This window comes from Streptomyces sp. NPDC091272 (assembly GCF_044757485.1).
Lineage (GTDB): Bacteria > Actinomycetota > Actinomycetes > Streptomycetales > Streptomycetaceae > Streptomyces.
In genome coordinates, this window is the sequence record NZ_JBIVVC010000009.1 from 114,723 (window position 1) to 172,051 (window position 57,329).

The 57,329-nt window shown below is 71.6% G+C and carries 52 protein-coding genes (2 of these 52 cut by a window edge); 42 read left to right on the forward strand and 10 right to left on the reverse strand.

The annotated features are described in order from the left end of the window. A protein-coding gene (locus tag ACIQM4_RS24330) for a D-alanine--D-alanine ligase family protein (RefSeq protein ID WP_401595287.1) crosses the window boundary here: on the forward strand, window positions 1-486 show its 3' end. The gene continues 672 nt to the left of window position 1, outside the view; only the last 486 of its 1,158 coding nucleotides appear in the window; its start codon lies off the left edge, out of view; the stop codon is at window positions 484-486. An 8-nt stretch (window positions 487-494) separates the two neighbouring features. On the opposite strand, the gene ACIQM4_RS24335 is transcribed toward ACIQM4_RS24330, so the two are convergent. Together ACIQM4_RS24335 and ACIQM4_RS24340 are read right to left on the reverse strand one after the other, a co-directional pair. Further along, a complete protein-coding gene (locus ACIQM4_RS24335; protein WP_401595289.1) occupies window positions 495-992 on the reverse strand; it encodes a DUF3515 domain-containing protein in 498 nt (165 codons plus the stop codon). A 20-nt stretch (window positions 993-1,012) separates the two neighbouring features. After that, window positions 1,013-1,246 (reverse strand): Lrp/AsnC ligand binding domain-containing protein, encoded by a 234-nt coding sequence (locus tag ACIQM4_RS24340; protein ID WP_399440237.1) that lies wholly within the window; start codon window positions 1,244-1,246, stop codon window positions 1,013-1,015. A 242-nt stretch (window positions 1,247-1,488) separates the two neighbouring features. Between ACIQM4_RS24340 and ACIQM4_RS24345 the strand changes: the two genes are divergently transcribed. After that, a complete protein-coding gene (locus ACIQM4_RS24345; RefSeq protein ID WP_401595293.1) occupies window positions 1,489-2,454 on the forward strand; it encodes a thiamine-phosphate kinase in 966 nt (321 codons plus the stop codon). Between the two features lie 149 nt (window positions 2,455-2,603). Further along, window positions 2,604-3,431, forward strand: a complete 828-nt coding sequence (thiD, locus tag ACIQM4_RS24350) for a bifunctional hydroxymethylpyrimidine kinase/phosphomethylpyrimidine kinase (protein WP_401595296.1) — start codon at window positions 2,604-2,606, stop codon at window positions 3,429-3,431. Window positions 3,432-3,460: 29 nt separating this feature from the next. Here the strand turns inward: thiD and ACIQM4_RS24355 are convergent, their stop codons facing one another. Further along, window positions 3,461-4,729: an FAD-dependent monooxygenase gene (locus ACIQM4_RS24355; protein ID WP_401595298.1), complete on the reverse strand. Its 1,269-nt coding sequence runs from the start codon at window positions 4,727-4,729 to the stop codon at window positions 3,461-3,463. A 193-nt stretch (window positions 4,730-4,922) separates the two neighbouring features. Next, entirely contained in the window at window positions 4,923-6,563 is a 1,641-nt protein-coding gene (locus ACIQM4_RS24360; protein WP_401595301.1) for a DAK2 domain-containing protein, read from the reverse strand. 279 nt (window positions 6,564-6,842) lie between these two features. Between ACIQM4_RS24360 and rpmB the strand changes: the two genes are divergently transcribed. The 10 genes from rpmB to mutM all read left to right on the forward strand — a co-directional run bounded on the left by rpmB (window position 6,843) and on the right by mutM (window position 18,191). Then, on the forward strand, window positions 6,843-7,028 hold the full coding sequence (rpmB, locus tag ACIQM4_RS24365) for a 50S ribosomal protein L28 (protein ID WP_015036441.1): 186 nt from the start codon (window positions 6,843-6,845) through the stop codon (window positions 7,026-7,028). A gap of 121 nt (window positions 7,029-7,149) precedes the next feature. After that, entirely contained in the window at window positions 7,150-10,227 is a 3,078-nt protein-coding gene (locus tag ACIQM4_RS24370) for a BTAD domain-containing putative transcriptional regulator (RefSeq protein WP_401595303.1), read from the forward strand. A 370-nt stretch (window positions 10,228-10,597) separates the two neighbouring features. Beyond that, complete coding sequence (gene recG, locus ACIQM4_RS24375) at window positions 10,598-12,865, forward strand: ATP-dependent DNA helicase RecG (protein ID WP_401595306.1); 2,268 nt, start codon at window positions 10,598-10,600, stop codon at window positions 12,863-12,865. A gap of 117 nt (window positions 12,866-12,982) precedes the next feature. Next, complete coding sequence (gene rsmD / locus ACIQM4_RS24380; protein WP_401595309.1) at window positions 12,983-13,585, forward strand: 16S rRNA (guanine(966)-N(2))-methyltransferase RsmD; 603 nt, start codon at window positions 12,983-12,985, stop codon at window positions 13,583-13,585. A gap of 26 nt (window positions 13,586-13,611) precedes the next feature. After that, window positions 13,612-14,112 (forward strand): pantetheine-phosphate adenylyltransferase, encoded by a 501-nt coding sequence (coaD, locus tag ACIQM4_RS24385; protein WP_401595312.1) that lies wholly within the window; start codon window positions 13,612-13,614, stop codon window positions 14,110-14,112. 91 nt (window positions 14,113-14,203) lie between these two features. Further along, window positions 14,204-15,352 (forward strand): cell division initiation protein, encoded by a 1,149-nt coding sequence (locus ACIQM4_RS24390; RefSeq protein WP_401595314.1) that lies wholly within the window; start codon window positions 14,204-14,206, stop codon window positions 15,350-15,352. 171 nt (window positions 15,353-15,523) lie between these two features. After that, window positions 15,524-16,162, forward strand: a complete 639-nt coding sequence (locus ACIQM4_RS24395; protein WP_401595669.1) for a YceD family protein — start codon at window positions 15,524-15,526, stop codon at window positions 16,160-16,162. 2 nt (window positions 16,163-16,164) lie between these two features. Further along, window positions 16,165-16,338, forward strand: a complete 174-nt coding sequence (gene rpmF / locus ACIQM4_RS24400; protein ID WP_003965982.1) for a 50S ribosomal protein L32 — start codon at window positions 16,165-16,167, stop codon at window positions 16,336-16,338. Between the two features lie 19 nt (window positions 16,339-16,357). Further along, window positions 16,358-17,239 (forward strand): ribonuclease III, encoded by an 882-nt coding sequence (rnc, locus tag ACIQM4_RS24405; RefSeq protein WP_401595316.1) that lies wholly within the window; start codon window positions 16,358-16,360, stop codon window positions 17,237-17,239. A gap of 91 nt (window positions 17,240-17,330) precedes the next feature. Next, entirely contained in the window at window positions 17,331-18,191 is an 861-nt protein-coding gene (mutM, locus tag ACIQM4_RS24410; protein ID WP_401595318.1) for a bifunctional DNA-formamidopyrimidine glycosylase/DNA-(apurinic or apyrimidinic site) lyase, read from the forward strand. 36 nt (window positions 18,192-18,227) lie between these two features. On the opposite strand, the gene ACIQM4_RS24415 is transcribed toward mutM, so the two are convergent. Continuing rightward, complete coding sequence (locus tag ACIQM4_RS24415; protein WP_401595320.1) at window positions 18,228-19,151, reverse strand: CAP domain-containing protein; 924 nt, start codon at window positions 19,149-19,151, stop codon at window positions 18,228-18,230. A 133-nt stretch (window positions 19,152-19,284) separates the two neighbouring features. Between ACIQM4_RS24415 and ACIQM4_RS24420 the strand changes: the two genes are divergently transcribed. From ACIQM4_RS24420 to ACIQM4_RS24435, 4 genes are all read left to right on the forward strand, one after another. Then, window positions 19,285-19,578, forward strand: coding sequence for an acylphosphatase (locus ACIQM4_RS24420; protein ID WP_401595322.1), 294 nt, complete (start codon window positions 19,285-19,287; stop codon window positions 19,576-19,578). Window positions 19,579-19,995: 417 nt separating this feature from the next. Then, a complete protein-coding gene (locus ACIQM4_RS24425) occupies window positions 19,996-20,217 on the forward strand; it encodes a hypothetical protein (protein ID WP_266658765.1) in 222 nt (73 codons plus the stop codon). Between the two features lie 218 nt (window positions 20,218-20,435). Further along, window positions 20,436-24,053: a chromosome segregation protein SMC gene (gene smc, locus ACIQM4_RS24430; RefSeq protein WP_401595325.1), complete on the forward strand. Its 3,618-nt coding sequence runs from the start codon at window positions 20,436-20,438 to the stop codon at window positions 24,051-24,053. Between the two features lie 243 nt (window positions 24,054-24,296). After that, the gene (locus ACIQM4_RS24435) at window positions 24,297-25,718 is read left to right on the forward strand and encodes a sugar porter family MFS transporter (RefSeq protein WP_401595327.1); all 1,422 of its coding nucleotides are present in this window, start codon (window positions 24,297-24,299) and stop codon (window positions 25,716-25,718) included. 90 nt (window positions 25,719-25,808) lie between these two features. On the opposite strand, the gene ACIQM4_RS24440 is transcribed toward ACIQM4_RS24435, so the two are convergent. Together ACIQM4_RS24440 and ACIQM4_RS24445 are read right to left on the reverse strand one after the other, a co-directional pair. Continuing rightward, complete coding sequence (locus tag ACIQM4_RS24440) at window positions 25,809-26,807, reverse strand: LLM class flavin-dependent oxidoreductase (protein WP_401595329.1); 999 nt, start codon at window positions 26,805-26,807, stop codon at window positions 25,809-25,811. A 62-nt stretch (window positions 26,808-26,869) separates the two neighbouring features. Further along, complete coding sequence (locus ACIQM4_RS24445; protein ID WP_401595332.1) at window positions 26,870-28,315, reverse strand: cytosine permease; 1,446 nt, start codon at window positions 28,313-28,315, stop codon at window positions 26,870-26,872. A gap of 198 nt (window positions 28,316-28,513) precedes the next feature. Between ACIQM4_RS24445 and ftsY the strand changes: the two genes are divergently transcribed. After that, complete coding sequence (gene ftsY, locus ACIQM4_RS24450; RefSeq protein ID WP_401595335.1) at window positions 28,514-29,731, forward strand: signal recognition particle-docking protein FtsY; 1,218 nt, start codon at window positions 28,514-28,516, stop codon at window positions 29,729-29,731. A gap of 122 nt (window positions 29,732-29,853) precedes the next feature. On the opposite strand, the gene ACIQM4_RS24455 is transcribed toward ftsY, so the two are convergent. Next, on the reverse strand, window positions 29,854-30,507 hold the full coding sequence (locus ACIQM4_RS24455) for a bifunctional DNA primase/polymerase (protein ID WP_401595337.1): 654 nt from the start codon (window positions 30,505-30,507) through the stop codon (window positions 29,854-29,856). 493 nt (window positions 30,508-31,000) lie between these two features. Between ACIQM4_RS24455 and ACIQM4_RS24460 the strand changes: the two genes are divergently transcribed. The 6 genes from ACIQM4_RS24460 (at window position 31,001) to ftsH (ending at window position 40,769) form a co-directional block, all read left to right on the forward strand. Next, entirely contained in the window at window positions 31,001-32,476 is a 1,476-nt protein-coding gene (locus tag ACIQM4_RS24460) for a hypothetical protein (protein ID WP_401595339.1), read from the forward strand. A gap of 312 nt (window positions 32,477-32,788) precedes the next feature. Then, on the forward strand, window positions 32,789-34,150 hold the full coding sequence (locus ACIQM4_RS24465) for an ammonium transporter (RefSeq protein ID WP_401595342.1): 1,362 nt from the start codon (window positions 32,789-32,791) through the stop codon (window positions 34,148-34,150). Further along, window positions 34,147-34,485 (forward strand): P-II family nitrogen regulator, encoded by a 339-nt coding sequence (locus tag ACIQM4_RS24470; protein WP_401595345.1) that lies wholly within the window; start codon window positions 34,147-34,149, stop codon window positions 34,483-34,485. Before ACIQM4_RS24465 ends, ACIQM4_RS24470 begins: the two co-directional genes overlap by 4 nt. A gap of 27 nt (window positions 34,486-34,512) precedes the next feature. Further along, window positions 34,513-36,942 (forward strand): [protein-PII] uridylyltransferase, encoded by a 2,430-nt coding sequence (locus ACIQM4_RS24475; protein ID WP_401595347.1) that lies wholly within the window; start codon window positions 34,513-34,515, stop codon window positions 36,940-36,942. A gap of 239 nt (window positions 36,943-37,181) precedes the next feature. Beyond that, entirely contained in the window at window positions 37,182-38,738 is a 1,557-nt protein-coding gene (gene ffh / locus ACIQM4_RS24480) for a signal recognition particle protein (RefSeq protein WP_401595350.1), read from the forward strand. Between the two features lie 99 nt (window positions 38,739-38,837). Then, window positions 38,838-40,769, forward strand: a complete 1,932-nt coding sequence (gene ftsH, locus ACIQM4_RS24485) for an ATP-dependent zinc metalloprotease FtsH (protein WP_401595353.1) — start codon at window positions 38,838-38,840, stop codon at window positions 40,767-40,769. A gap of 70 nt (window positions 40,770-40,839) precedes the next feature. On the opposite strand, the gene ACIQM4_RS24490 is transcribed toward ftsH, so the two are convergent. After that, window positions 40,840-41,682: an SAM-dependent methyltransferase gene (locus ACIQM4_RS24490; RefSeq protein ID WP_401595355.1), complete on the reverse strand. Its 843-nt coding sequence runs from the start codon at window positions 41,680-41,682 to the stop codon at window positions 40,840-40,842. A 551-nt stretch (window positions 41,683-42,233) separates the two neighbouring features. On the opposite strand from ACIQM4_RS24490, the gene ACIQM4_RS24495 reads away from it, so the two are divergent. The 17 genes from ACIQM4_RS24495 (at window position 42,234) to ACIQM4_RS24575 (ending at window position 55,968) form a co-directional block, all read left to right on the forward strand. Continuing rightward, on the forward strand, window positions 42,234-42,827 hold the full coding sequence (locus ACIQM4_RS24495; RefSeq protein ID WP_401595358.1) for a hypothetical protein: 594 nt from the start codon (window positions 42,234-42,236) through the stop codon (window positions 42,825-42,827). Window positions 42,828-43,016: 189 nt separating this feature from the next. Beyond that, the gene (gene rpsP / locus ACIQM4_RS24500) at window positions 43,017-43,457 is read left to right on the forward strand and encodes a 30S ribosomal protein S16 (protein ID WP_401595360.1); all 441 of its coding nucleotides are present in this window, start codon (window positions 43,017-43,019) and stop codon (window positions 43,455-43,457) included. 2 nt (window positions 43,458-43,459) lie between these two features. Then, a complete protein-coding gene (locus tag ACIQM4_RS24505) occupies window positions 43,460-43,699 on the forward strand; it encodes an RNA-binding protein (protein WP_401595363.1) in 240 nt (79 codons plus the stop codon). A 151-nt stretch (window positions 43,700-43,850) separates the two neighbouring features. Continuing rightward, on the forward strand, window positions 43,851-44,411 hold the full coding sequence (gene rimM / locus ACIQM4_RS24510) for a ribosome maturation factor RimM (protein WP_401595366.1): 561 nt from the start codon (window positions 43,851-43,853) through the stop codon (window positions 44,409-44,411). Then, the gene (trmD, locus tag ACIQM4_RS24515; RefSeq protein ID WP_401595369.1) at window positions 44,411-45,232 is read left to right on the forward strand and encodes a tRNA (guanosine(37)-N1)-methyltransferase TrmD; all 822 of its coding nucleotides are present in this window, start codon (window positions 44,411-44,413) and stop codon (window positions 45,230-45,232) included. The genes rimM and trmD overlap by 1 nt, the downstream gene beginning before the upstream one ends. A 128-nt stretch (window positions 45,233-45,360) precedes the next feature. Then, window positions 45,361-45,711: a 50S ribosomal protein L19 gene (gene rplS / locus ACIQM4_RS24520; protein WP_401595372.1), complete on the forward strand. Its 351-nt coding sequence runs from the start codon at window positions 45,361-45,363 to the stop codon at window positions 45,709-45,711. A gap of 44 nt (window positions 45,712-45,755) precedes the next feature. After that, window positions 45,756-46,670 carry a signal peptidase I gene (gene lepB / locus ACIQM4_RS24525; protein ID WP_401595374.1) on the forward strand — a complete coding sequence of 305 codons (915 nt, stop codon included), beginning with the start codon at window positions 45,756-45,758 and terminating at the stop codon, window positions 46,668-46,670. Continuing rightward, a complete protein-coding gene (gene lepB, locus ACIQM4_RS24530) occupies window positions 46,663-47,625 on the forward strand; it encodes a signal peptidase I (RefSeq protein WP_401595377.1) in 963 nt (320 codons plus the stop codon). The genes lepB (ACIQM4_RS24525) and lepB (ACIQM4_RS24530) overlap by 8 nt, the downstream gene beginning before the upstream one ends. An 18-nt stretch (window positions 47,626-47,643) precedes the next feature. Beyond that, window positions 47,644-48,615 carry a signal peptidase I gene (gene lepB, locus ACIQM4_RS24535; protein ID WP_401595672.1) on the forward strand — a complete coding sequence of 324 codons (972 nt, stop codon included), beginning with the start codon at window positions 47,644-47,646 and terminating at the stop codon, window positions 48,613-48,615. 46 nt (window positions 48,616-48,661) lie between these two features. Further along, the gene (gene lepB, locus ACIQM4_RS24540) at window positions 48,662-49,384 is read left to right on the forward strand and encodes a signal peptidase I (protein ID WP_401595380.1); all 723 of its coding nucleotides are present in this window, start codon (window positions 48,662-48,664) and stop codon (window positions 49,382-49,384) included. 112 nt (window positions 49,385-49,496) lie between these two features. After that, window positions 49,497-49,997 carry an NUDIX hydrolase gene (locus ACIQM4_RS24545; protein WP_401595675.1) on the forward strand — a complete coding sequence of 167 codons (501 nt, stop codon included), beginning with the start codon at window positions 49,497-49,499 and terminating at the stop codon, window positions 49,995-49,997. 55 nt (window positions 49,998-50,052) lie between these two features. Further along, a complete protein-coding gene (locus tag ACIQM4_RS24550) occupies window positions 50,053-50,361 on the forward strand; it encodes a DUF2469 domain-containing protein (RefSeq protein WP_189825850.1) in 309 nt (102 codons plus the stop codon). A gap of 187 nt (window positions 50,362-50,548) precedes the next feature. Beyond that, window positions 50,549-50,980: a YraN family protein gene (locus tag ACIQM4_RS24555; protein ID WP_401595384.1), complete on the forward strand. Its 432-nt coding sequence runs from the start codon at window positions 50,549-50,551 to the stop codon at window positions 50,978-50,980. Then, the gene (locus ACIQM4_RS24560; RefSeq protein WP_401595386.1) at window positions 50,980-52,623 is read left to right on the forward strand and encodes a YifB family Mg chelatase-like AAA ATPase; all 1,644 of its coding nucleotides are present in this window, start codon (window positions 50,980-50,982) and stop codon (window positions 52,621-52,623) included. Before ACIQM4_RS24555 ends, ACIQM4_RS24560 begins: the two co-directional genes overlap by 1 nt. A gap of 206 nt (window positions 52,624-52,829) precedes the next feature. Further along, the gene (gene dprA / locus ACIQM4_RS24565; protein ID WP_401595389.1) at window positions 52,830-54,080 is read left to right on the forward strand and encodes a DNA-processing protein DprA; all 1,251 of its coding nucleotides are present in this window, start codon (window positions 52,830-52,832) and stop codon (window positions 54,078-54,080) included. A gap of 381 nt (window positions 54,081-54,461) precedes the next feature. Next, a complete protein-coding gene (whiG, locus tag ACIQM4_RS24570; protein ID WP_401595391.1) occupies window positions 54,462-55,298 on the forward strand; it encodes an RNA polymerase sigma factor WhiG in 837 nt (278 codons plus the stop codon). 109 nt (window positions 55,299-55,407) lie between these two features. Continuing rightward, window positions 55,408-55,968 carry a TetR/AcrR family transcriptional regulator gene (locus ACIQM4_RS24575; RefSeq protein WP_401595677.1) on the forward strand — a complete coding sequence of 187 codons (561 nt, stop codon included), beginning with the start codon at window positions 55,408-55,410 and terminating at the stop codon, window positions 55,966-55,968. Here ACIQM4_RS24575 and ACIQM4_RS24580 read toward each other — a convergent pair. Beyond that, complete coding sequence (locus ACIQM4_RS24580) at window positions 55,922-56,740, reverse strand: peptidoglycan DD-metalloendopeptidase family protein (protein WP_401595393.1); 819 nt, start codon at window positions 56,738-56,740, stop codon at window positions 55,922-55,924. The two genes, ACIQM4_RS24575 and ACIQM4_RS24580, sit on opposite strands and share 47 nt — an antisense overlap. Window positions 56,741-57,035: 295 nt before the next feature. Between ACIQM4_RS24580 and rpsB the strand changes: the two genes are divergently transcribed. After that, window positions 57,036-57,329, forward strand: the start of a protein-coding gene (gene rpsB / locus ACIQM4_RS24585; protein ID WP_401595396.1) for a 30S ribosomal protein S2. It continues 663 nt past the right edge of the window; the window shows 294 of its 957 coding nt (coding positions 1-294); it begins with the start codon at window positions 57,036-57,038; the stop codon falls past the right edge of the window.

Sequence of the window (57,329 nt, forward strand, 5' to 3'; positions counted from 1 at the left end):
AACGAACTCTCCGGCCTCGACGAGGCGATCGAGGAGGCCAGGCGGCACGACCCCAAGGTGCTCGTCGAGTCGCTGCTGACCGGCCGCGAGATCGAGTGCGGGGTGCTGGAGTTCGAGGACGGCCCGCGGGCGAGCGTGCCGGCCGAGATCCCGCCGGTCTCCGCGCACGACTTCTACGACTTCGAGGCCAAGTACATCGACTCGGCGGCCGGGATCGTGCCCGCGCCGCTGACCGAGGAGCAGACGGCCGAGCTCCAGCGGCTCGCGGTGGCGGCGTTCGACGCGGCGGCCTGCGAGGGCCTGGTGCGGGCGGACTTCTTCCTGCAGGACGACGGCGAGTTCGTGATCAACGAGATCAACACGATGCCGGGCTTCACCCCGATCTCCATGTACCCGCGGATGTGGCAGGAGAGCGGCGTGAGCTACCCGGAGCTGGTCGACCGGCTGATCACGGCGGCCCTGCGGCGGCCCACCGGGCTGCGCTAGCGGCTCGCTCAGAACTGCGGGTCCGCCAGGGACTTGGGGATCGTCCGTTCGACCGGCTTCGCCAACTTGACCAGGATCCCCGCGTCCGCGTGGTACGACGCGGGGACGGTCAGCTCGACGTACGCCTCGCGGTAGGTGGTGACGAAGCGCAGCCCGTCCTCGCCCCGGTCCTGGAACATCCAGCTGACCCCGTCGACATCCACCCCGTTCGCGTTCGGATCGTCCATCTCGGCGGGCCGGTCGATCCCGCAGCGCAGTACGATCGCCGGGTCGCCCCAGCCCGCGGTCAGCGGGGACCTGGGCGACACGTCACGCCGTTCGGCGTCCTCGATGACCTTCTCCGGAAGCTCCTTGTGGAGCGCCTGGCAGTACTCCGCGGTCTGCGCGGGCGGCGTGGGAACCGCCGTTGCCGAAGTGACGTCGGTGGGAGAACAGGCGACGGCCGCCGACAGCAGGATCGCCGCGGCGGCCGATGTCCGGCGGAGCCGGTGGTTCGAAGAAGTCACCGAGCCAGGGTAGACGGGGGTTACAGGTGGACGACCGGGCAGGTCAGGGTGCGTGTGATGCCGTCCACCTGCTGGATCTTGGCAACCACCATGCGGCCGAGCTCGTCGACGGTGTCCGACTGGGCCCGCACGATCACGTCGTAGGGACCGGTCACGTCCTCGGCCTGGATGACTCCCGCTATCTTGCCGATCAGATCGGCGACGGTCGACGCCTTGCCGACTTCGGTCTGGATGAGGATGTACGCCTGTACCACGGAACCTCCAAAGCGGCCACGAGGATCATGTGGGGTGGGGGAAAGAGACGCCACCGTACCGTGTCGTCGCGGGCGGTGGGGAGACCTGCGCGGCCGGTGACGCCCTTACGCAAGAGGTGCACGAGGTGCGTGACGGCGGACGCCACGGCCTACGGCCAACAGAAGTTGACGTACATGTTGACGGTACCTACAGCAGGGTCGGCTCGCGACCGCAAGCGCACTGGGGCAGAAGGGGCACATTGATGAAGGGCACCGTGGGCGAACTGGGGGAGTTCGGCCTCATCCGGGAGCTCACCTCCCGGCTCACCACCACCCCGGCCGTCCGGCTCGGGCCGGGCGACGACGCCGCTGTCGTGGCCGCACCGGACCGGCGGGTCGTCGCCAGTACGGACATCCTGCTGGAGGGCAGGCACTTCCGCCGCGACTGGTCGACGGCGTACGACGTGGGCCGCAAGGCCGCCGCGCAGAACCTCGCCGACATCGCCGCCATGGGCGCGGTGCCCACTGCGCTGCTGCTCGGCCTGGTGGTGCCCGCCGAACTCCCGGCCACCTGGCCGACCGAGCTGATGGACGGGCTGCGCGACGAGTGCCAGGTGGCGGGCGCCGCCGTGGTCGGCGGGGACGTCGTACGGGGGGACACCATCACCGTCGCGATCACCGCGCTCGGTGACCTCCGCAACCACGAGCCCGTGGTGCGCTCCGGTGCGCAGCCGGGCGACGTGGTCGCCGTGACCGGCTGGCTGGGCTGGTCGGCGGCCGGGCACGCGGTCCTCTCCCGCGGCTTCCGCTCGCCGCGCGCCTTCGTGGAGGCGCACCGGCGGCCGGAGCCCCCGTACCACGCGGGTCCCGCGGCGGCCGGGCTCGGCGCCACCGCGATGACGGACGTCAGCGACGGACTGGTCGCCGACCTCGGACACATCGCCGAGGCCAGCAAGGTCCGCATCGACCTGCGCTCGGGCCTCATCGACATCCCCACCCAGATGTCCGACATCGGGCAGGCGGTCGGCGTCGACCCGCTCCAGTGGGTGCTGACCGGGGGAGAGGACCACGCGATCGTGGCGACCTTCCCGCCCGACGTGAAGCTGCCGGCCCGCTGGAAGGTCATCGGCGAGGTCCTCAACCCGTCCGCGCTGCCCCAGGTGACGGTCGACGGCGCGCCGTGGACGAGCAAGGGCGGCTGGGACCACTTCGGGGACATCGAGGACTGAGGGACGGGACGAGGGCTGAGCGGCGTGGACGAGGACTGAGGGGCGGGACGAGGGCTGAGGGGCGGGCCCGGGCTGAGGGGCGGGACGAGGGCTGAGGGGCGGGCCCGGGCTGAGGGGCGCGGGGCGTCGCCCGCGTTACATTCGCAGGTATGCGAATAACTCCTGCCTCGCGTCACGGCGTGCTGCCCTGCGTGCTCACCGTCGCCGGATCCGACTCCGGCGGCGGTGCGGGCATCCAGGCCGACCTGAAGACGATGCTGGCACTCGGCGTGCACGGCATGAGCGTGCTCACCGCCGTCACCGCCCAGAACTCCCTCGGCGTGCAAGGGGTGTGGGACCTGCCGGTCGAGGCGGTACGGGCCCAGTACCGCAGCGTCGTCGACGACATCGGTGTCCAGGCGGTGAAGACCGGGATGCTGTCCTCGGCCGAACTCGTCGAGGAGGTCGCACAACTCCTCGCGGCCACCGACGCCCCCGTCGTGGTCGACCCGGTCGGAGTGTCCAAGCACGGCGACCCGCTGCTCGCCGCGTCCGCTGTCGAGTCCGTGCGCAAGCACCTCCTGCCCACCGCGACCGTCGCCACCCCGAACCTCGACGAGGTCGCCCAACTCACCGGTGTACGCGTGGAGTCGGAGACCGACCTGCGCCGTGCGGCCGACGCGCTCCTGGACTGCGGGCCGCGCTGGGTGCTGGTCAAGGGCGGCCATCTGCCGGGCGACGCGGTCGACCTGCTGACCGACGGCACCGAGGAGCACTGGCTGCGCGCCACCCGCTACGACAACCGCCATACGCACGGCACCGGTTGCACCCTCGCCTCCGCGATCGCGTCGGGCCTGGCGAAGGGCCTCGACGTGCCGCAGGCGGCGCAGGCGGCCAAGGAGTACGTGACGGAGGCGATCGCTGCGGGGTTCCCGCTGGGCGCCGGCATCGGCCCGGTCGACCACGGCTGGCGACTGCGCAACACGCCGGGACAGTAGCGGCCCCGGCGTCCGCGGGCAGCCACCGTTCACGGGTAGTCGCGCAGGGTGATGGCGGTCGCGGCCCGCTCCGCGAGCTTCTTGAAGAGGCGGGCCAGCGGGCGGGAGCCGAGGAGCCGGTAGGTGAGGTCGCGTCGGCGGCGCGCGCGCTCGGTGGGCGGGGCCAGGAAGGGCCCGGCGTTGCCCGCGACCTTCTGGCAGCCCTTCGCGTAGTCCCGGAAGGCGGCCTCGTAGGCGGCGAAGGCGGTGCGGTGGTCGCCGCCCGCCACGGCGAGTTCGCCCGCCAGGACGTACGCCGCCACGACCGCGGCCCCCGTGCCCATGCCGCCCATGGTCGCCCCGTACCCCGCGTCGCCGAGCAGCACGACCCGGCCGCTGGACAACCGGTCCACGTGGACCTGAGCGATGGCGTCGAAGTACAGCTCGTCGGCCGATTCGAGGCCGGCGAGCGCCTCCAGCACCTTCGCCGTCTCCCACCCCATCCCCCGGAACCTCTCGGTGAGGATCTTCTTCTGCCCGGCCAGGTCCCGCCGGTCGTACCCGACCTGCTCGTCGGAGCTGAACACCAGGGACGCACCGGCGTGGTCCGGGACGCCGTCGGAGTTGCCGATGCTCACCATGCGGCCGGGATCGCTGTGCAGGCGCGCGCTGCGGTGCAGTCCGAGGTGGTTGGGGACCTCGAAGGCGGCGACGTAGTAGCCGAGGTGCTTGAGGTAGCGGGACTCGTCCCCGAGGACCAGGGCGCGAGTACGGGAGTGCAGGCCGTCGGCGCCGACCACGAGGTCGAAGGAGCGGGGCGGGGCCTTCTCGAAGGTGACGTCGACGCCGGTGGAGGTCTCGGTCAGGGAGGCGATCGAATCCCCGAAGACGTAGCTGACGTTCTCCAGGTCCTTGGTGCGCCGGTACATGATCTCGGCGAGGTCGCCGCGGGCGATCTCCACGTCGCCGCTCATGAACGCGGCGGGCAGTTCGACCTGCGGCGTGCCGTCCGCGGCGACGACGGTCTGCGTGCCCATGCGGGTCTCGCGGGCGTGCACCTCGTCCCAGATCCCCATGTCCTGGAGGACCCTGCGGTGCACATGGCCGCGGAAGTCGACGGCGTGACCGCCGGGCCGCAGGGCGGGGGCCTTCTCGACGACGGTGACCCGCGCGCCACGGCGGGCGAGCTGGAGGGCGAGGGCGGGGCCCGCGATGCCTGCGCCGGAGACGAGGAGGTGGAGGTGGGAGAGGGAGGCGGAGGGGGAGGGGGCCGAGGCGGGGGCGGGTGCCGGGCCGTGGCTCTGGTGGGTGGTGGTCATGTGGGGGAGCGTGCGTGGAGCGGCTTACCGATCGCTTACCGGGGCCTGACCGGGGCCGACTGGTCGCTTGCCTGGGGCTGACCGGGACCGACTGGTCGCTTGCCGGGTGCTCACCGGGACCTGACCGGGGCCGGCCGGTCGCCTGCCGGGCCGACCGGGGGCAGGGCTCCGCCGCGCGGGCGGACGGGCGTGGTTACTCGATGCCGATGAGCAGGGGGGCGCTCTGGCGGCCGCCTCGGTAGGTCACCGTGTCGACCGCCAGGTGCCGGCCCCGTACATGGGCCTCGAGTACGTCCGCGAGATCGTCCGGCACCCCGTCGCCGAGGACGAGCGTGACCAGTTCGCCCCCCGCCGACAGCATCCGGTCCAGGACCGTCCGCGCCGTCACCGCGACATCCGTTCCGATGACGGCGACGTCGCCGTCGATCAGGCCGAGGACGTCCCCGGCCTGGCACACCCCGACCGTCGTCCACGACTGCCGCTCCGCGACGGCGAGTTCGGCGTAGCGCGTGGCACCCGCCGCGGACGTCATCGCCACCACGTCCTCGTCGAAGCGCCGGCCGGGTTCGTGCACCGCGAGCGCCGCGATGCCCTGGACGGCCGCCCGGGTCGGGATCAGGGCGACCCGTACGCCCTCCGTGCGCACCTGCTGGGCGGCGGCCGCGGCCGTGTGCCGCAGGTCCGCGTCGTTCGGCAGCAGCACGACCTCGCGCGCGTGCGCCCGCCGGATCGCGTCGACCAGCTCACCGCTGACGGGCGGCTCCCCGGGACGCGCCAGTACGGTGGTGGCCCCCGCCTCCGCGCACAGCGCCAGCAGGCCCTCGCCGGGCACCACCGCGACGACCGCCCGCTGCGCGCGCTCGCGCGGCGGTGCGACGCGGTCCGCGCCGAAGTGAGTGATCCGGATCCGGTACGGCCGGCCCGCCTCGACCCCGGCCTCCACGGCCGCACCCGCGTCGTCGACGTGCACATGGACGTTCCACAGGCCGTCGCCGCCGACGACGACCAGGGAGTCCCCGAGCCCGTCGAGCCTGGCCCGCAGCCGGCCCACCGCCGCGTCGTCCGCCTCCAGGAGGTAGATCACCTCGAAGGCGGGGCCGCCCTCGTCCGCGTGGTCGGCGGAGCAGTCGTCGTCGACGAGCTGCCCGTGCGGCGTCTGCGGACGTACCGCCACGGGCTCCCCGGTCAGGGCCTCGACCAGCGCTCCGAGCACGGCCACCAGACCCCGGCCGCCCGCGTCGACGACCCCGGCGCGGCCCAGCACGGCCAGCTGGTCCGTGGTCCTCGCCAGCGCGGTCCGCGCACCCTCGTAGGCGGCGCGGGCGACCGCAGCGGCGGTGGCACCCGCATCGGCGTCGGCAGCCGCGTCCGCCGCCGCCGTCGCCACCGTCAGGACCGTGCCCTCCACGGGGTGCGCCACCGCCTCGTACGCGGCGGATGCCGCCCGGCGCAGCGCCCGCCGCAGTCCGTCGCCGTCGGCGCGCTCGCCGCCCGCCAGTTCCCCGGCCATGCCGCGCAGCAACTGGGAGAGGATCGTCCCGGAGTTCCCCCGCGCGCCGATGAGTGCGCCGTGCGCCATCGCGCGTACGGCGTCGACGAGCAGGGGGGCCGAGACCGGGGGCCCGGTCACCGTTCCGTGCGCGGCGAAGACCGCCTCCACGGCCTGGGCGGCCGACTCCACCGTCAGGTAGAGGTTGGTCCCGGTGTCCCCGTCCGCGACCGGATAGACGTTGATCGCGTCGATCTCCTCGCGCTCGGCGCCCAGTGCCCGCAGGGCCAGCGAGCACCAGGTGCGTACCGCGACGGCGTCGAGGTCGTCGGGGGACTGCGGCACCTGGGCTCCTCCTTCGAGTCCTTCGAGCAGCGGGAACGATCACAGGCCCGGGGGCTGATCCGCCGGACAGACCCTAGCTCCCGCCGGAGGGCGGAGCAGAGGGGGCCGGGGCCGAGGCCCCCGGAGCCGTGGTAGTTTCGTTGTACGAGAGCAGTCGTTGTATGCTGCTCCGGTTGCCCGATGAAAATCGGGACATTCCCCCGGCCAGGCCACAAGATCTCCGGATCTTTCGGCCTGCCGGAATTCACTGTAAGTGCATCTGAAGTCTTTGGAGTGACCGTGGCTGCCAACTGCGACGTCTGCGGCAAGGGGCCGGGCTTCGGCAACAACATTTCGCACTCGCACCGCCGTACCCCGCGTCGTTGGAACCCCAACATCCAGCGCGTGCGTGCAGTGGTCGGGCGGACGCCGAAGCGGCTTAACGTCTGCACCTCGTGCATCAAGGCCGGCAAGGTCTCGCGCTGACGTCTAGATAGCGCGGCCACCTAGCTGGTTGCTTGAAGAACCGGTCCACCCTCGGGTGGGCCGGTTTTTTTCTTGCCCGGGCCTCGGCCCCACCCCCGCCGCCGTCCCGCAGAATCACTGGGTGCGCTTCGGACTGCTGGGCCCCATGGAGATTCGTCACGACGACGGACGGCTCCTCGACCCCGGCGGCGAACGGCCGCGCTCCCTGCTCGCGCTGCTGCTGCTGGACGCGGGCCGCCCGGTGAGCACCAGGCGGCTGCTGGAAGGGCTCTACGGCGACGAACCGCCGGCCCGCGCCGCCAACGCCCTCCAGTCCCAGGTCTCCCGGCTGCGCCGACGGCTCGCGACGCTCGGCGCGGGCATCGAATCGACTCCGGCCGGCTACCGGCTGGACGTCCCGCGGGACACGGTGGACGTCCACCTCTTCGAAGCGGCGGCACGGGCCGGGCGCGAAGCACTGGGCGCGGGCGAGCACGGGCGGGCCGCCGCACTGCTGCGCGAGACGCTCGGGCTGTGGCGGGGCCCCGCCCTCGCGGACCTGGGCGGGGCCCCGTTCGCCCGCTCGGCCGCCGACCGGCTGGAGACGGTACGGCTGGGCGTACGGGAGGACCTGGCCGCGGCGGAGCTGGGCAGCGCAGCGAGGCCGGCGGACGGGCTCGTACCCGGGCTGCGCGAGCTCGCGGCCCTGCATCCGCTGCGGGAGCGGCTGTACGGACTGCTGATGCGAGCCCTCGCGGCGGCAGGCCGGCCCGCCGAAGCACTCGCCGTCTACGAGGACGCCCGGCGCGCCCTCGCCGACGCACTGGGCGCGGACCCCTCGCCCGAGCTGGCCGCACTCCACCTGGAACTGCTGCGCCCGGCACGGGCCGCCGTGCCGCGAACCGTGCCGGCCGGCCTCACCAGCTTCGTGGGGCGTACGAGGGAGCTGGCGCGACTCGACGAGCTGCTCGGTTCCGCCCGGCTGGTGACCCTCACCGGCCCCGGCGGATCGGGCAAGACACGGCTGGCGGTGGAGGCCGCGCGACGCTGGCCGGGCGAGGTCTGCTTCGCGGAACTCGCGCCGGTACCGGACGCGAGCGGGCTGCCGTACGCCCTGCTGGGGGCGCTCGGCGTGCGCGGCAACGGCTTCCGGGAGCGGGCGGGGGGAACCACGGACGCGACGGACCGGCTGTTGTCCGCGTTGGACGCCTTCGAGGGGCGCCGGCTGCTGCTCCTGCTCGACAACTGCGAGCACCTGGTCGACGAGGTTGCCCAGCTGAGCGCGCTGCTGCTGAGGCGGTGCCCCGGCGTACGGATCCTGGCGACGAGCCGGGAAGGGCTCGGCATCACCGGCGAGACCCTGGTGGCGGTGGAGCCCCTGCCCACGCACTCGGCGGTCCGGCTCTTCCTGGAGCGGGCCGCGGCGGTGCGCCCCGGCCCCGCCCCGGCGCCGGGCGACGAGGACCACGCGCGCGTGGAGCACATCTGTGCCGCCCTGGACGGGCTGCCGCTCGCCGTCGAACTCGCGGCGGCCCGGCTGCGTACCCTGTCCGTCGCCGAGATCGCGGACCGGCTCGACGACCGGCTGGGCCGCGGCGCGGACGACCGCTTCCGGCTGCTGTCGCGCGGCGACCGTACGAAGGAGGCCAGACACCGCACCCTGGCCGCCGTCGTGGAGTGGAGCTGGGACCTGCTCGACGAGGAGGAGCGGGAACTGGCACGGCGGCTGACCGTGTTCGCCGGGGGCGCCACGGCGGACGCGCTGCGAACGGTCTGCGGGGTCGAGGACACCGACGGGCCGCCGGCCTCCCTCGTCGAGAAGTCCTTCGTGACGGTGGTGGACGGCCGCTACCGGATGCTGGAGACCGTCCGGGCGTTCTGCGCGGAACAACTGGGCTCCGCCGAACGCGAGTTCCGGGACGCCCACGCGGCGTACTTCCTGGCGACCGCGGAGCGCGCAGCGCCCCTGTTGCACGGCAGGGACCAGCTCCGGTGGCTGGACCGCCTCGACGCCGAGCACACCAACCTCCTGTCCGCACTGCGCCACGGCGACCCCGCCACCTCCTTGCGGCTGCTGGCCGGCCTGTCCTGGTACGCCCCGCTGCGCGGCAGGGCCGGTGAACTGTCGGTCGCGGCACGGGAGCTGCTGGCACGGGTGGGCGACGAGCCGCCCGAGGGGCTCCTGGAGGAGTACGCGCTGTGCCTGCTGACCGCCGTCGGCCACCGGGACCCCGCGGGCGGCGGGGCCACGGACGAGGAACTGACCGCCCGCACCGACACCCTGATGGAAACCCTGGCCGGCCGGCTGCGGATGCCGCACGCCCTGACGCTGTGGGCGCTCGCGTCAGGCCCGCGGACCAGCTCGGAGATGACGGAGCGGGCAGAGGAGGCGTACGGGGCGAGCAGCCCGTGGGCGAGCGCCCTGCTGCGGATGGGCCGCGGCTACCAGTACCTTTTCGCCGGCCGGCCGGTGGCGGCCGGGAAGGCGTTCACCGCCTCGCTCGACGGCTTCCGCGACACCGGAGACCGCTGGGGCGTCGCCAACTCCCTCGACGCCCTGGCCACGCTCGCGCACTGGCGGGGCGACACAGGCGGGGCGCTGGCCCTGCTCGGCGAGGCACTCGCCCTCGTACAGGAACTCAAGGCCCCCGAAGAGACCGCGGACATGCTGGCACGGCGGGCCCACGTCCTGCTGCACGCGGGCGAAGAGGGCGAGGCCGTCGCTCTGTTCGGCAGATCGGCGGAGCTGGCGCGCGGCATCGGCCTGCCGGACAAGGCGGCGGGAGCGCTGCGCGGGCTCGGCGACGCGGCCCGCCTGTCCGGCGACACGGCACGCGCGCGCGTGCACTACGAGGCGGCGCTCGAAGGAGGCACCGGGAGCTGGTTCGGCGCGGGGGAGACCCTGCGCGTCCTCCTCGGCCTCGGCCGGACGGCGAGCGCGCAGGGCGACGGGGCGCAGGCCGAGGAGTGGTTCGACCGGGCGGCGGCCCTGGCCGACGAGTCACCGGGACGACTGCTGCTCGCCGAGATCGCGGAGGCGCGGGCCTCGGCGGCGGCGCCCGAGCGGGCGGCGGAGCTGCTGGGGGAGGCGGAAGGGCTGCGGGGCACGCCGGCGCTCGCGGACAGGGACGTCCGCCGGGCGCGGCAGACGGCGCGGGACGCGCTGACCGACGCCGTGTACCGGAACGCCTACGAACGGGGCCGCGGCAGGCACGCCTGAGGGGCTGGTGGGGCGCAGTCCCTGCGGGGTCCCGGGCCGGGTGCTGGTCCGGCCGGGCCCCCGGGTGTTGGTCCCGGCCACCCCTTCGGGTGCTGGCCCGGCCGGTTCCCCGGGTGTCGTCCCCGGCCGCCCTCTCGGGTGCTGGCCCGGCCGGGCGCGTGCTGACCCGGCCGGTCCGATCCCCCCCCGGGTGCTGACCCGGCCGGTCCGATCCCCGCCGGGGTGCTGACCCGGCCGCACCTCACCGGGTGTGCCGTCCCGGCCCGCTCCCCCCGGCCACTGTCCCGGCCGGTCCCGTCCCTGCGCGGGTTCAAGTGCCGGGTCGGTGGTTTTCCACAGGGGGCGGGGGTTGTCAGAGGGATGGTGTCCAATGGATCTCGTGCCCTCGCTCGACGAATCACTCAAGAAGACACTCGGCGGCACCACCGCGAAGGTGATGGCCGAGCACCTCGACCTGCACACGGTCGGAGACCTGCTGCACCACTACCCCCGGCGGTACGCCGAGCGCGGCGAGCTCACCCAGCTCGCGGACCTCCCGCTCGACGAGCACGCCACCGTGGTCGCCCAGGTCGCCGACGCCCGCGTCCTGCGCTTCAACAACGGCAAGGGCCAGCGCCTGGAAGTCACCCTCACCGACGGCAGCGGACGCCTCCAGCTGGTCTTCTTCGGCAAGGCGATCTACCACCACCAGAAGGAACTGCTGCCTGGCCGCAAGGGCATGTTCTCCGGCAAGGTCGGCATGTTCCGCAACATCCGCCAGCTCTCCCACCCGGCGTACGAGATGCTCGGCAAGGACGCGGGCGAGGACGCCGTCGAGGCCTGGGCGAACGAGCTGATCCCGCTCTACCCGGCGTGCGCCCAGATGGAGAGCTGGAAGATCGCAAAGACGGTCGACGTCGTACTCGCCTCCATGGAGGCGACCGGTTGGGCGGAGATCGTCGACCCGCTGCCGACTGCCCTGCGCGAGGGACGCGGCCTGGTCGAGCTCCCCGAAGCCTTCCGCGAGATCCACCGGCCGCGTACGAAGGCGGAGATCGCCGAGGCCCGGGACCGGCTCAAGTGGGACGAGGCGTTCGTCCTTCAAGTCGCCCTCGCCAGGCGCCGGTTCGCCGAGACCCAGCTCCCGGCCGTCGCCCGCGAGCCCGTCCCCGACGGCCTGCTCGACGCCTTCGACGCCAAGCTCCCCTTCACGCTCACCGAGGGACAGCACAAGGTCTCCAAGGAGATCTTCGACGACCTCGCCACCGAACACCCCATGCACCGCCTTCTCCAGGGAGAGGTCGGCAGCGGGAAGACGATGGTCGCCCTGCGCGCCATGCTCGCCGTCGTCGACGCGGGCGGGCAGGCCGCCATGCTCGCGCCCACCGAGGTGCTGGCCCAGCAGCACCACCGGTCGATCACCGAGATGATGGGCGAGCTGGCCAGTTGGGGGCTGTGGCGCGACGCACCGCCCCAGCAGGGTGGCGGCGGGCGGGGTGAGGGCGGCACGCTCGGCGGCTCCCCGCTCGGCACGAAGGTGGTGCTGCTCACCGGCTCGATGGGGATGCCCGCCCGCCGGCAGGCGCTGCTCGACCTGGTCACCGGCGAGGCGGGACTCGTCATCGGCACGCACGCGCTGATCGAGGACAAGGTGCAGTTCCACGACCTCGGCCTGGTCGTCGTCGACGAGCAGCACAGGTTCGGCGTCGAGCAGCGCGACGCCCTGCGCTCCAAGGGCAAGCAGCCCCCGCACCTCCTCGTGATGACGGCCACCCCCATCCCGCGCACGGTGGCGATGACCGTCTTCGGCGACCTGGAGACCTCCGTCCTCGACCAGCTGCCCGCCGGCCGCTCACCGATCGCCACACATGTCGTACCCGCCAAGGACAAGCCCCACTTCCTGGCCCGCGCCTGGGAGCGCGTCCGGGAAGAGGTGGAGAACGGCCACCAGGCGTACGTCGTCTGCCCGCGGATCGGGGACGGCGAGGACGAGCCGAAGAAGAAGTCCAAGAAGACCGCGCAGGAGGCGGAGGACCCCGAGAAGCGGCCCCCGCTCGCCGTCCTGGAGATCGCCGACCAGCTCCGCGCAGGTCCGCTCGCCGGCCTGCGCGTCGAGGTGCTGCACGGGCGCATGCAGCCCGACGACAAGGACGACGTGATGCGCCGGTTCGGGGCGGGCGACGTCGACGTCCTGGTCGCGACCACGGTCATCGAGGTCGGGGTCAACGTCCCCAACGCCACCGCCATGGTGATCATGGACGCGGACCGGTTCGGCGTCTCCCAGCTGCACCAGCTGCGCGGCCGGGTCGGGCGTGGGTCGGCCCCCGGGCTGTGCCTCCTGGTCAGCGAGATGCACGAGGCCAGCCCCGCCCGTGCCCGGCTGGCCGCCGTCGCCGCCACCCTCGACGGCTTCGAGCTGTCCCGCATCGACCTCGAACAGCGCCGCGAGGGCGACGTGCTGGGCCAGGCCCAGTCCGGCGTCCGCTCCTCGCTGCGGGTACTCGCCGTCATCGACGACGAGGAGGTCATCGCCGCCGCCCGCGAGGAGGCGGTACGACTCGTCGCGGACGACCCCGGACTTGAGCGGCTGCCGGAGCTGCGGACGGCGCTGGACGCGCTGCTGGACAAGGACCGGGAGGAGTACCTGGACAAGGGGTGACCGGCCCGTACGCGATGTCCGCGCAGGTCATATCGTGGAAGGAGACCGCTTCGGGACCTTTCGCAGGGAGCCCGGACCCCACAGGCCGACCCGACAGCCGACCCGACAGAGGAACTCATGACCCGCGTGATCGCAGGCACCGCCGGTGGACGACGGCTGACCGTCCCCCCGGGCGACGGCACCCGTCCCACGTCCGACCGTGCGCGGGAGGGGATGTTCTCCACCTGGCAAGCGCTGCTCGGCAGCCTCGAAGGGACCAGGGTCGCCGATCTCTACGCGGGCTCCGGCGCGGTGGGTCTCGAAGCGCTGTCCCGCGGCGGGGTGCACGCCCTGCTCGTGGAGGCCGACCAGAAGGCGGTCCGTACGATCCGGGAGAACGTACGCGTGCTGGGCCTGCCAGGGGCCGAGGTGCGCGCGGCCAAGGCGGAGCAGGTGGTCACCGGGCCCGCGCCCGCCGAGCCGTACGACATCGTCTTCCTGGACCCGCCGTACGCCGTCACCGACGACGATCTCCGGGAGATTCTCCTCACACTCCGCACCCAGGGGTGGCTCGCCGAGGACGCACTCGCCACCGTGGAGCGCAGCACCAGGGGCGGAGAATTCAGGTGGCCAGGAGGGTTCGAGCCCCTGCGGGCCCGTCGTTACGGCGAGGGGACGCTTTGGTACGGTCGCGCCGCCTCACCGTGCAAAGACGCACAACCGTGCGAAGACGCACGATGACCGGACCGGAGAGACGGGGACCACAGATGCGCCGAGCAGTCTGTCCGGGGTCGTTCGACCCCATCACCAACGGACACCTCGACATCATCGGCCGAGCCTCCAGGCTGTACGACGTGGTGCACGTCGCGGTGATGATCAACCAGTCGAAGCAGGGCCTCTTCTCCGTGGCGGAGCGGATGGACCTGATCAGGACGGCAACCGCCGACTACGGGAACATCGTGGTGGAGTCCCACCACGGCCTGCTCGTCGACTTCTGCAAGGACCGTGACATCCCCGCGATCGTCAAGGGCCTGCGCGCCGTCAGCGACTTCGACTACGAGTTGCAGATGGCCCAGATGAACAACGGACTCTCGGGCATCGAGACGCTGTTCATACCGACCAACCCCACCTACAGCTTCCTCTCCTCCAGCCTGGTCAAGGAGGTCGCGGCCTGGGGCGGTGACGTCGCCCACCTGCTGCCGGAGCACGTCCACGCGGAGCTGACGAAGCGTCTCGCGGAGAAGCGCGCCGCGGCCCAGGAGAACTGACTGCCCGTCACCCGGTGTCGGACGGGGAGCGGCTGGCCTTACAGTCGTCCCGTCCGTCTCCAAACCAGGCCGAGAGAGTGGCGAGCACACGGTGGACGTGCAGAACAAGCTGGACGAGATCGTCGAGGCGATCGGCAACGCCAGGTCGATGCCCATGTCGGCCTCCTGCGTGGTCAACCGCGCCGACCTGCTCGACAAGCTCGAAGAGGTGCGACAGGCGCTGCCCGGCTCCCTCGCCCAGGCCCAGGAGCTGATCGGCGGCCGGGAGCAGCTGGTGGAGCAGGCCCGCCAGGAGGCGGACCGGATCATCGAGTCCGCACAGGCCACGCGCGGCGACCTGATCTCCGACACCGAGGTGGCCCGCCGCTCCCAGGCCGAGGCCGACCGCATCCTCGCCGACGCCCGCAGGGACGCCGAGGAGATCCGCGCGGAGGCCGACGAGTACGTGGACTCCAAGCTCGCCAACTTCGAGGTGGTCCTCACCAAGACCATCGGCTCGGTGGGCCGCGGCCGGGAGAAGCTGCTCGGCCGCGCGCCGGGGCCGGACGAGCAGGGCTACGGGGCCGCGGAGGACGACGACGCCCCGGACTACAGCCCCGACCCCTCCACCCTGCTGCAGCGCGCCGACGAGTACGTCGACACCAAGCTGGGCGCCTTCGAGGCCGTCCTCGCCAAGACCCTCGAAGCGGTCGGCAAGGGCCGCCAGAAGCTGCACGGCCGGGTCGCGTCGGACGAGCTCGGCGTGCACATGGCGGAACAGGACGGCCTGGACCACTCGCAGCTGCGCGGCAGCGACGCCGACTTCCTGGCCGATCTCGCCGCCCCCCAGCCCGCACCCCCGGTCAGGGCCCCGGAGCCCCCGCAGGCCCTGCCCCAGGTCCCCGCGCAGCAGCCGTACGACCCGTACGCGGCGCAGTACGGCGGGCAGGCCCAGCAGCCGCAGACGGTGCAGCCCGACACCCACCAGCCGCAGGATCCGTACGCGAGCCCGTACGGCCAGCAGCAGGACCCGTACGGCTACCAGCAGGATCCGTACGCGGCCGGCTACCAGCAGCAGGGCTATGACCAGTACGACCAGTACGGCCAGCCGGTGCAGCAGTCCCAGCCGCCCCAGCAGCAGCCCGCCCACCAGCCCCAGCACTCCCAGCAGTCCCAGCAGGGCGCGCTGGACGAGACCAGCATGTTCGATACGAGCATGATCAATCTCGACCTGCTCCGCGAGTACGAACAGGGCCGGTAGGCCGGTCCGCCAGGGCCCGCGGCCCGGATTGGGTCCTGGGCGAAGCGTCAAGTATCCTGGCCATTCGTCGCGGACCACGTCTGCGATGTCGGCTGCCCGATTCGCCATGGATTTCCGTCCTGCTGCGACGCCACGGCAGCCCTCCACAGCAATCCGAAGGCAGGAAATCCCCTGAACGCACGCCTCGACCACCGCAACCCCCTCGTGTTCGACACACACGAGCTGGGCCGGCGTCCCGGTGCGCTCCAGCGGCTGACCCGCTCCGCGGAGACCCCCAAGGACTTCGGTGTCGAAGGGGTCATCGGCGTACCGGAAGGTGCGCCCTTGGAGATCAGGCTCCGCCTCGAATCCGTCATGGAAGGGGTGCTTGTCACAGGCACCGTCCGTGCGACGGCCGAGGGGGAGTGCGTAAGGTGTCTGGAGCCGGTGCGACTGAAGGTCGCGGCGGACTTCCAGGAGATGTTCTCGTACCCTGACGCCGACGACCGGGGCCGTGCAAAAGCGGAACCGGGCGACGACGCCGAGGACGACGAGGACACGCTCTTCCTTGAGGACGGCTTGTTCGACCTCGAACCCGTGCTGCGTGACGCGGTAGTGCTCGCACTGCCGATGCAGCCGGTGTGCCGGGAGGACTGCGCCGGCCTGTGTTCCACATGTGGAATCAGGCTGGACGAGAACCCCGACCACCACCATGACGCCGTCGACATCCGTTGGGCGGCGCTGCAGGGACTCGTCGAGACCGGCCAGGTCGACGAGAAGGACAACGTGGACGACGCTGAAACCGGCGTCGACGAGAAGCAGGAGAAGTAGCCGTGGCTGTTCCGAAGCGGAAGATGTCGCGCAGCAACACGCGCCACCGCCGGTCGCAGTGGAAGGCTGCGGTCCCCACCCTGGTGTCGTGCGAGCGCTGCCAGGAGCCGAAGCTCCAGCACATTGCGTGCCCGAGCTGTGGCACGTACAACAAGCGCCAGGTCCTCGAGGTCTGAGCGGCTGGTGAGAGGCACCATGTCTGAGTCACACAAGACGGACAATGCCTCGTCTCACACGCTTCTGGAAGGGCGGCTCGGGTATCACCTCGAGTCCGCCCTTCTGGTGCGTGCGCTGACCCATCGTTCGTACGCGTACGAGAACGGCGGCCTGCCGACGAACGAGCGTCTGGAGTTCCTCGGGGACTCCGTGCTCGGCCTCGTCGTCACGGACACGCTGTACCGCACCCACCCCGATCTCCCGGAGGGCCAGCTGGCCAAACTCCGGGCCGCGGTGGTCAATTCTCGTGCGCTGGCGGAAGTGGGCCGCGGCCTCGAACTCGGCTCCTTCATCCGGCTCGGCCGGGGCGAAGAGGGCACGGGAGGCAGGGACAAGGCATCCATCCTCGCCGACACCCTGGAAGCGGTGATCGGTGCGGTCTATCTCGACCAAGGTCTCGACGCGGCTTCCGAGCTGGTCCACCGGCTCTTCGATCCACTGATCGAGAGGTCGTCCGGCCTCGGCGCCGGCCTGGACTGGAAGACCAGTCTCCAGGAGCTCACCGCGGCCGAGGGGCTCGGTGTTCCCGAGTACCTGGTCACGGAGACGGGCCCGGACCACGAGAAGACCTTCACTGCTGCCGCCCGCGTCGGTGGTGTCTCGTACGGCACCGGCACCGGCCGCAGCAAGAAGGAAGCGGAACAGCAGGCGGCCGAGTCCGCATGGCGCGCGATCAGCGCGGCTGCGGCGGAGCGTGAGGCGGCGGCGAAGGCCGCGGCCCAGGCTCCGGTCCAGGAGGCCCCGGCCTCCGGGACCCCGGCCCCGGAACCGGAGGCCCCTGGGTCGCCGGCTCCGGAACCGGAGGCCCCTGGGTCGCCGGCCCCGGCACCGGACGACAGTCACTCGTCGCCGGTCGCCTGAATCCGTAGTTGTACGTCCGGCCCCGGAGCCGCCCCGCAGGGGGTGGCGCCGGGGCCGGACGCGTACCCGAACACATGACAGGAGCGCCGTCGTGCCCGAGCTGCCGGAAGTGGAAGTCGTACGCCGTGGACTGGAGCGGTGGGTCGCCGGCCGCACCGTGGCCGAGGTCGAGGTGCTGCACCCGCGCGCGGTGCGCCGCCACCTCGCCGGCGGCGTCGACTTCGCCGAGCGGCTGCGGGGGCACCGCGTCGGGACGGCCCGCAGGCGCGGCAAGTACCTGTGGCTGCCTCTTTCGGACGCGCCCCTGGCGGTGCTCGGCCACCTCGGGATGAGCGGGCAGCTCCTCGTGCAGCCGCAGGCGGCCCCGGACGAGAAGCATCTGCGGGTCAGGCTGCGCTTCGAGGACGACCTCGGCACGGAGCTGCGCTTCGTCGACCAGCGGACCTTCGGCGGTCTCTCGCTGCACGACACCACCCCGGACGGCCTGCCGGACGTCATCGCGCACATCGCGCGCGACCCGCTGGACGAGGCGTTCGACGACGGGGCGTTCCACACGGCACTGCGGCTGCGGCGTACGACGATCAAGCGGGCGCTGCTGGACCAGTCACTGATCAGTGGGGTCGGCAACATCTACGCCGACGAGGCCCTGTGGCGTTCGCGACTGCACTACGACCGGCCGACGGCGACCCTGACCCGGCCGCGGTCCACCGAGCTCCTCGGCCATGTACGGGACGTGATGAACGCGGCGCTCGCCGTCGGCGGCACCAGCTTCGACAGCCTGTACGTCAACGTGAACGGCGAATCGGGATACTTCGACCGGTCGCTGGACGCGTACGGGCGCGAGGGCCTGCCGTGCGGACGGTGCGGCACCCCGATGCGGCGCCGCCCGTGGATGAACCGGTCCAGCTACTTCTGCCCGCGCTGCCAGCGACCGCCGCGCATCGTGGGGTGAGGTGCGCGGGGTCGTGGGGGGGGAGGTGCGCGGGGCTCAGAAGCCGAAGTCCTGCGTCCACCACGGGCCGCCGTCGCCCATGTGCACACCGACACCCAGGGTGGTGTAGTCGCAGTTCAGGATGTTGGCGCGGTGGCCCTCGCTCTTCATCCAGGCGTCCATCACCGCCTGGGCGTCGGCCTGGCCGCGGGCGATGTTCTCGCCGCCGAGGTCCTTGATGCCCGCCTTCGCGGCGCGGTCCCAAGGGGACGCGCCGTCCGGGTCGGTGTGGTCGAAGAAGTCACGGGACGCCATGTCACGGCTGAAGTTCGCCGCCAGCGTCGCCAGTCCGGTGTCCGGGCGGACCGGGCTGCAACCGGCCCGCGCCCGCTCCTGGTTGACCAGGGAGAGCACGGCGGCTGCGGCGTCGTTCGCCGAGGCGGGGGCCTTCAGCGGACGGTTCGTGCTCGGCGCCTTGGCGGGGGGCGGGGTGACGGTCCGCTTCGGGGCCGGCGGCCTGGCAGCCTGGGCGGGCGACTTCTTCACCTCGTCGACCGTTGGCTTCTGCGAATTCGCGACGGGCTTCCGGTCCTTGGCCGCCGGTGTGGAACGGGTCGGCGCGGGAGTCTTCGACGGCCCCGCGGCACGCTCCTCGCTGCGGGCGGAGGCCGGCGCCGACGCGCGGTCGGTGGGGCTCGCCGAGGCGCCGCCCTGGGCCTTGAGGTCCACCGCGCCGCCCGCGGTCACCCGGTCGCCGGAGCCGTTGCCGCCACCGCCGAAGGTGTAGTTGTCACCGCCGGGGAGGATTCCGGAAGCAACCGCCACGGCACCGAACGCCACGGCGGCCGAGACTCCGAGCAGTCCGCTCCGCACGGGCACGGCCCGCTTCTTCCGGCGGCCCGCGTCCCGGTTACCGCCTGCCTGGGCCTCCGAGACGTCCTCTGTGGCGGGCCCGGCGGCAGTGCGTCGATGGCGTCCCATCTGCTGTGCCTTCCTCGAAACTCAACGGTCAATGTCTTCACCCATATGGATGAGGCTCATTGGGTCGGGACTGTACGGCATGACGGGTGGGGGCGAAGTGTCTCGTGAGCATTTGGCCGGTTAGCGTGCAGGCATGAACGAAGATGCGCGGGCGGACGTGCGGCTCACCGCCTGGGTACGCGGCCGAGTACAGGGAGTGGGCTTCCGATGGTTCACCAGGGCAAACGCGTTGGAGATCGGCGGCCTCTCGGGCTTCGCCCTCAACCTGGACGACGGGCGGGTGCAGGTGGTGGCCGAAGGGCCGCGTGAGAATTGCCACCGGCTGCTCGACTGGCTGCACTCCGCCGACACTCCCGGCCGCGTCGACGGTGTCACTGAGATCTGGGGCACACCTCGTGGGGGCTACACCGGCTTCGCCATCCGCTGAGCGACCGCGCCCGCGACCCTCCTCGCGGCCTCCCGCGCCGGCTCGCAGCGGCCTGCGGAAGGGGGGCCCGGGCACGTGCGTTCGGCAGAAACGCCCTGGTGGTTGCCGAAAGGGGCTTGCCGTGGAAGGCTGCCCGTACGAGGATGATCTCTACGCCCCCAGGGCCCCGCAGGAGACGCGTCGCCGACGCCAGCGCTCGTCGCAGGACGGCAGTACGCCCCCGGGACGCCCGTCGATACGGGGTGTGATCGTGTTGACCGTCAAACTTTTTGGTGAGACTCTGGAATCCCCGCGCACCTTAGCTGTTTGGCAGCGAGAACCGCAGTGAAACAACAGCACTGCCAAGCACCGCGGGTGCGATTCCCTCACGACCCACACCGCTCTCGGTCGGTCACTCAGTGTGGAGGACCACTCATCATGGCAAAGGCGCTTCTCGGTTACGTCGGCGGCTCCGACCCGCGACTCCTCGCCGAGATGCGACGGCTTCAGCAGCGTGTTCAGGATCTTGAGTCCGAACTGAACCGGATTCAGAACGAGAACGACACGCTCACCGCCGCCGCTCAGCACCGCGGAGACTCTTCTCTGCTCGACGAGGACTTCGACATCGACGTCCCGCGCGCGGAGCCCGCGCTCACCTGATCCAGTTGTCTCCGGTGCAGGTTCAGAATTACACCTGTGCCGGTCCTCGGGATCCGCAAGGGACGTTTCGGCGTCCCTTCTTTACTTTCCGGCCCTGCCTCCCAGGGTCTGATGACCTGTTTCTCAAGGTCTGATGTGCCCTGCACATTCATTGGTGAAACCGCGTCGGCCCGGCGATTCCGGGCCGGGGGCAGGCCGGCCCGGTAGAGTCCGGCCGCGTGCATCTCAAGGCCATGACCCTCCGAGGTTTCAAGTCATTCGCGTCCGCCACGACGCTCCGCTTCGAGCCGGGCATCACCTGTGTCGTGGGGCCCAACGGTTCGGGCAAGTCCAATGTGGTGGACGCGCTCTCCTGGGTCATGGGCGAGCAGGGCGCCAAGACGCTGCGCGGCGGCAAGATGGAGGACGTCATCTTCGCCGGCACGACCGGGCGCCCCGCGCTCGGCCGGGCCGAGGTGTCGCTCACCATCGACAATTCCGACGGTGCGCTGCCCATCGAATACGCCGAGGTCACCCTTACGCGGATCATGTTCCGCAACGGCGGCAGCGAATACCAGATCAACGGTGACACCTGCCGGCTGCTCGACATCCAGGACCTCCTCTCCGACTCCGGCATCGGCCGGGAAATGCACGTGATCGTCGGGCAGGGACAGCTCGATTCCGTTCTGCACGCCGATCCGATGGGCCGCCGCGCCTTCATCGAGGAGGCGGCGGGAGTGCTCAAGCACCGCAAGCGCAAGGAAAAGGCGCTGCGGAAACTGGAGTCGATGAAGGCCAACCTGGCGCGTGTGGAGGACCTGACCGGTGAACTCCGGCGCCAGCTCAAGCCGTTGGGACGGCAGGCCGCGGTGGCCCGGCGCGCCGCCGTCATCCAGGCCGACCTCCGTGACGTACGCCTGCGGCTGCTCGCCGACGATCTCGTCACCCTGCAGGAGGCGCTCGGCGCGGAGATCGCCGACGAGGCCGCGCTGAAGCAGCGCAAGGAGGCCGCCGAGGCGCAGCTCAAGGCGGCCCTCCAGCGCGAGGCCGAGCTGGAGGAGGAGGTACGGCGGCTCGCGCCGAGGCTCCTGCGGGCGCAGCAGAGCTGGTACGAGCTGTCGCAGTTCGCCGAGCGGGTACGCGGCACCATTTCGCTCGCCGACGCCCGCGTGACCAGCGCCGAAGCGGCTCCCGAGGAGGAGCGGCGCGGCCGTGATCCCGAGGACATGGAGCGGGAGGCCGCCCGGATCCGGGAGCAGGAGGCCGAGCTGGCGGCGGCGCTCGAAGCCGCGCGGCACGCGCTGGAGAACACCGTCGAGCACCGTGCGGAGCTGGAACGGGACCTGGCCGGCGAGGAACGCCGCCTCAAGGACCTGGCGCGGGCGATCGCCGACCGCCGCGAAGGGCTCGCCCGGCTGACCGGGCAGGTCAACGCGGCCCGCAGCAGGGCCGGCTCGGCGCAGGCCGAGATCGACAGGCTCGCCGAGTCCCGGGACGCGGCGCAGGACCGTGCCGCCGCGGCCCAGGAGGAGTACGAGCAGCTCAAGTCCGAGGTCGACGGGCTGGACGCGGGCGACGAGGAACTGGCCGCGCGGCACGAGCAGGCGAAGCGCGCTCTGGCGGACGCCGAGCGGGAGGTGACCGCCGTCCGCGAGGAGCTGACCGCCGCCGAGCGGGGGCGCGCGGCGACCTCCGCCCGGCGCGAGGCCCTCGCGCTCGGGCTGCGCCGCAAGGACGGAACGGGCGCGCTGCTGGGCGCGGGGGAGCGGCTCTGCGGACTGCTCGGACCTGCCGCCGAACTCCTGACGGTCACCCCTGGTTACGAGGTGCAGGTCGCGGCAGCCCTCGGCGCCGCGGCCGACGCAGTGGCGGTGACCGGCCCCGCGTCCGCCGCCGAGGCGCTCAGGCTGCTGCGCAAGGAGGACGCGGGCCGGGCGGCACTGCTGTCGGCCGGTGCCGCTGGCCTGGCGGGCGAGGGCGGTCCGGTGGCAGGGGCGGGCGCGGCCGGCGAGGCGCACGTGGCACACGTGGCAGGGGAGGCGCGAGCACAGGCGCCCGCCCCGTACGCCGTGGAATTCGTCAGGGGTCCCGACGACCTGATGCCGGCCGTGCGCAGGCTGCTGCGCGACATCGTCCTGGTGAACACGCTGGAGGACGCGGAGGACCTGATCCGCGCGCACCCGGCGCTGACCGCGGTGACCTCCGAGGGCGACGTGCTGGGGGTGCACTTCGCGCAGGGCGGTTCGGCCGGGGCACCGAGCCTCCTTGAGGTGCAGGCGTCCGTGGACGAGGCGGACGCGGAACTCGCCGAACTGGCCGTGCGCTGTGCGGAGCTGGCCGGGGCGCAGCGCGAGGCGGGCGGGCGGAAGGACCAGTGTGCCGCACTGGTGGAGGAGGTGGGGGAGACGCGGCGGGCCGGGGACCGGGAGCGGTCCGCGGTGGCGCAGCAGCTCGGGCGGCTCGCCGGGCAGGCACGTGGTGCGGCCGGGGAGGCCGAGCGGTCGGCCGCCGCGGCGGCGAAGGCGCAGGAGGCGCTGGAGCGGGCCACCGAGGAGGCCGAGGTGCTGGCGGAACGGCTCGCGGTCGCCGAGGAGACCCCGGTGGAGGAGGAGCCCGACACCGCGAGGAGGGACCGGCTGGCGGCGGACGGGGCGAACGCCCGGCAGACCGAGATGGAGGCCAGACTCCAGGCCCGTACCCACGAGGAGCGGGTCAAGGCGCTGGCGGGACGGGCCGAATCGCTGGACCGGGGCGCCCGCGCCGAGCGCGAGGCACGGGCGAGGGCCGAGCAGCGGCGGGCCCGGATGCGGCACGAGGCGCAGGTCGCGGCGGCCGTCGCCGAGGGTGCCCGGCAGCTGCTCGCGCACGCGGAGGTCTCTCTCGTACGGGCCGGGGAGGAGCGGTCCGTGGCGGAGGCGGCGAAGGCCGAGCGGGAGCGGGAGCTGACCGCCGGGCGCGCCAGGGGCCGGGAGCTGAAGCAGGAACTCGACAAGCTGACCGATTCGGTTCACCGGGGCGAGGTACTAGGAGCGGAGAAGAGGCTGCGCATCGAGCAGCTGGAGGGCAGGGCCCTGGAGGAGTTGGGCGTGGAACCGGCGTCGTTGGTGACGGAGTACGGGCCCCGGCTGCCGGTGCCCCCGTCGCCGCCCGCCGACGGGGAGGAACTGCCGGACGACCCGCAGGACCCCCGCAACCTGCCCAGGCCTTTCGTGCGCGTCGAGCAGGAGAAACGGCTGAGGGCGGCCGAACGGGCGTATCAGCAGCTCGGAAAGGTGAATCCGCTCGCTCTTGAGGAGTTCGCGGCGCTGGAGGAGCGCCATCAGTTCCTCTCCGAGCAGCTGGAGGACCTGAGGCGGACCAGGACCGACCTGATGCAGGTGGTCAGGGAGGTCGACGAGCGGGTGGAGCAGGTGTTCACCGAGGCCTACCGGGACACGGCGCGCGAGTTCGAGGGCGTCTTCGCCCGGCTGTTCCCCGGGGGCGAGGGGCGGCTGATCCTGACCGACCCCGAGCACATGCTGACCACGGGGGTCGATGTGGAAGCGCGTCCGCCGGGCAAGAAGGTCAAGCGGCTCTCGCTGCTCTCCGGCGGTGAGCGTTCACTCACCGCGGTGGCGCTGCTGGTCTCGATCTTCAAGGCGCGCCCCAGTCCCTTCTATGTGATGGACGAGGTGGAGGCAGCTCTGGATGACACCAATCTTCAGCGTTTGATTCGGATCATGAAGGAACTCCAGGAGAGTTCCCAGCTGATCGTGATCACGCATCAGAAACGCACGATGGAGGTGGCGGATGCCCTCTACGGCGTGTCCATGCAGGGCGACGGCGTGTCCAAGGTGATCAGCCAGCGTCTCCGCTGACCTTCACTTCCGGGCCTTTCGTCCCGTTTATGTGCCACCGGACACTCTCGGGGGTGCCCCACTGCTGTCTTCAAAAGGTGAAGGCTTACGATCTCTCCCGATCCTTTTGGATTCAAGTAGAAACATCTGGCTACAAGAAACTTCAAGTGGTGAGCAACCCGTAGTTGTGCCCCACTGGAAGTCCACTTGAGTGCCTGCCCCCCACGGACATGCCCGGCAACGCGGCCGGGTCCAGGAGTTCACGTGACCAGCACAGCGACACCGTCGTCATCCGGAGGCCAGCAGGCCGCTCCGGACCACCTCGGCCATGTCATCTTCATCACGGCCGCGGCCGCGATGGGCGGATTCCTCTTCGGCTACGACAGCTCGGTGATCAACGGCGCCACCAAGGCGATCGGCGACAAGTACGCGATCGGCGCCGGGGCGCTCGGACAGGTCATCGCCGTCGCGCTGATCGGCTGCGCCGTGGGCGCCGCGACCGCCGGACGGATCGCCGACCGGATCGGCCGCATCCGGGTCATGCAGATCGCCGCCGTGCTGTTCACCATCAGCGCCGTGGGTTCCGCACTGCCCTTCGCGCTGTGGGACCTCACCATGTGGCGCTTCCTCGGCGGCATCGCGATCGGCATGGCGTCGGTGATCGGCCCGGCCTACATCGCGGAGGTCGCCCCGCCGGCCTACCGCGGTCGCCTCGGCTCGTTCCAGCAGGGCGCGATCGTCCTCGGCATCGCGATCTCGCAGCTCGTCAACTGGGGCATCCTCAACTGGGCGGGCGGCAACGACCGCCACAAGGTCCTGGGCGGGCTGGAAGCCTGGCAGGTCATGCTCGGTGTGATGGTCATCCCCGCCGTGATCTACGGTCTGCTGTCCTTCGTGATCCCCGAGTCGCCGCGGTTCCTGGTCTCCGTGGGCAAGACCGACAAGGCCAAGAAGATCCTGGCCGAGGTCGAGGGGGAGCACATCGACCTGGACGCCCGCGTCGCCGAGATCGAGCACGGCATCCGCAGCGACCACAAGTCGACCTTCAAGGACCTGCTCGGCAGCAAGTTCGGCTTCCTGCCGATCGTCTGGGTCGGCATCGGCCTCTCCGTCTTCCAGCAGCTGGTCGGCATCAACGTCGCCTTCTACTACTCGGCGACGCTGTGGCAGTCCGTGGGTATCGACCCGAGCGACTCGTTCTTCTACTCGTTCACCACGTCGATCATCAACATCATCGGCACGGTGATCGCGATGATCTTCGTCGACCGGATCGGCCGCAAGCCGCTCGCACTCATCGGCTCCATCGGCATGACGGTCGCCCTCGCCTTCGAGGCCTGGGCCTTCTCGGCCGACATGGTGGGCGGCAAGCTGCCCGACACCCAGGGCATGGTGGCCCTGATCGCCGCCCACGTCTTCGTGCTCTTCTTCGCCCTGTCGTGGGGTGTCGTGGTCTGGGTCTTCCTCGGTGAGATGTTCCCGAACCGGATCCGCGCCGCGGCCCTCGGTGTGGCGGCAGCCGCGCAGTGGATCGCCAACTGGGCGATCACGGCGAGCTTCCCGTCCCTGTCGAGCTGGAACCTCTCCGGCACGTACGTCATCTACACGGTCTTCGCGGCCCTCTCGATCCCCTTCGTGCTCAAGTTCGTGAAGGAGACCAAGGGCAAGAGGCTGGAGGAGATGGGCTGAGCCTCGGCCCATCCCGGGCTGACGCCCGGCCCGCCCCCTGGCTGACGCCCGGCCCGCCCCCAGGCTGAGCCTCGGCCCGGGGTGGCCCGCTCAACCGGCCCCGTCCGCCGCCCCGGCTCGCTCGGCGAGCCGGGGCAGCGCCTTTTCCGCGAACAGCCGCAGACTCTCGCGGCCCTCCTCCACCGGCATCCCGCCGCACAGCGGATGCAGCACCAGGCTCTGCGCGTCCAGTTCCGCGCACTGCTCCGGGGTGAGGATCCGGTAGACCCCCTCGGCCCGCAGCTCCTCGACGGTGCCCGCGGCGGACCGCACCGCCGAGCGGATGTCCTTCGACTGCCAGGAGGCATACGTCCGCGCCTCGTGCAGGAAGTGTTCGCCGTACTTCGCCCAGGCACGGTCCGGGTCCTCGCTGATGTGCAGCAGCGGGGTCTCGGCGGCCGGCATCATGCAGAAGCCCTCGGTGCCGTGGAGCTCGCACTGCTCCTGGTAGTACGCCTCCAGCTCCGGCAGGTGCGCGCTGGGGAAGAACGGCAGGCCCAGCCGTGCCGCGCGCCGGGCCGCCGCCTTCGAGCTGCCGCCCACCAGGAGCATCGGGTGCGGCTGGGTGTACGGGCGCGGGGTGATGCGGACGGTCCGGCCGCGGAACGTGAAGGGCTCGCCCGACCAGGCCTTGAGCAGGGTCTCCAGGAGCTCGTCCTGGAGCTTGCCGCGCCGGCCCCACTCCGCGCCCAGCTGCTCGTACTCCTCGGGCCGGTAGCCGATCCCGGCGACCGTGACGAGCCGGCCGCCGCTCAGCAGGTCGAGCACGGCGATGTCCTCGGCCAGGCGGAGCGGATCGTACAGCGGGCCGATGATCGCGGAGACGGTGACGGCGATCCGCCGGGTGGCGCCGAAGACTGCGCCCGCGAAGGCGAAGGGCGATGGCAGCCAGCCGTTCGCCGCGCCGTGGTGCTCCTCCGTCTGGACGGTGTCGATGCCGTGCGTGTCGGCGTACGCGGCCATCTCCAGGGCGGCGCCGTAGCGCGCCCGCAGGGAGGCAGGGGTCGCATCGGGCTCGACCAGGTTGAACCGGACCACTGAAAAGGCCATGACGCGAAGTCCCCCTCCGCCGGGTGTGGGAATGGCGAAGGGGGACCCTAGCTGACGCAACGTCAGATGGACAGGCTTTCGGCGTGCTCCGCGCGTTCCGCGGGGGCCTGTGCGCGCGGCAGTACCGCGTACAGGACGGCCGCCGCGACGATCGTCACGACCCAGCCGAGGCCGTTCGCGCCGAGCCAGGTGGTGGCCAGCGGGCCGGTGAACCACTCGACCTTCGTGAACAGCAGGCCGACCACCAGTGCCACGCCCCAGGCGATCATCGCGGACCAGGCGAAGCCGCCGCGGTACCAGTACGCGCTGGTGCGCGTGGTGTCCATCAGCGCCTCGCCGTCGTACGAGCGCCTCTTGAGCATGTCGACACCGAAGACGCCGATCCAGGCCGAGAAGGCCACCGCGAGCAGCGTGAGGAAGGAGATGAACGAGCCGATGAAGCTGGTCGCCACCACCATCAGCAGGAAGCCGAAGATCAGGCTGATGATCGCGTTGACGCTGACCGCCCAGGCGCGCGGCACCTTGATGCCGAGGGTCTGTGCGGTGAATCCGGCCGAGTACATCGACATGGAGTTGATCAGCAGCATCCCGATCAGCGCGATGACCAGGTACGGGACGGAGATCCAGGCCGGCAGCAGCTCACCGATGAAGGAGACCGGGTCCTGCGCCTTCGCCAGGTCCGGGGTGGAGACCGCCATCACGGCGCCCATCAGGACCATCGGCAGCACCACGATGCCCGCGCCGCCGATCGAGGCGCCGACCATGCCCTTCGCGGAGGCGTTGCGCGGCAGGTAGCGGGTGAAGTCGGGGCCGGTGGGCACCCAGCTGATGCCGCCCGCGGCGATGGTGCCGATGCCCGCGATCAGCATCGCCGTCGACCCGGCCGGCTTGGCGAAGACGGCCGACCAGTCGGTGTTGGCGATCAGGTAGACCAGGACCAGCACGCTGAAGACGCCGAAGAGGTACGTCGACCACTTCTGGCAGACCCGCAGCGCGTTGATGCCCAGGCCCGAGACGACGAAGGTGCAGGCCACGAAGAGGAGCAGGGTGACGACCACCAGGGTGGTGTTGCTCCGCACGCCGAAGAGCAGGTCGAGCACGGTCAGGACGGCGTACGCACCGGTGACCGCGTTGATCGTCTCCCAGCCCCAGCGGGCCACCCAGATCAGCGAACCGGGGAAGAGGTTGCCGCGCTGGCCGAAAACCGCCCGCGAGAGCGCCATGCCGGGCGAGCCGCCGCGCTTTCCGGCGATCGAGATCAGGCCGACCAGGCCGTAGGAGACGACCGGCGCGGCGAAGGCCACGACGAGCACCTGCCAGAAGTTGAGGCCGTTGAACACGATCAGTCCGGCGCCCATGGTGAGCAGCAGCACGCTGATGTTGGCGGCGACCCAGGTCGGGAAGAGCTCGCGGACGTGGCCGCTGCGCTCGCTGTCGGGGACCGGTTCGAGGCCGCGGGTCTCTACCGTGCTCTCCGGTGCGGCTGTGGGTTCGGCGGTGGTGCTCATGGGTGGGGGTTCCATGCCTCTCGCTCGGCACGCGACGTTGCGGGCCGGTGGGGGAGTGATCGGAGTGGACTCTACGCGCGTTGATACACGTGCCGCCATCGTACTTTGACCCGACTGCGCCCCAGAAAAGGGGTATGTGCCTTGGAGGAAGCACCAAAGAGGACCTGAGCGGGTCCGGTGGCCGATACTGATGAGGTTATGGACATCCTCACTCTTGCCGTACTCATCGCAGTCATCGCCCTGGTCGCGGTCGGCACGATCAGCGGGCTCGTGGTCAGCGGCCGCAAGAAGAAGCGGCTGCCGCCCTCCGCGCCGCCGAGCACGCCGACCGTCACCGCCCCGCCCGCCGAACCTCAGGTCGGTGAGGACGCCGCTCCGCCGAAGGACGAGGCGCGCCGCACCGTCGAGGAGGTCGACCTCCCGGACGCGCCCGTCGTGGTGGAGGAGCCGGTCGTCGAACCGGTGCCCGAAGCCCCCGCCCTCGACGTCCCCGAGCCCACCGCGGGTCGCCTGGTCCGCCTGCGCGCCCGGCTCGCCCGCTCCCAGAACTCGCTCGGCAAGGGCCTGCTCACGCTGCTGTCGCGCGACAACCTCGACGAGGACACCTGGGAGGAGATCGAGGACACCCTCCTCACCGCCGACGTCGGCGTGCTCCCGACCCAGGAGCTCGTCGGGCGGCTGCGCGAGCGTGTCCGGGTCCTCGGCACCCGCACCCCCGACGAACTGCGCCACCTGCTCCGCGAGGAGCTGCTGAACCTCATCGGCACCGACCTCGACCGCGCCGTGCAGACCGAGGGCGGCCTCGAAACCCCCGGCGTCGTCATGGTCGTCGGTGTCAACGGCACCGGGAAGACCACCACCACCGGCAAGCTCGCCCGGGTCCTGGTCGCCGACGGCCGCTCGGTTGTGCTCGGTGCGGCCGACACCTTCCGTGCCGCCGCGGCCGACCAGCTCCAGACCTGGGGCGAGCGCGTGGGCGCCCGTACGGTACGGGGCCCGGAGGGCGGCGACCCGGCGTCGATCGCCTTCGACGCGGTCAAGGAGGGCATCGCCGAGGGCGCGGACGTCGTGCTCATCGACACGGCCGGCCGGCTGCACACCAAGACCGGGCTCATGGACGAGCTCGGCAAGGTCAAGCGCGTCGTCGAGAAGCACGGTCCGCTCGACGAGGTGCTGCTCGTCCTGGACGCCACCACCGGGCAGAACGGCCTGGTGCAGGCACGGGTGTTCGCGGAGGTCGTGAACATCACCGGCATCGTGCTGACCAAGCTCGACGGCACCGCCAAGGGCGGCATCGTCATCGCCGTCCAGCGGGAACTGGGCGTACCGGTGAAGCTGGTGGGCCTGGGCGAGGGCGCGGACGACCTGGCGCCGTTCGAGCCGGAGGCCTTCGTGGACGCCCTGCTCGGGGACTGAGGCCCCGCGTCCGCCGGCTGCCGTACGCACTCCTACGACGAAGGGCCCCTCGCACGCCGCACGTGCGCGAGGGGCCCTTCGTGCTGTCCGCGTAGCCCGGGTGGTCCGGGCGCCCGTGGCGCTCAGGTCAGATGGCGGTGGCAGATGTACGCCAGGGTGCCCAGCAGCAGGCGTGCCTGCGGGGGCCTGGCCGCCGTGTCGAGGGAGGGCGGACGCAGCCACCGGACGTGGCCCAGGCCCGCCTGGTCCGAGGGGGGAGCGGTGACGTAGGCGCCGGGACCCAGGCACCGCAGGTCGAGGTCCGCGTCGTCCCAGCCCATCCGGTAGAGCAGCTCGGGGAGCGCCGCCGCCGCGCCCGGCGCCACGAAGAAGTGGGTACGGCCGTCCGGCGTCACGCTCACCGGGCCGAGCGGAATGCCCATCCGCTCCAGTCTGACCAGCGCCCGCCGGCCAGCCGCCTCCGCGACCTCCAGCACGTCGAACGACCTGCCCACCGGCAGCAGCACCGCGGCGCCCGGGAACTGCGCGCACGCCGCCGTGACCTCGTCCAGCGTCGCACCCGCGGGCACCACCTGAGCGAAGTCGAACGGATGGGCGCCGGGCGCCGGACAGGACGCGTCGCCGCAGGAGCAGACACCCGCGACGGCCCGCGCCCCGGGAATCACGTCCCAGCCCCACAGTCCGGTGTACTCCGCCACCGCCGCGCCCTCCGTCGTACGGCCGCGCCGCCGTGTGCCGGAGCGCATGTCCCGGATGCCGCCGATCGTGAAGCCCATGCCCCCTCCAACGGGTCGAACTCGCCGGTGGTTACGACATGGAGCGGGGCGTTGACGCTCCGTCATGCCGATGATGTGTCGTGGCACCGCCGGTCCGGCTTCGGCGGCGCGCCGGGACGCCCGGGGTGGTGCGCAACGCCGCACGCGCTCCGGTGTACGTCGCTCCGCCCGCCCCTGATCGTCCTGTGTCAAGTGAATCGCGCCCGCCCGTGGGGGAGTTCACTCGCAGGGGTGGCGAATGGTGGCGTTTCTGTAAGTGCCCTCGCCGGAGGGGTGATCGTAGGATTACTTTCAGTGCATGAACCCTGGAGGTACGCGCGTTCATGGGTATGCCGGAGGCAAGCCGGATTCCTGTTCGAGGGGGCGCGTTCTGCGGACAGAAGGCCCAACTCGCGGCATTCTGTGAGGGGTTCAGGCGGAGGATGTGTGTACGCAGAGGATGAGTCGGAGCGCGGTGAGCGGCCCGCTCCGGGCGACGGAAGGAGGCGTTCCCGTGGGCGGCAGCAGCGCTAGTGGTGGAAACGCCGGCAAGCGCCCGAACGAGCAACTCGGTTCGTGGTTCGCGCGCAGCGGCTGGTCCAAGGGCGAGCTGGCCCGGCAGGTCAACCGCAGGGCCCGCCAGATGGGCGCCCACCACATCAGCACCGACACCTCCCGGGTGCGCCGCTGGCTGGACGGCGAGAACCCCCGCGAGCCCATCCCGCGCATCCTCTCCGAGCTCTTCTCCGAGCGCTTCGGGGCCGTCGTCGCCATCGAGGACCTCGGCCTGCGTGCGGCGCACCAGTCGCCCTCGGTCTCCGGGGTCGACCTCCCCTGGGCCGGACCGCAGACTGTCTCGCTGCTCAGCGAGTTCTCCCGCAGCGACCTGATGCTGGCCCGCCGCGGGTTCCTCGGCTCCTCCCTCGCGCTGTCCGCGGGACCCGCCCTCATCGAGCCGATGCAGCGCTGGCTGGTTCCGTCCTCGGTGGGCGACCCGGGCCCCACCGAGTCCGCCGCCGCCTCCCGCCGGCCCTCCAGACTCTCCGAACCCGAGCTGCAGCTCCTCGAATCCACCACCATGATGTTCCGCCAGTGGGATGCCCAGTGCGGCGGCGGACTGCGCCGCAAGGCCGTCGTCGGCCAGCTGCACGAGGTGACCGACCTGCTCCAGGAACCGCAGTCCACCGCCACCTCGAAGAGACTGTTCCGGTGCGCCGCCGAACTGGCCGAGCTGGCGGGCTGGATGAGTTACGACATCGGCCTCCAGCCCACCGCCCAGAAGTACTTCGTGCTCGCCCTGCACGCCGCCAAGGAAGCGGGCGACAAGCCCCTCGGCTCGTACGTCCTGTCCAGCATGAGCCGTCAGATGATCCACCTCGGGCGCCCCGAGGACGCGCTGGAACTGGTCCACCTCGCCCAGTACGGCAGCCGTGACTGCGCCACCTCGCGCACCCAGGCCATGCTGTACGCGATGGAGGCCAGGGCGTACGCCAACATGGGCCAGCCCAGCAAGTGCAAGCGGGCCGTCCGGATGGCCGAGGACACCTTCACCGACGCCGGGCTCGACGACGAGTGCGACCCCGACTGGATCCGCTTCTTCTCCGAGGCCGAACTCAACGGCGAGAACTCGCACTCCTACCGCGACCTCGCCTATGTGGCAGGCCGCAGCCCGACCTACGCCTCGCTCGCCGAGCCCGTCATGGAGCGCGCGGTGCAGCTTTTCGAGAAGGACACCGAGCACCAGCGGTCGTATGCACTGAACCTCATCGGCATGGCCACCGTGCACCTCCTCAAGAGGGAGCCCGAACGGGCCGTCAAGTACTCCCAGGACGCCCTGGCCGTCGCGGGGACGGTCAGGTCCGAACGGGTGAACAACCGCCTGCGCAAGACCGTCGAGGGCGCCGTCCGCGAGTTCGGCGACGTGGCGGAGGTCCACGACCTCACCGACCAGCTGGGGGCCCAGCTGCCCGAAGCCGCCGAAGCGGTGTAGGCCCCATCGCCGCCGTACGGGCGGCCCACAGACCCGGCCGCGACAGCAGCCCCGTGAAGCCCGACTCGGCTCCCCCACGCCAGGTCACCGGGGAAGCTGTCGCGGTCGGCCCGTGTCCGGCCCCGCGCCGGGCCGCGCCCGACGCCGGCGCCGGCCAACCTTGATCCGTGCGTTCATTTCCGCGTAACACGCACGACGCCATCGTCACTGCGGCGAAACATCCGGCGGCATTCGCCGAAATCACGCTCCGCCACTCTCTGGGTCCATAACCAGCCACCCCGCACTGGCCGCCCCGAGGACGAGGAGACGCCGATGCCCCCAGGCATCACGACGTTGACGCTTGCCGCAGAAGCCCCCACGCTGTCCGCAGCCAACACCGGCTTCATGCTCATCTGCTCCGCCCTGGTGATGCTGATGACACCGGGCCTGGCCTTCTTCTACGGAGGCATGGTCCGCGTCAAGTCCACCCTGAACATGCTGATGATGAGCTTCATCAGCCTCGGGATCGTCACGATCCTGTGGGTGCTCTTCGGTTTCAGCCTCGCCTTCGGGGACGACATCGGCTCCGTCATCGGCTGGAGCTCGGACTTCGTCGGACTGAGCGGCATCGGCCTCACCGAGCTCTGGGACGGCTACACGATCCCCGTGTACGTCTTCGCCGTCTTCCAGCTGATGTTCGCCGTCCTCACCCCCGCACTGATCAGCGGTGCGCTCGCGGACCGGGTGAAGTTCACCGCCTGGGCGCTGTTCGTCGTGCTCTGGGTGAGCGTCGTCTACTTCCCCGTCGCGCACTGGGTGTGGGGCGCGGGCGGCTGGCTGTTCGAACTGGGCGTCATCGACTTCGCCGGCGGAACCGCGGTCCACATCAACGCGGGAGCGGCGGCCCTCGGCGTCATCCTGGTCATCGGCAGGCGGGTCGGTTTCAAGAAGGACCCGATGCGCCCGCACAGCCTGCCGCTGGTGATGCTCGGCGCGGGGCTGCTGTGGTTCGGCTGGTTCGGCTTCAACGCCGGTTCGTGGCTGGGCAACGACGACGGCGTGGGCGCGGTCATGTTCGTCAACACCCAGGTGGCGACGGCGGCGGCGATGCTGGCCTGGCTGGCGTACGAGAAGATCCGGCACGGCGCGTTCACCACACTGGGCGCCGCTTCCGGCGCGGTGGCGGGACTGGTCGCCATCACCCCGGCCGGCGGCTCCGTCTCCCCGCTCGGCGCGATCGCCGTCGGTGTCATCGCCGGCGTGGTGTGCGCCATGGCCGTCGGGCTCAAGTACCGCTTCGGGTACGACGACTCGCTGGACGTGATCGGGGTCCACCTGGTCGGCGGTGTGCTCGGCTCGCTGCTCGTCGGGTTCTTCGCCACCGGCGGCGTACAGTCCGACGCCAAGGGCCTCTTCTACGGCGGCGGCCTCGAACAGCTGGGCAAGCAGGCCGTCGGCGTCCTCGCCGTACTCGCCTACTCCCTGGCCGTCTCCGCGCTCCTCGCCTTCGTCATCGACAAGGTCATGGGCATGAGGGTCGAGGAGGACGTGGAGGTCTCCGGCATCGACCAGACCGAGCACGCCGAGACCGCCTACGACTTCACGGGAGCGGGCGGCGGCGCCTCCCCCCGTACCCCGGGCGCCGGCCCGCTGCCCGGTCCGACCGCAGAAGCGAGCAAGAAGGTGGACGCATGAAGCTGATCACGGCGGTCGTCAAGCCGCACCGGCTCGACGAGATCAAGGAGGCCCTGCAGGCCTTCGGGGTGCAGGGTCTGACCGTCACCGAGGCCAGCGGTTACGGCCGTCAGCGCGGGCACACCGAGGTCTACCGGGGCGCCGAGTACACCGTCGACCTCGTACCGAAGATCCGCATCGAGGTGCTCGTCGAGGACGAGGACGCCGAGCAGCTGATCGACGTGGTCGTGAAGGCCGCCCGCACCGGGAAGATCGGCGACGGCAAGGTGTGGAGCGTGCCCGTCGAGTCGGCGGTCCGGGTCAGGACCGGCGAGCGCGGCCCGGACGCGCTGTAACCCTGTTCGTAAGCTTGGGAGCTGCTGGTGGCGAGTGTGGAAGTGACCGAAGAAGCCGACCCCTCGGGACCCAGCGGCTACGCGGCGGCCCGGCTGCGGCTCCTCCAGGAGGAGCCGCGGTCCGGGCCGCCGCGCCGTTCCGCACTCGCCGGGATCACCGACGGGTGGGTGGGCGAACTGTTCCGCACCGCCGCACGCGAGTCGGGGGTGCGCTCGGCCGCACTGATCGCGGTCGGCGGCTACGGGCGGGGCGAACTCTCCCCGCGCAGCGACCTCGATCTGCTCCTGCTGCACGACGGCTCGTCGTCGGCCGCGGTCTCGGCCCTCGCCGACCGCGTCTGGTACCCGGTCTGGGACCTGGGGATCGCCCTGGACCACTCGGTACGCACCCCCGGCGAGGCCCGCAAGGTCGCCGCCGACGACCTCAAGGTGCACCTCGGCCTGCTGGACGCCCGCCATGTCGCGGGTGACCTCGGGCTCACCACCGCCCTGCGCACCACCGTCCTCGCCGACTGGCGCAACCAGGCCGTGAAGCGACTGCCGGAACTGCGCGAACTCGGCACCGAGCGGGCCGAGCGGGCCGGCGAGCTCCAGTACCTCCTGGAGCCCGACCTCAAGGAGGCACGCGGTGGTCTGCGCGACGCCACCGCGCTGCGTGCCGTCGCCGCGTCCTGGGTCGCCGACGCCCCCCGCGAGGGTCTCACCGAGGCCCGCCGCACCCTGCTCGACGTACGCGACGCACTGCACCTGACCACCGGGCGCGCCACCGACCGGCTCGCCCTCCAGGAGCAGGACCAGGTCGCCGCAGCCCTCGGCCTGCTCGACGCGGACGTACTGCTGCGCAAGGTGTACGAGGCGGGCCGCACGCTGTCGTACGCGAGTGACGTGACCTGGCGGGAGGTCGAGCGGGTGCTCAGGTCCCGGTCCGTGCGGCCCAGGCTCAAGGCCCTCCTCGGCGGCAGGCCCGCGCCCGACCGGACGCCGCTCGCCGACGGGGTCGTGGAGCAGGACGGCGAGGCGGTCCTCGCCCGTACCGCGAAACCGGAACGGGACGCGGTGCTTCCGCTCAGGGCGGCGGCCGCCGCGGCACAGGCGGGGCTGCCGGTCAACCTGCACGCCGTACGCCAACTGGCCAAGGTCTGCCCGCAGCTGCCGGTGCCCTGGCCGGCCGAGGCCCGCGAGGAACTGGTCACCCTGCTCGGCGCGGGGGAGCCCGCGGTGCCCGTGTGGGAGGCGCTGGAGGCGGAAGGCCTGGTCACCCGGCTGCTCCCGGACTGGGAGCGGGTGCGGTGCAGGCCGCAGCGCAACCCCGTGCACACCTGGACGGTGGACCGCCACCTCGTCGAGGCGGCGGTGCAGGCGGCCCGCTTCACCCGCCGGGTGGGCCGTCCCGACCTGCTGCTGGTGGCCGCGCTGCTGCACGACATCGGCAAGGGCTGGCCGGGCGACCACTCGGTGGCAGGAGAGACGATCGCCCGGGACATGGCGGCCCGGATCGGCTTCGAGGCCGCCGACGTGACGGTGCTCGCGACGCTGGTCCGACACCACCTGCTGCTCGTCGAGACGGCGACCCGGCGCGACCTGGACGACCCGGCGACGGTGCGGTCGGTGGCGGACGCGGTCGGCTCGGCGTCGACGCTGGAGCTGCTGCACGCCCTCACCGAGGCGGACGCGCGTGCCACCGGGCCTGCCGCGTGGTCGTCCTGGCGGGCCTCGCTGGTGGCCGACCTGGTGAAGCGGGTGGGCGCGGTGCTGGCGGGCGAGGCGCCTGCTGATCCGGAACCCGCCGCGCTGACCGCGGCGCAGGAGCGCCTGGCGGTGGAGGCACACCGCACCGGCGGTCCCGCGCTGGCACTGCGCTCGCGGGAGGAGGGGGACGCGGGCCTCGGTGTCGAGCTGTCGATCGCCGTCCCCGACCAGCCCGGGGTGCTGCCCGCGGTGGCGGGAGTGCTCGCCATGCACCGGCTGACCGTGCGCACGGCCGAAGTGCGTTCGGTGGAGCCGCCGTTGGAGGGGGCCGCGCCGGTGCTGCTGCTGGACTGGCGGGTGGCCGCGGCGTACGGGGAACTGCCGGAGGCCTCGCGGCTGCGGGCCGACCTCGTACGGGCGCTGGACGGTTCGCTGGACCTGGCGTCCCGGCTGGCCGAACGGGAGAAGGCGTACGCGGCGAGGTCCCGCCGCAGGGCCCCGGCCCCGCCCCCGCGGGTCACGGTCGCCCCGACGGCGTCCCGGCACGCGACGGTCCTGGAGGTACGCGCCCAGGACGCGCCCGGCCTGCTGCACCGGATCGGCCGCGCACTGGACGCGACGGGGGTGCGGGTACGGAGCGCACACGTGTCGACGCTGGGGGCGAGCGCGGTCGACGCCTTCTACGTGACGGGCGCCAAGGGCGATCCGCTCGGGGCTGACGAGGCGGCACAGATCGCCCGGGAGGTGGCAAAGGCGCTGGGCGACTGAGAGGCAGGCCACGCCACGGCCGCCGCCACTGCTGCCTCCATGCCGCAACTGCCGCCACGCGGTGTGCTGTGGTTGCCGCCGCGTCGTTCGCCGTGTCGCGAGTGCCTCCCGGCCGTCGTCGTGGGGTTCCTCGCGCCCTGCGGTGGGTGAATCAGACCTGCCCGGCGCTCCACACTCCCGCGCCCGATACGCTGGGTGCCAAACTCACCCGCCCCCTACTCCGAGGACCAACGAGCGCCGTGTTCGATACCCTCTCCGACCGCCTCAGCGCGACTTTCAAAAACCTCCGCGGAAAAGGCAGGCTCTCCGAGGCGGACATCGACGCCACCGCCCGCGAGATCCGTATCGCGCTGCTGGAAGCGGACGTGGCCCTGCCGGTCGTCCGCGCCTTCATCAAGCAGGTCAAGGAGCGCGCCTCCGGCTCCGAGGTCTCCAAGGCGCTCAACCCTGCCCAGCAGATCATCAAGATCGTCAACGAAGAGCTGGTCGGCATCCTCGGCGGCGAGACCCGCCGGCTGCGGTTCGCCAAGTCCGGCCCGACGGTGATCATGCTCGCGGGCCTCCAGGGCGCCGGTAAGACGACCCTCGCCGGAAAGCTCGGCCTCTGGCTGAAGGGGCAGGGCCACTCCCCGCTCCTCGTCGCCTGCGACCTCCAGCGCCCGAACGCCGTCAACCAGCTCAGCGTCGTCGCCGACCGCGCCGGCGTGGCCGTCTACGCGCCCCAGCCGGGCAACGGCGTCGGCGACCCGGTCACGGTGGCCAAGGACTCCATCGAGTACGCGAAGACCAAGCAGTTCGACGTCGTCATCGTCGACACCGCCGGCCGCCTCGGCATCGACCAGGAGCTGATGCAGCAGGCCGCGGACATCCGCGACGCCGTCAGCCCGGACGAGATCCTGTTCGTCGTCGACGCGATGATCGGTCAGGACGCGGTCAACACCGCGGAGGCCTTCCGCGACGGCGTCGGCTTCGACGGCGTGGTCCTCTCGAAGCTCGACGGCGACGCCAGGGGCGGCGCCGCGCTGTCCATCGCGCACGTCACCGGCCGCCAGATCATGTTCGCCTCCAACGGCGAGAAGCTGGACGAGTTCGACGCGTTCCACCCGGACCGGATGGCCTCCCGAATCCTCGACATGGGTGACCTGCTCACCCTGATCGAGCAGGCGGAGAAGACCTTCAGTCAGGAGGAGGCCGCCAAAATGGCCTCCAAGCTGCAGTCCTCCAAGGGTGGCAAGGACTTCACGCTCGACGACTTCCTGGCCCAGATGGAGCAGGTCAGGAAGATGGGTTCGATCTCCAAGCTGCTCGGCATGCTGCCGGGCATGGGGCAGATCAAGGACCAGATCCAGAACATCGACGAGAAGGACGTGGACCGCACCGCGGCCATCATCAAGTCGATGACCCCGGGCGAGCGCGCCGAGCCCACGATCATCAACGGCTCGCGCCGCGCCCGCATCGCCAAGGGCTCGGGCGTCGACGTCAGTGCCGTGAAGAACCTGGTGGAGCGCTTCTTCGACGCCCGCAAGATGATGTCGAAGATGGCCCAGGGCGGTGGCATGCCCGGTATGCCGGGCATGCCCGGGATGGGCGGCGGCCCCGGTAGGCAGAAGAAGCAGATCAAGCAGGCCAAGGGCAAGCGCAAGAGCGGCAACCCGATGAAGCGCAAGGCCGAGGAGCAGGCGGCCGCCGAGCGGCGCGAGCAGGCCGCGCAGAACGGCGGCGCGTTCAACCTTCCCGCAGGTCAGGACCCCAAGGACTTCGAGCTCCCGGACGAGTTCAAGAAGTTCATGGGCTGACGCACGGGTCTCTCCCGGGGCCTGGCGCGGTTCGGTACGGCGCCGTGGGCACTCTCCTTCGAGAGTGCCCACGGCGTTTTTGTGTCGTAACGTCCCGATATGAGCAACCCTGTGCCGCCGCGCCAGACCCCTGACCAGCCGTGGCGTTCGGAGGGTGCGCCGCCACCGCCGCCGGAGAAGAAGAAGATGCCCGGCGGCTGGGGACGGCTCGCGCTGACCGCTCTGACCGTGTTCCTGCTCGCCAATCTCGTCCTGGGCCTCTTCAACGAGGGCGACGAGCCCACGATCGCGTACACCGAGTTCAGCAAGCAGGTCACCTCGGACAACGTCTCCAAGATCTACTCCAAGGGCGACGCGATCCAGGGCGAGCTCAAGAAGGAGCAGCCCGTTCCCGACTCGGGGACGAAGGACGCGAAGTACACCAAGTTCGTCACCCAGCGCCCCGCCTTCGCCGACGACAAGCTGTGGGACGAGCTGACCAAGGACGGCGTGACCGTCACCGCGAAGCCGGTCGTCGAGGAACGCAGTTTCCTCTCCAACCTGCTGATCTCCCTGGCGCCGATGCTGCTGCTCGTCGCCCTGTGGGTGGTCATCGCGCGGCGGATGAGCGGCGGCGCGGGCGGCGGGATGGGCGGCCTGGGCCGCAAGGCACCGCCGAAGCCGGTCGAGGTGACCGCAGGTAAGCGGACCACCTTCGAGGACGTCGCGGGCATCGACGAGGTAGAGGGCGAGCTGGCGGAGGTCGTCGACTTCCTCAAGAACCCGGAGGCCTACCGGAGGCTGGGCGCCCGGATGCCTGGCGGTGTGCTGCTCGCAGGACCTCCCGGCACCGGCAAGACCCTGCTCGCGCGGGCCGTCGCCGGTGAGGCCGGGGTGCCGTTCTTCTCCGCCTCCGCCTCTGAGTTCATCGAGATGATCGTGGGCGTGGGAGCGGGGCGGGTACGTGAACTCTTCGCGGAGGCCCGCAAGGTGGCCCCCGCGATCATCTTCATCGACGAGATCGACACCATCGGCCGGGCCCGCGGCGGCGGCTCGGGCATGGGCGGACACGACGAGCGCGAGCAGACGCTGAACCAGATCCTCACCGAGATGGACGGCTTCTCCGGCTCCGAGGGCGTCGTCGTCATCGCCGCCACCAACCGCGCCGACGTCCTCGACCCCGCCCTCACCCGGCCGGGCCGCTTCGACCGCGTCGTCACCGTCAGCCCGCCCGACCGGGGCGGCCGCGAGGCCATCCTGCGGATCCACACCCGGTCGATCCCGCTCGCCGACGACGTGGACCTGGCCCAGGTGGCCCGTACCACCCCGGGGATGACCGGCGCGGACCTCGCCAACCTCGCCAACGAGGCAGCCCTCCTCGCCGTCAAGCGGAAGCAGGACGCGGTCACCGGGCGCGACCTCTCCGACGCCCTGGAGAAGGTTCAGCTCGGCGCCGAACGCCCCCTGGTCATGCCCGACGAGGAGCGGCGCAGGACCGCCTACCACGAGAGCGGGCACGCCCTGCTCGGGATGCTCCAGCCGGGCGCCGACCCGGTACGCAAGATCACGATCGTGCCGCGCGGCCGGGCGCTGGGCGTCACCCTCTCCACGCCGGACTCCGACAAGTACGCGTACACCGAGGAGTACCTGCGCGGCAGAATCATCGGCGCGCTCGGCGGCATGGCTGCCGAGCAGGTGGTCTTCGACGTGATTACCACGGGTGCCGAGAACGACCTGGAACAGGTCACCAACCTGGCCAGGGGGATGGTCGGCCGCTGGGGGATGAGCGAGCGGGTCGGCCGTCTCACCGCCATCCCGTCCGATGCGCAGCAGGCGTACGGTCTGTCCGCCGCGCCCGCGACGCTCGACGCAGTCGACAGCGAGATGCGCCGCATCGTCGACGAGTGCTACGCGGACGCGCTGCGCCTCCTGGAGGAGAACCGGCCCAGGCTGGACGCCCTGTCCCAGGCGCTGCTGGAGAACGAGACCCTGGGTGAGGCGGACGCCTACCGCGCCGCGGGCATCACGCGCCTGGCGAAGCCGGACGCGTGACGCCACGCGAGGCCCCCGGGGCCCCGGGACTCGCCGCCGAACCGCTCCCTCGCCGAGAGCGCCGGGCGGGTTACGGCTTACGGGCGACGAGGTAGCGGAACACGTTCGGCATCCACACCGTCCCGTCCGCCCGCAGATGCGGGTGCAATGCCTCCACCAGCTCCTTCTTCACCTGCGCCGGGTCCGTCGCCCGTACCGCCGCGTCGAAGAGGCCGGTGGACATCAGCCCGCGTACCGCGCTGTCCGTGTCGCCGTACCCGAAGGGGCAGGCGACCCGACCCGAGCCGTCCGGCTTGAGTCCGGCCCGAGCCGCCACGTCCTCCAGGTCGTCCCGCAGCGCGGGCCGCCAGCCCCCGGAGGTGCGCGGGGCGTCGGTCAGCCGCGAGGCCACCCGCAGCACCGCCGACGTGGCGCAGCGCTCCGGCGGCCCCCAGCCCGTCAGCACTACCGCGCTGCCGCGGCCCACCAGGCGCACGGCGTCGTCGAGCGCGGGGGTGAGGCCGTCGCTGTCGCCGGCCGCACAGCCGATCGGCTCGAAGGCGGTCACCAGGTTGTACGGTGCCCGGCCGGCCAGCTGCGACGGGCCGCCGCAGGCCACCGCGTCCGTCACGTCCGTGGTCGCGTCAGCGTCGAGCAGCCGTTCGCGGGCGAGAGCGACCCGCGCGGGGTCGGGGTCCACGCCGCAGGCCGAGGCGCCCCTGGCGGCCGCGACGAGCAGGGCCAGGCCCGCGCCGCAGTCGAGGCCGAGCAGCCGGGTGGCAGGGCCTACCTCAAGCCGCTCGTAGACCGCCTCGTAGAGCGGAACCAGCATCCGTTCCTGGATCTCGGCCCAGTCACGCGCGCGGGTGACCGCACGCGTGTCCGCAGTCGGCGAGGTCGTGTTCGGGTGGTGCTGGACGAGCGTTGGTGTCATCGAAAGCGCCCCAATCCGCCAAGAGGTCGGTCCTGCCCTTGTGTGGCAACTGTGTGGCAACCCCCGTGCTGTGCGCGTCGGCACATCCCCCCGTATGTCAGGGAACTCCGCATCCGTCCGCGCGTCCAGTGGGCGAAGGGCAATGCTTGCGTGTTCCGTGCGTGCGCCCCCGACACCCGCCCCTGGTGCGCTCCGCCACGGGCGGACGGCCGTACGGCGTCTGTCCGAGGCGCCCCGGCCGGTGCGCGGTCCGTCCGACGGGGCGGGTGGCGTCGGTTCCCGCACTGGTCCGTTCGGGGGAACCGGGGCGGGGGCCGTGGCCCGGCGCCCGTGCCACGGAAGCTCGGCCCTCACCTCCTGGCTGGTGGTTCGGGTCCACCCGGGGGCGTACCCGGGGATACGTACCGGGTTGGCGCGAGCTGCGCGGGTCCTCCGCAGATCGGCGCACCCTTCCTCGGCGCGAGACATCAGTGGGAACTGACTGGTACGTGCAAATTATTTGGGATGCCCCGGAATAGGAACACGGGGGCCCTCCGGCTCGTTGTCACGTCGTGAGCACGACACCACCTGTCCTCGCCGCAGAGCTGGCGCAGGCGTGGGCCGACATCCAGCGGTACCACCCCGAGCTGCCCGATCTTGCCGCGCCCGAGTCCCTGATCGGAGAGTCCTCGTCCGCCTGCGGCGCGGCCCTCTCCTTCGAACGACTGCTGCACGAGGCAGTCCACGGCATCGCCGCAGCCCGCGGCGTCCGTGACACCTCACGCGCCGGTCGCTACCACAACCGCCGTTTCCTGGCGATCGCCGAGGAGTTGGGCCTGGACCACCCCGAGGAGCCGCATCCCAGCAGCGGGTTCTCCCTGGTCGCCCTCAACCCCGAGGCGAAGCGCCGCTACCGCCCCACCATCGAGCGGCTGTCCCGCGCGCTCAAGGCGCACACGGTCGCCACGGCGGCGGACACCAAGCGGTCCTTCCGCGGTCCCGCCGCCCGGCACGGCTCGTCCGGAGGAGGCGTGCGGGTCAAGGCCGTCTGCGACTGCGGGCGCAACGTCCGCGTCGTGCCGTCGGTGCTGGCGCAGGCCCCGATCGTGTGCGGCGGCTGCGGCAAGCCGTTCCGTATCCCCGACGTGGTGGCCGCCGTTAGCTAGGCCGAGCGAGCCCCTTGGCCCGCGGACCGGCGCGTCGCAGGTGTGTGGCACAATGGACAGCTGTACTCGACAGCCGCACAGGACCCCTCTCTCCTCCGGCTGACGCGTCCATCGGGCACTCCGAGTACCGCAACCCCACGCGACATCCCGTGGTGCCCAACCACGTCAATTCCAGGAGAGAACACTCCAGTGCTCAAGATCAAGCTGAAGCGCCTTGGCAAGATCCGTTCGCCTCACTACCGCATCGTCGTCGCCGACGCCCGCGTGCGTCGCGACGGTCGTGCCCTCGAAGAGATCGGTCTGTACCACCCGGTGCAGAACCCCTCGCGCATCGAGGTCAACGCCGAGCGTGCGCAGTACTGGCTTTCCGTCGGCGCCCAGCCGACCGACGCCGTCCTCGCCATCCTGAAGCTCACCGGCGACTGGCAGGCGCACAAGGGCCTTGAGGCCCCCGCGCCGCTGCTGCAGCCGGCGGCGAAGGAAGACAAGCGCGCTTCCTTCGACGCCTTCGCGAAGGCTCTCGAGGGTGGCGACGCCAAGGGCGAGGCCATCACCCCGAAGGCGAAGAAGGCCGACAAGAAGGCGGACGAGGCCCCGGCCGACGCCGCCGCTGAGTCGACCGAGGCCTGATCATGCTCGAGGAGGCTCTTGAGCACCTCGTGAAGGGCATCGTGGACAACCCCGACGACGTGCAGGTCGCCTCGCGCACCCTGCGTCGCGGACGTGTCCTTGAGGTCCGGGTGCACCCCGACGACCTCGGCAAGGTGATCGGCCGTAACGGCCGTACCGCCCGTGCCCTGCGTACCGTCGTGGGAGCCATCGGCGGCCGTGGCATCCGCGTCGACCTCGTCGACGTGGACCAGGCCGGCTGAGCATCAGGCAGTAGAGCATTACCGGCAGGGGCCGGGGAGGGCTGAGGCCCGCCCCGGCCCGTTGTCGTTTCCGTACGCTTGCCTACGGACCACCGGCAACCGGCATCCGTACCTGCAAGAGCGTCACCGGATCGAACAGGAGAGAACGAGAGTGCAGCTGGTAGTCGCGCGGATCGGCCGCGCCCACGGGATCAAGGGCGAGGTCACCGTCGAGGTGCGCACGGACGAGCCGGAGCTGCGGCTCGGGCCCGGCGCCGTACTGACCACGGACCCCGCGGGCATCGGCCCGCTGACCGTGGAGACCGGCCGGGTGCACAGCGGCCGGCTGCTGCTGCGCTTCGCGGGGGTCAAGGACCGCACCGGGGCCGAGGCACTGCGCAACACCCTCCTGATCTCGGACGTCGACCCCGAGGAGCGCCCCGAGGACCCCGAGGAGTTCTACGACCACCAGCTCGTCGACCTCGACGTGGTGCTCGCGGACGGCACGGAGATCGGCCGGATCACGGAGATCACGCACCTGCCCTCGCAGGACCTGTTCATCGTGGAGCGCCCGGACGGGAGCGAGGTGATGATTCCGTTCGTGGAGGAGATCGTCACCTCCGTCGACCTCACCGAGCAGCGCGCGGTCATCGACCCGCCGCCCGGTCTGATCGACGACAGCCAGGCGGTCGTGGCCTCGACGCGCGACGACGAGGCGAAGGACCAGGACTGATGCGGCTCGACGTCGTCACGATCTTTCCCGAGTACCTGGAGCCGCTGAACGTCTCGCTCGTCGGCAAGGCCCGCGCCCGTGGGGTCCTGGACGTGCGGGTGCACGACCTGCGCCGGTGGACGTACGACCGGCACAACACCGTCGACGACACCCCGTACGGGGGTGGTCCCGGCATGGTCATGAAGCCCGACCCGTGGGGCGCCTGCGTCGACCAGGCGCTCGCCGACGGGTACGAGGCGGGAGCGCACGGCCCCGTCATGGTCGTGCCCACCCCCAGCGGCCGGCCCTTCACACAGGAGCTCGCCGTCGAGCTCTCCCGGCGCCCCTGGCTGGTCTTCGCACCTGCGCGGTACGAGGGCATCGACCGCCGCGTGACGGACGAGTACGCGACCCGGATGCCGGTGTACGAGGTCTCCATCGGCGACTACGTGCTGGCCGGCGGCGAGGCGGCGGTGCTCGTCATCACGGAGGCGGTCGCCCGGCTGCTGCCCGGCGTCCTCGGCAACGCGGAGTCCCACCAGGACGACTCGTTCGCCCCCGGTGCGATGGCCGACCTCCTGGAGGGGCCGGTCTACACGAAGCCGCCCGAGTGGCGCGGCCGGACCATCCCCGACGTGCTGCTGAGCGGGCACCACGGGAAGATCGCACGCTGGCGGCGGGACGAGGCGTTCCGCAGGACCACCGCGCACCGGCCGGACCTGATCGAGCGCGCGGACCCCGCGGCCTTCGACAAGAAGGACCGCGAGATGCTCTCCATCCTGGGGTGGCGGCCCGGCCCGGACGGCCGATTTGGGCGTGACCCCGAGGCCGTGGAAGAATAAGCAGCTGTTGTCCGTCCGCGTGCGCCCCTGCCACAGGGGGAACGACGCCCGTCCGACGTGATCAGCATCCCTTTCATCTTCGACATACCGCTGATGACCTGTGGCATCAGTGAGGAAAGCAGACACACATGTCTCACCTGCTCGACTCCGTCGACGCTGCGTCCATCCGCAGCGACGTCCCGGCCTTCCGCCCCGGTGACACCGTGAACGTCCACGTGCGCGTCATCGAAGGTAACCGCTCCCGTGTGCAGCAGTTCAAGGGTGTCGTCATCCGCCGCCAGGGCGCGGGCGTCCGCGAGACCTTCACGGTCCGCAAGGTCTCCTTCTCCGTCGGCGTCGAGCGCACCTTCCCGGTGAACTCCCCGATCTTCGAGAAGATCGAGGTCATCACCCGCGGTGACGTGCGTCGCGCGAAGCTGTACTACCTGCGCGAGCTGCGCGGCAAGAAGGCGAAGATCAAGGAGAAGCGCGACAGCTGATCGCGCCTCCGGCGTCCAGGACCGGCCGGATAGGCTCGGATCCGATGGACACCGAAACAGCACAGCACCCGGAGCGCGACCGCCCGGCCGACCCCGTCAGCGGGGAAGGCGAGCGGTCGCGCTCCGCGTGTTTGGCGGGGGAATCGTCGGGGGACGAGCCGCCGGCCGACGAGACCCTGTCCGGGCGCGGCGGCCGGTTCTCCCGGCATCGGCCGGGGCGCGAGGGCCGGTTCTCCTGGCGGCGGCCGGGGCACGACGGCCGGCTCTACTGGCGGCGGCCGGAGCACGGCGGCCGGTTCTCCTTGCGGCGGCCGGTTCTCCTGGTGGTGGCCTGCCTCGGTTTCCTGCTGCTGTTCAGCGGCTTCGTACTGCAGCCCTTCCTGATCCCCAGCACCTCGATGCGGCCCACCCTCCAGGTCGGTGACCGGGTCCTGGTGAACAAGCTGGCGTACCGTTTCGGGGCCGCGCCGCACCGCGGTGACGTGGTGGTCTTCGACGGCACGGGTTCGTTCGTACGGGAGGAGCCCGCGGCCGATCCCGTGTCGGGCGCGCTGCGTTGGGCGGGGGCCGCCCTCGGTCTCGCCGAGCCGGCCGAGACCGACTTCGTGAAGCGCGTGGTGGGGGTGGGCGGCGATCGCGTGGTCTGCTGCGACAAGCGGGGGAGGATCCAGGTGAACGGGCGGTCCGTCGACGAGCCCTATCTGTTCCCGGGCGACAGCGCGTCCCGGGTGCCCTTCGACATCGTCGTACCGGACGGGACGCTGTGGATGATGGGCGACCACCGCTCCCGCTCCAGCGACTCACGGGACCACCTGGGCAGTCCCGGCGGTGGCATGGTGCCGGTGGACCGGGTGATCGGCCGCGCGGACTGGCTCGGCTGGCCCGTCGGCAGATGGGGCTCGCTGGAGCGCTCGGGCGCCTTCGGCACGGTTCCCGCGCCGGCCGGGCCCCATGGGTAGCCGCGGCCGGGACCGGGCGGCGCAGGACGTACCGCTGCCCACGGGGAGCAGGCCCGTCGGGCCTGCCGCCGGTGACGGCAGGGCCGGTCCTGGGCGGGCCGAGCGGCGCAAGCTCGCCCGCAAGGTCAGGCGGAGGCGGCGCAGGTCGGCCGTGAAGGAGATCCCCGTCCTCATAGTCGTGGCGCTGCTGATCGCGCTCGTACTGAAGACGTTCCTGGTGCAGGCCTTCGTGATCCCGTCCGGCTCGATGGAACAGACGATCCGGATCGGCGACCGGGTGCTGGTGGACAAGCTGACCCCGTGGTTCGGTTCGCGTCCCGAGCGCGGCGAGGTCGTCGTCTTCAAGGACCCGGGCGGCTGGCTGGAGAAGGACGCCGGCCAGGAGAAGCCGGACCCGGTGGTGGTCAGGCAGATCAAGGTCGGGCTGACCTGGATCGGTCTGCTGCCGTCCGCCGACGAGCAGGACCTGATCAAGCGGGTGGTCGCGGTCGGCGGCGACACGGTGAGGTGCTGCGACCGCAATGGTCAGGTCACCGTCAACGGCGTACCGCTCAGTGAACCCTATGTATTTCCGGGCGACCGCCCCTCCAAGATTCCTTTTGAGGTAAAGGTTCCGGCGGGCCGGGTGTTCGTCCTCGGCGACCACCGGTCGAACTCGGCCGATTCCCGTTACCACTTGGACGAGAAGTACCAGGGAACGGTCTCGGAGGACGACGTACTTGGCCGTGCTGTCGTCATCGCCTGGCCGATCGGACACTGGCGGAAGCTGGAGGTGCCCGAGACCTTCGCCCGCGTCCCCGATCCGTCCGCCGGGGCGGCGGCGGCCCCGCGACCGTCGAATAGGGTGGCGTCCCAGGATCGTGAGGTCCTACTCCCGAGCCAAGGGGAACTCCCGCTCGTTATGGGAGTGGTGGGTCTGCGCCTTCTCGGGCGCGGGCGGTGGCACGGAGAGTAAGGAGTGGACGTGGGGGATGTGGCGGTCGGTGCCCGGTCCGGACACGACGGACCTGAGGAAAAGCCCGACCCGGGACGGCGCGCCGATGCATCCTCGCCCGTGACCCCGGGCCCGGCGGTGGAGCAGCGGAGCGGTGAAGAGTTGAGCGACACGGACAGCGGACCGCAGGACAGCGGCGCGCACGACGACAGCGACGCGGACGACCGGCGCGGCGCACCGAGGAAGCAGCGTTCCTTCTGGAAGGAACTGCCGCTGCTGATCGGCATCGCCCTCCTCCTGGCGCTGCTGATCAAGACCTTCCTGGTGCAGGCCTTCTCGATCCCCTCCGAGTCGATGCAGGACACCCTCCAGAAGGGCGACCGCGTCCTGGTCGACAAGCTGACCCCGTGGTTCGGCGCGGAGCCCGAGCGCGGCGAGGTCGTGGTCTTCCACGACCCGGGCAACTGGCTCAACACCCCCGTCGCGGAGCCCAACGTCGTACAGAACTTCCTGAGCTTCATCGGCCTGATGCCGTCCGCCGAGGACAAGGACCTGATCAAGCGGGTCATCGCGGTCGGCGGCGACACCGTGGAGTGCAAGACCGGCGGCTCGGTCAACGTCAACGGCAAGGCGCTGGACGACAAGTCGTACATCGCGCCGCAGGGCACCCCCTGCGACGACCAGCCCTTCGGCCCGCTCAAGGTGCCGGACGGCAAGATCTGGGTGATGGGCGACAACCGCCAGAACTCCGAGGACTCCCGCTACCACCAGAACCTCCCCACCAAGGGCTTCGTCAACAACGACCAGGTGGTGGGGCGGGCCGTTGTGGTGGCCTGGCCGATCAACCGCTGGGCGACGCTTCCCGTGCCGGACACCTTCGACCAGCCCGGCCTGGCGAGCGCCACGGCCGCTGCCGCGTCGGCCGCTCCGGGTGCGCTCGGCCTGGCGGGTGCGGTGCCGCTGGTGCTCTGGCGCCGCAGGAGGCTGACTCACGGGCGTACCGACGGGTAGGGTGCCGTCCCGGATCATTGGTCTCCGAATGCAGGGGAGCGCTGGGATGGGCGAAGCAGGACGTACGGAAGACGGCCGCGGCCGGCTCGGCAATGTGTTGTCCGGGCTGGCCGTGGCCGTCGGCTGTGTGCTCTTCCTCGGCGGGTTCGCCTGGGGAGCGTTGGTGTACAAGCCGTACACGGTGCCGTCCGACTCGATGACCCCGTCGATCAACGCCGGGGACCGGGTGCTGGCGCAGCGGATATCCGGCGACGAGGTGCGGCGCGGGGACGTGGTGGTCTTCACCGACGAGGTGTGGGGCGCCATGCCGATGGTGAAGCGGGTGGTCGGCGTCGGCGGCGACAAGGTCGTCTGCTGCGACCGGGAGAGCCGGCTGACGGTGAACGGACAGCCCCTGGAGGAGCCGTACCTGCACTCCCGGGACGGGGCCGGGTCGGAGCAGTTCAGCGCGGCGGTCCCGCAGGGCGAACTGTTCCTCCTGGGGGACGAGCGACGCACGTCGGTGGACTCCCGCAAGCACCTCGGGGACTCCAGCCACGGCACGGTCCCGGTGTCCAGGGTCGACGCCCGGGTGGACGCGGTGGCCTGGCCGGTCGGCGGGGTGCTGGAGCGGCCGACGTCCTTCGCGTCCCTGCCCGGGGGCGTCTCGCAGCCGGGACCGGTACGGCTGGTGGTGACCGCCGTCGTGGCGGGCGTGGTGCTGATCTTCGGCGGGGCGGCGTACGGACCGCTGGCCAGGATGACCGGACGACGGAAGGTACGCGCGTGAGCACGATGACCGGACGACGGAAGGTACGCGCGTGAGCACAGGGACGGCGGGTGCGGGTGGCCCGGGGGCGGGCGGTACGGGCCCGGGTGACGGGGGTCTGGGGGACGAGGGTCTGCGTGACCCGGCGGGCAGGCCGTTGCGGAAGGTGGCGAGGGTCGTCCTGTTCGATCCCGAGGACCGCGTCCTGCTGATGCACGGCTTCGAACCCGAGGACCCCGCCCGCAAGTGGTGGTTCACCCCCGGCGGTGGTGTAGAGGGTGACGAGACCCTGGCCGAGGCGGCGCTGCGCGAGGTCGCGGAGGAGACCGGGATCACGGACCTGGAACTCGGCCCCGTGCTCTGGCGGCGGATCTGTTCCTTCCCGTTCGACGGGCGCCGCTGGGACCAGGAGGAATGGTTCTTTTCGGCGCGTACGCAACAGACCGAGACGGCCCCGGCCGCTTTGACGGAGCTGGAACGGCGCAGCACCGCGGGTCTGCGGTGGTGGTCCTCCGCCGCCCTTCTCGCGACGCGTGAGACGGTGTACCCGACCAGGCTCGCCGAGCTGCTGCGCACGCTGCTCGACGAGGGTCCTCCGAGTACGCCGATCGTCCTGGCCCCGGAAATCGCATAGGGGCGAACGGGGCTGGCGCACAATAGGGGGACGCACGGCTGAAGGGGAACATGCCATGAGCGCCGAGGACCTCGAGAAGTACGAGACCGAGATGGAGCTGAAGCTCTACCGGGAGTACCGCGATGTCGTCGGTCTGTTCAAATATGTGATCGAGACCGAACGGCGCTTCTACCTCACCAACGACTACGAGATGCAGGTGCACTCGGTCCAGGGCGAGGTGTTTTTCGAAGTAACCATGGCGGACGCGTGGGTCTGGGACATGTACAGGCCCGCCAGGTTCGTCAAGCAGGTGCGGGTACTGACGTTCAAGGACGTCAATGTGGAGGAGCTCAACAAGAGCGATCTGGAGCTTCCGGGTGGCTGAAACGTCGCCGTGGAGTGACGGGACATCCCGGAGTGACGGGACATCCCTTCGGGCCGGCTGAACACCTCCTTCGGGCCGGCTGAACACCTCCTTCGGGTGGCCGGGTTTTCCACAACGGCGGAGTTGTCCACCAAGATCCACCAGTTCGCGGAGTTTGCGTCACATTCGGTTCCGGAGGTGGGACCGAATGAACGCGAACCGTATGAACGCGAACCGCCTGAACGCGGACGGCACGAAGGTGACCGGTGGACCGACACCGCGCACCGCACGCGGAAACCTCGGCCGGTACGGCGAGGACCTGGCCGCCCGGTGGCTGGCCGAGGTGGGCATGTCCGTGCTGGAGCGGAACTGGCGCTGCCAGGCCGGTGAGATCGACATCGTGGCCAGGGACGGCGACTCGCTCGTCGTCTGTGAGGTCAAGACCCGGCGCACGGGGCCGTTCCAGCACCCGATGGAAGCCGTCACACCCCGCAAGGCGCAACGGCTGCGCACCCTGGCCGAGCTCTGGCTGTACGAGCACGGCGGGCCGCCGCCCGGCGGCGCGAGGATCGACCTCGTGGGCGTCACCCTGCCCAGACGCGGGGCCCCGGTCCTGGAGCACGCGCGGGGGGTGGCCTGATGGGGTTCGCGCGCACGTGCTCGGTGGCGCTGGTCGGCGTCGAGGGTGTGGTGGTGGAGGTCCAGGCCGATCTGGAACCGGGTGTCGCCGCCTTCGCCCTGGTGGGGCTGCCCGACAAGAGCCTCACCGAGAGCAAGGACCGGGTGCGGGCGGCGGTGGTGAACTCCGGCGTCGCCTGGCCGCAGAAGAAGCTGACGGTGGGGCTCAGCCCCGCTTCGGTGCCCAAGAGCGGCTCGGGGTTCGACCTGGCCGTGGCGGTCGCCGTACTGAGCGCCGCCGAGCGGATCGACCCGCGGGAGATCGCCGACCTGGTGATGGTCGGTGAGCTGGGGCTCGACGGACGGGTCAGGCCGGTGCGGGGCATCCTGCCCGCGGTGCTCGCCGCCGCGGAGGCCGGCTACCGGCAGGTGGTCGTGCCCGAACAGTGCGCGGCGGAGGCCTCGCTGGTGCCGGGCATCTCGGTTCTCGGGGTGCGCAGCCTGCGCCAGCTGATCGCGGTGCTGGCCGGGGAGGAGGTGCCCGACGAGGAACCGGCCGAGGAGGGCAGGCCCGACGCCATGCTGGCCGGGCTGACGGTGCCGGGCGCGGGAGCGGGCACCGGCCTCGCGGCGGGCAGCGGCGACACGGGGGCCGACCTCGCGGACGTGGGCGGCCAGGACGCGGCCCGGCTCGCCCTGGAGATCGCGGCGGCGGGCGGACACCACCTGTTGCTGTTCGGCCCGCCGGGGGCGGGCAAGACGATGCTGGCGGAGCGGCTGCCGGGACTGCTGCCGCCGCTCACCAGGCAGGAGTCCCTGGAGGTGACGGCGGTGCACTCGGTGGCGGGCATCCTGCCACCGGGCGAACCGCTGGTCACCCGGGCGCCCTACTGCGCGCCCCACCACTCGGCGACGATGCAGTCGCTCATCGGCGGTGGCAACGGACTGCCCCGGCCGGGGGCGGTCTCGCTGGCCCACCGCGGAATCCTCTTCATGGACGAAGCGCCCGAATTCACTGCGAAGGCACTCGATTCACTGCGGCAGCCGCTGGAATCCGGGCATGTGGTGGTGGCGCGCAGCGCGGGGGTGGTGAAGCTCCCGGCCCGTTTCCTGATGGTGCTGGCGGCGAACCCGTGCCCCTGCGGGCGGCACGGCTCCAAGGAGGCCAACTGCGACTGCGGGCCCGCGACGGTCCGCCGGTACCAGGCCAGGCTGTCGGGGCCGCTGATCGACCGGGTGGACCTGCTGGTCAGGGTGGAGGCGGTGACCCGCGCCGATCTGATGGGGCAGGGCGGTCGGGGGGAGTCCAGCTCGGTGGTCGCCGCCCGGGTGCGCGAGGCACGGGAGCGGGCCGCGGCGCGCCTCGAAGGGACTCCGTGGGCCAACAACAGCGAGGTGCCGGGGCACGAGCTGCGCACCCGGTGGCAGTCCGTGCCGGGGGCGCTCGCCGCGGCGGAGCGCGACATGGAACGGGGCCTGCTGACCGCGCGAGGCTTCGACCGGGTGCTGCGGGTGGCCTGGACCGTCGCGGACCTGGGCGGGCACGACCGGCCCGACGAGGCCGACCTGGAACTGGCGCTCCAGATGCGGACCGGAATCGACCGGGGCGCGGTCCGCAAACGGGGCGCGGACAGGTCGACGCTGGTGACCGGAGGTGCGGTGTGAGCACCGGGGCGGCTGCGCGGCCAGGGGCAGGAGAACGGGACGGGCCACGAGCGGGGGCGGATACGGATACGGGAGCAGGAATGGGGGCGGGAGCAGGGGCGGATACGGATACGCATGCCGGAGCCGGAGCCGGAGCCGGAGCCGGAGTGGGAGTGGGAGTGGGAGCTGGAGCCGGAGCCGGAGTGGGAGTGGGAGCGGGAGTGGGAGTGAGTGGGGCGGAACGGCTGGCGCGGGCCGCGCTCACCGGGATCATCGAACCGGGCGACGAGACGGGTGGCCGTCTGCTGCGGGAGTACGGACCGCTGGAGGTGCTCCGTCGGCTGACCGGGCCGGGACGGGAGCGGACCGAGCCGGGACGGGAGCAGACCGCGCCGGGCCGGGAGCAGGGGCGGTCGCGAGGGAGCGGCGAGGGAGCCGCGCGGGCGGGCGCCCCGCCGGGCGGTTCCCTGAGCGGGGTGAGCGCCAAGCGCCTCGACGGCTACCGGAACCGGGCCGCGGCCGTCGACCCGCAGCGGTACCTCGCGGCGGCCGCGGCCGTCGGGGGCCGGCTGGTCTGCCCCGGTGACGAGGAGTGGCCCAGCCAGCTCGACGACCTCGGGGACGCGCGCCCGGTCGCGCTCTGGGTGCGCGGCAGGCCCAATCTGCGGATGTGGGCACTGCGGTCCGTCGCCGTCGTCGGCGCCCGAGCCTGCACGGCGTACGGAGCACACATGGCGGCGACCCTCGGCGCCGGGCTCGCGGAGCGCGGCTGGGTGGTGGTCTCCGGAGCCGCGTTCGGTGTCGACGGGGCCGCGCACCGAGGGGTGCTGGCCGCGGGCGGGGCCACCGTCGCGGTCCTGGCGTGCGGGATCGACACGGTCTATCCACGAGGGCACGCCGAGTTGATCGGACGCATTGCCGAACAGGGTCTCCTGGTGGGGGAGTTACCGCCGGGCGGCCATCCCACGCCGAGCCGGTTCGTATTGCGCAACCGGGTCATCGCCGCCCTCACGAGAGGCACCGTGGTCGTCGAGGCCGAGTACCGCAGCGGTTCACTCGTCACCGCCCGCAGCGCCCAGCGCATGGGCCGCTTCACGATGGGCGTGCCGGGGCCGGTCACCAGCGGGCTCTCCGCCGGGGTTCACGAACTGTTGCGCGGAGAGGGAGTGCTGGTGACGGACGCCGCGGAAATCGTCGAACTGGTCGGCGAGATCGGTGACCTCGCCCCGGCCAGGCGCGGCCCCGTGCTCCCCAGAGACCTCCTCGACCCCGTCACCGCGCGGGTGCTGGAGGCGCTGCCGGCCAGGGCGACGGTCGACGCGCGGAGCGTCGCACGCGATGCGGGGACCTCCGGGGACGAGGCACTCGCCAGGCTGTACGAACTGCACTCACTCGGGTTCGTCGAACGTCACGGCGATGCCTGGCAGTTGGCGTCAAGCGCCGTACGCGGGACGTCCGCCCGGCGAGGCGGTGCTTGACCAGGGGTGTCCGAGTGAAAAGGTAAAGACGATGACCTTGGGAATCGTGCAGCGGGGGGCGGGGGAGTGGGCCGCGTTCGCCTGCCGGGCCGGTGCCGGGCTGTGGCGCGGGGGTGTCAACCGGGTGATCCGGTCTCCTGTTCCTCGCGCACCGCGACGCACCAGTCACGCTACGCTCGCAAGGATTTCGCCCGCGCGGGGATCGATCACGGTTCAACGGTTCTCGCCGGCTCCGGGCAGGGCGCCCGGCGCAGCACCAGGCCCCCCACCCGTCCACGGCCACAATTCCCCGCACGTTCACGGCAGTAGGTCTCCCCGCTCACCCACGGCTCAACTCCCCCACACATCCACACATCACAGCAGAACGGCTCAAGGCAACGCATGCCCCAGCACACCTCCGGGTCTGACCGCGCGGCAGCGCCCCCGGCTGCCCGCGGTGCCGTACGGCCCCCGGCGCCCTCGTCCGTGGACGAGTTGTGGCGGTCGTACAAGACCACGGGCGACGAGCGGCTGCGGGAGCAGCTGATCCTGCACTACTCGCCCCTGGTCAAGTACGTCGCGGGCCGGGTCAGCGTGGGGCTGCCGTCCAACGTCGAGCAGGCCGACTTCGTGTCTTCCGGGGTGTTCGGGCTGATCGACGCCATCGAGAAGTTCGACATCGAGCGCTCCATCAAGTTCGAGACGTACGCCATCACCCGCATCCGCGGCGCGATGATCGACGAACTGCGCGCCCTGGACTGGATTCCACGCTCGGTGCGGCAGAAGGCGAAAGCCGTCGAGCGCGCGTACGCGACCCTGGAGGCGAAGCTGCGCCGCACCCCGTCCGAGGGCGAGGTCGCCTCCGAGATGGGTATCGCGGTCGAGGAACTGCACGCCGTCTTCAGCCAGTTGTCGCTCGCCAACGTGGTCGCGCTCGAAGAGCTGCTGCACGCGGGCGGCGAGGGTGGTGACCGGCTGAGCCTGATGGAGACGCTGGAGGACACCAGCGCCGACAACCCGGTCGAGGTCGCCGAGGACCGCGAGCTGCGCCGGCTGCTCGCCCGCTCCATCAACACCCTCCCCGACCGGGAGAAGACCGTGATCACCCTCTACTACTACGAGGGCCTCACCCTGGCCGAGATCGGCAATGTGCTCGGGGTCACGGAGAGCCGGGTCAGCCAGATCCACACCAAGTCGGTCCTGCAGCTCAGGGCCAAACTGGCGGACGTCGGCCGGTGACCCGGCGGACCGGGCGAGGGGCGCTGAATCGTCCCTGCCGGGTGTACCCGTCGTCATCCCGGGCCCGCATCCGTAGAGTGGAGCCGTGCCAAGGATTCGAGCGGCCTCCGTGGCCGAGCACCGGACGATGCAGCGCAGCGCCCTTCTGGACGCTGCCCGCTCCCTCCTGTCCGAGGGCGGTACGGAGGCGCTGACCTTCCCCGCCCTCGCCGAGCGCACGGGCCTGGCCCGCTCCTCGGTGTACGAGTACTTCCGCTCCAGAGGCGCGGTCGTCGAGGAGCTGTGCGCCGTCGACTTCCCCGTCTGGGCCGCCGAGGTCGAGTCCGCGATGGCGGCGGCCGACACGGCGGAGGGCAAGGTGGAGGCGTACGTACGGCAGCAGCTGACGCTGGTCGGCGACCGGCGCCACCGGGCGGTGGTCGCCATCTCCGCGAGCGAGCTGGACGCCGGTGCCCGCGAGAAGATCCGCGCCGCGCACGGCGGGCTCGTCACGATGATCGGCGACGCACTGCGCGAGCTGGGCCACGAGCAGCCCCGGCTGGCCGCCATGATGCTGCAGGGCGTGGTGGACGCGGCCGTACGGCGGCTGGAGCTGGGCGGCGCCGCCGAGGAGCCAGGACTCATCACCGAGGCGGCCGTCTCGATGGCCCTGCGCGGCGTCCGGGGCTGACCTGGGGGCCACGGCCCGGCTCCACGCCCCGGCCCCGCATCCGGCGCACCCCCGCACTCTTCGGTCCGCCGCTGCCGCAGCCCCGGCCCCGACGCCCCCGTATCCGGTAAGCCAGTACCGCCGCCACCGACAGTGCCAGTCCGTGCAGGGCGTCCGGTGCGAGGGCCGCGACCTTCGGGGGCGGCGCCGGTGCCGGGACCGGTCGTGGCGCAGGGGCTGGAGGGGCTGGTTCTGGTGCCGGGACGCCCCAGACCGGCAGCAGCCGGGGCAGCGCCTTGCTCCGCAGCAGTTCCGGTGGCAGCAGTGACAGCGGGTCGAGGTACTCGTCACCGCGCACCAGCCCCCAGTGCAGACAGCTCTCCGGCAGGCAGTGGCCGGCCCCCGGCTCCAGCACTCCCACCAGCTGGCCGGCCTTCACCTCGTCGCCCTCCGCGACCACCGGGCGCACCGGTTCGTACGTGGTGCGCAGCGGCGGGTCCCCGCTCGCGGGCAGCGTGATCGAGAGTACTCCGCGGCCCGCCACCCGGCCCGCGAAGGAGATCCGGCCGGCCGCGGCGGCCCGGACCTCGTCACCGGGGCGGGCCGCCAGGTCCACACCGCGGTGCCCGGCGGCGTACTTCGAAGGCGGCGGCTCCCAGCCCCTTACGACAGCGGGACGCTCGCCCACCGGCCAGGCGCGGTCGTGGCCCGCCTCGGCCAGAGCCGTGGGCGCGAGCCTCGGGGACAGGGCGACGAGCAGCGTGAACAACGCCGTGATCACAGGTCGGTACATGCCGAAACAGTCCGGTACCGGGCGCCGTTGCGGGGATCATGGTCCGTTTCTGTGGACGGCCGAGCGGTTGTGGACAACGCCGTCACCCGGCACTGTGCGGGTCCCGTACACTTCTTGTGGCGATCCGGGTCACCGGGTCGACTTCGCACGTCCCGCCATCACCCTCTCTGTGGTCAGTGGCAGCGCAACTCGGTCCTCAGGGGTTTTCCGACCCCCCATGGGCACGGCGCGTGGGACGTCAGGCGCGACCGCCGTCCGGCGGGAGCGATAACCGAGTACCTCAAGGAGTACGGCCATGGCCGTCGTCACGATGCGGGAGCTGCTGGAAAGCGGCGTCCACTTCGGTCACCAGACCCGTCGTTGGAACCCGAAGATGAAGCGTTTCATCTTCACGGAGCGCAACGGCATCTACATCATCGACCTGCTCCAGTCGCTGTCGTACATCGACCGCGCCTACGAGTTCGTCAAGGAGACCGTCGCCCACGGCGGCTCCATCATGTTCGTCGGCACCAAGAAGCAGGCGCAGGAAGCGATCGCCGAGCAGGCGACGCGCGTGGGCATGCCCTACGTCAACCAGCGCTGGCTCGGC

Coding starts and splice junctions, on each gene's coding strand:
- ACIQM4_RS24345 (WP_401595293.1), top strand. CDS start 1,489: ATGAAGGGCACCGTGGGCGAACTGGGGGAGTTCGGCCTCATCCGGGAG.
- thiD (WP_401595296.1), top strand. CDS start 2,604: ATGCGAATAACTCCTGCCTCGCGTCACGGCGTGCTGCCCTGCGTGCTC.
- ACIQM4_RS24355 (WP_401595298.1), bottom strand. CDS start 4,729: ATGACCACCACCCACCAGAGCCACGGCCCGGCACCCGCCCCCGCCTCG.
- recG (WP_401595306.1), top strand. CDS start 10,598: ATGGATCTCGTGCCCTCGCTCGACGAATCACTCAAGAAGACACTCGGC.
- rsmD (WP_401595309.1), top strand. CDS start 12,983: ATGACCCGCGTGATCGCAGGCACCGCCGGTGGACGACGGCTGACCGTC.
- coaD (WP_401595312.1), top strand. CDS start 13,612: ATGCGCCGAGCAGTCTGTCCGGGGTCGTTCGACCCCATCACCAACGGA.
- rnc (WP_401595316.1), top strand. CDS start 16,358: ATGTCTGAGTCACACAAGACGGACAATGCCTCGTCTCACACGCTTCTG.
- ACIQM4_RS24415 (WP_401595320.1), bottom strand. CDS start 19,151: ATGGGACGCCATCGACGCACTGCCGCCGGGCCCGCCACAGAGGACGTC.
- ACIQM4_RS24420 (WP_401595322.1), top strand. CDS start 19,285: ATGAACGAAGATGCGCGGGCGGACGTGCGGCTCACCGCCTGGGTACGC.
- ACIQM4_RS24425 (WP_266658765.1), top strand. CDS start 19,996: ATGGCAAAGGCGCTTCTCGGTTACGTCGGCGGCTCCGACCCGCGACTC.
- ACIQM4_RS24440 (WP_401595329.1), bottom strand. CDS start 26,807: ATGGCCTTTTCAGTGGTCCGGTTCAACCTGGTCGAGCCCGATGCGACC.
- ACIQM4_RS24445 (WP_401595332.1), bottom strand. CDS start 28,315: ATGAGCACCACCGCCGAACCCACAGCCGCACCGGAGAGCACGGTAGAG.
- ftsY (WP_401595335.1), top strand. CDS start 28,514: ATGGACATCCTCACTCTTGCCGTACTCATCGCAGTCATCGCCCTGGTC.
- ACIQM4_RS24455 (WP_401595337.1), bottom strand. CDS start 30,507: ATGGGCTTCACGATCGGCGGCATCCGGGACATGCGCTCCGGCACACGG.
- ACIQM4_RS24465 (WP_401595342.1), top strand. CDS start 32,789: ATGCCCCCAGGCATCACGACGTTGACGCTTGCCGCAGAAGCCCCCACG.
- ACIQM4_RS24470 (WP_401595345.1), top strand. CDS start 34,147: ATGAAGCTGATCACGGCGGTCGTCAAGCCGCACCGGCTCGACGAGATC.
- ftsH (WP_401595353.1), top strand. CDS start 38,838: ATGAGCAACCCTGTGCCGCCGCGCCAGACCCCTGACCAGCCGTGGCGT.
- ACIQM4_RS24490 (WP_401595355.1), bottom strand. CDS start 41,682: ATGACACCAACGCTCGTCCAGCACCACCCGAACACGACCTCGCCGACT.
- ACIQM4_RS24505 (WP_401595363.1), top strand. CDS start 43,460: ATGCTCGAGGAGGCTCTTGAGCACCTCGTGAAGGGCATCGTGGACAAC.
- trmD (WP_401595369.1), top strand. CDS start 44,411: ATGCGGCTCGACGTCGTCACGATCTTTCCCGAGTACCTGGAGCCGCTG.
- rplS (WP_401595372.1), top strand. CDS start 45,361: ATGTCTCACCTGCTCGACTCCGTCGACGCTGCGTCCATCCGCAGCGAC.
- lepB (WP_401595374.1), top strand. CDS start 45,756: ATGGACACCGAAACAGCACAGCACCCGGAGCGCGACCGCCCGGCCGAC.
- lepB (WP_401595377.1), top strand. CDS start 46,663: ATGGGTAGCCGCGGCCGGGACCGGGCGGCGCAGGACGTACCGCTGCCC.
- lepB (WP_401595380.1), top strand. CDS start 48,662: ATGGGCGAAGCAGGACGTACGGAAGACGGCCGCGGCCGGCTCGGCAAT.
- ACIQM4_RS24550 (WP_189825850.1), top strand. CDS start 50,053: ATGAGCGCCGAGGACCTCGAGAAGTACGAGACCGAGATGGAGCTGAAG.
- ACIQM4_RS24555 (WP_401595384.1), top strand. CDS start 50,549: ATGAACGCGAACCGTATGAACGCGAACCGCCTGAACGCGGACGGCACG.
- ACIQM4_RS24560 (WP_401595386.1), top strand. CDS start 50,980: ATGGGGTTCGCGCGCACGTGCTCGGTGGCGCTGGTCGGCGTCGAGGGT.
- whiG (WP_401595391.1), top strand. CDS start 54,462: ATGCCCCAGCACACCTCCGGGTCTGACCGCGCGGCAGCGCCCCCGGCT.
- ACIQM4_RS24580 (WP_401595393.1), bottom strand. CDS start 56,740: ATGTACCGACCTGTGATCACGGCGTTGTTCACGCTGCTCGTCGCCCTG.